Source organism: Herbiconiux daphne, from assembly GCF_024979295.1.
GTDB classification, from domain to species: Bacteria; Actinomycetota; Actinomycetes; order Actinomycetales; family Microbacteriaceae; genus Herbiconiux; species Herbiconiux daphnes.
In genome coordinates this window covers 457918-514285 of sequence record NZ_JANLCJ010000003.1, presented here as the reverse complement: position 1 = coordinate 514285, position 56368 = coordinate 457918, and the positions used below count along the sequence as shown (strand labels likewise).

Below are 56368 nucleotides of genomic sequence, written 5' to 3'. Positions count from 1 at the left end.
GTGAAGCTCTATTCGGCGCGCATGGCGTCGAAGGGCTACGCGTTCGGGCCTGACACGCCCTGGCAGCACGAGCTCGAAGAGGCGTTCCCGTTCCAGGAGACGCCCGACCAGCTCACCGTCATCGACGAGGTGAAGGCCGACATGGAGCGGCCCATCCCGATGGACCGGCTGCTGAGCGGCGACGTGGGCTTCGGCAAGACCGAGATCGCCGTGCGCGCCGCGTTCAAGGCCGTGCAAGACGGCAAGCAGGTCGCGATGCTCGTGCCGACCACGCTGCTCGTGCGGCAGCACATGGAGACCTTCGCCGAGCGCTTCGCCGGGTTCCCCGTGCACCTCAAGGCGCTCAGCCGGTTCCAGAGCGACAAAGAGACGCGCGAGACCATCGCGGGTCTCGCCGACGGCACGGTCGACATCGTCATCGCCACCCATCGCATCCTGAGCGACAACATCGCGTTCAAAGACCTCGGCCTGCTCATCATCGACGAGGAGCAGCGCTTCGGCGTCGAGCACAAAGACCAGCTGAAGAAGCTCAAGACCAACGTCGACATCCTGGCGATGAGCGCCACCCCCATTCCGCGCACGCTCGAGATGGCGGTCACCGGCATCCGCGAGATGTCGACGCTCGCCACGCCGCCCGAAGACCGGCATCCGATTCTCACCTTCGTCGGGCCCTACTCCGACAAGCAGGTCGCGGCCGCCATCCGGCGCGAACTCTTGCGCGAAGGCCAGGTGTTCTTCGTGCACAACCGCGTGTCGTCGATCAACAAGGTCGCGGCGCAGCTCGCCGAGCTCGTGCCCGAGGCGCGCATCGCGGTGGCGCACGGCCAGATGAACGAGCACGTGCTCGAGCAGGTCATCGTCGACTTCTGGGAGCGCAAGTTCGACGTGCTCGTGTCGACCACGATCATCGAGACCGGCATCGACATCGCCAACGCCAACACGCTCATCGTCGACCGCGCCGACAAATACGGCCTCAGCCAGCTGCACCAGTTGCGCGGCCGGGTGGGGCGCGGCCGCGAACGAGCCTACGCCTATCTGCTCTTCGACGAGCACAAGCCGCTCTCCGAGACGGCGAACGACCGCTTGTCGACCCTGGCGGCCAACAACGAGCTGGGGTCGGGCATCCAGGTGGCGCTGAAAGACCTCGAGATCCGCGGCGCCGGCAACCTGCTCGGCGGCGAGCAGGCCGGCCACATCGCCGGAGTCGGCTTCGACCTCTACCTGCGCATGATCGGCGAGGCGGTGTCGACCTTCCGGGGCGACGTCGCCGAGGGCCAGACCGAGTTGAGGCTCGAGCTGCCGGTGGACGCGCACATCCCCGAGGACTACGTCGACAGCGAGCGGCTGCGGCTCGAGGCCTATCAGAAGCTCTCGACCGCCAGTGCGCCCACCGCGTCGGACGACTCGATCGACCGCGTCATCGACGAGCTCACCGATCGCTACGGCGAGCCGCCGGTGCAGGTGGTCAACCTGATCGCCGTGTCGCGACTGCGGCGCAAGGCGCAGAAGGCGAGCCTCAGCGAGGTCGTGACGATGGGGTCGAACCTGCGCATCGCGCCGGCCGTGCTCGCCGACTCCATCCAGGTGCGGTTGCAGCGCATGTACCCCGGGGCGAAGTACTTCACCCAGACCTCCTCGGTGTCGGTGCCCATGCCGGTCGTCGACGGCAAGCCGCTGCCCGACGCCGACCTCGTGGCCTGGGTCGACGGTCTGCTCGACGCCATCTTCGCCCCCGCCAAGACGACCGCGGCTTAGTTAGCCTTGGGGACATGGCCGAGATTCCGGATGCCCCCACCAAACTCGATCAGCTCGTCGAGGTGACCGCGCTCCTGCGGGCACCCGGCGGCTGTCCCTGGGATGCCGAGCAGACCCACGCGTCGCTCGTGCAGTACCTCGTCGAAGAGAGCCACGAACTCATCGAGGCCATCGAGTCGGGGTCGCGCGACGAGATGATCGAAGAGCTCGGCGACGTGCTCTACCAGGTGATCTTCCACGCCGACATCGCTGCGCACACCATTGGGGAGGACTTCGACATCCAGGACGTCGCGGCGCACATGACCGCGAAGATGGTGGGGCGGCATCCGCACGTCTTCGGCGATCTCGACCTCGAGACCGCGGGCGACGTCGAGAACGCCTGGGACTCGTTCAAGGCGGCCGAGAAGCCCTCCCGCACGAGCGTGCTCGACGGCATCCCGCTCGGCATGCCCTCGCTCGCCCTTGCCGACAAGCTGCTCGGCCGGGCGCAGAAGGTGGGCGTGCTCGAGAAAGACGCTCCCGCCGCCATTCCCGTGGCGAACGAGCAGGAGCTCGGCGGGCTGCTGCTCGCCCTCGTCGCCTCGGCGAAGGCGCAGGGCCTCGACGCCGAGCGCGCCCTGCGCAGCACTCTGCGCGACCTGCGCACCGAGATCGTCGCGGCCGAGACCGTTTCTCAGGCCGATTCGCCCTCGGAACCCTGACGCGGCCGCGTTTCGGGAGGAACACGCCGCCTTCGGGTCGCCAGGCGCCTCGCGTCTGCTCACGTCATCCCGAATTCCGGCCGCACGAGCAGCCGGCCGCTTCGCGACGCGAGCGACGCGCAAGGCCCGCCCGGCGCGCTCAGGCGATGCGGCTGCCCTTCGCGAGCCGCCCCGACGGGGTGCGCGTGAGCCGCCACGCCGCGAACAGCGCCGCCGCCGCGAGCACCGCCTGGATGCTGAGCCCGATGAACCAGCTCGGCACGCCCGAGCGCAGCACCTCCTCGGGCGTCGGCTGATCCTGGCCGAAGTACTCGCCCGGCGCCAGGTGGCAGTAGTCGTCGAACCGCTCGGTCTCGGGGGCGACCTGCGCCTGGCGCACCCCGTAGGCGATGTAGCCGAACAGGTCGTTGGGCTGCCCGTCGCGGGTGAAGTCGCCGTAGGAGGCGTCGGCCACCACCACGTAGGGGTTCGCCACCAGCACCCCCCAGTAGAGGTCGAACCTCGGCACCGAGTAGGTGGTGGTGGTCGGGGGAGCGCACTCGGCGATCGTGCCCTCGTCGGTGGTGGTGGAGTAGTCGAAGTCGACGGTGGTCTGCGTCACCTGCACCTGCGTCACCGTGCCGGCGATGGCGAACGCGATCAGCGTTCCGATGCTGAGGGCGGCCACGGTGAGGTAGGTCACCACCACCGAGAACAAGGGCTTGCGGATGACGCCCGACAGGCCGACCCCGAGCGCCGCGAGCACCCCGAGCTCCGCCGCGAGCACCGCGAGCGACGACACCACGGTGGCGGCCGAGACCTCGCCGATGCCCACCGCGATGGCGAGGAACGGCACCGTCACCACCAGCAGCGCGAGCGACGCCACCCAGGCGGCGAGCCACTTGCCGATGACGATCTGGCCCGTGGTGATGGTCGTCACCTGGATGGTCGCGAGCGTGCCGCCCTCGCGCTCGCCGTTGATCGCGTTGCCGCTCAAGGCAGGCGAGATGAGGCTCGCCAGCAGCAGCACGAAGTAGACCACCGACGAGAACAGCCCGCCACCGCTGCCGCCCCAGGTGCCCGTCACCACCCAGACGCCCACGGTCACCACCGCGACCAGCCCGAAGAAGACGCCCAGGATCACGTACCACGCCACCCCGCGCACCCGCTGCTTCAGCTCGAGCGACACGATGAGCCCCACCCCGCGCAGGAACGCGCCGATCGCGGTCATTCCGGGTCTCCCTTCGCGAGGTCGAGCAGGGTGCGTTCGAGCTCGCCCACCGCGGGCGCGAACCACGTCACCCGCAGCCCGGCCGCCACCAACGCGGTGAGCACCGCCGCGGCATCCGCGTCGTCGGCCATCGTGACCGTGATTCCCTGGCTGTCGGTGGCGATGCGCGAGGAGTCGACCCCGATGCGCTCGAGCGCCGGGCCGAGGCCGAACCCGTCGATCGCCTTGATGCGCCACGGTCGTGCCGCGGCGCGGGCCCGGGCCACCGCCTCGGTCGACGCCGTCGTTCCCCGATCGAGATAGACGGCGTCGGTGGCCACCTCGTCGAGCTCGGCCAGCACATGACTCGAGATGAGAACGGTGCGGCCCCGCGCGGCCAGACCGAGCAGCAGTTCGCGCAGCTCCACCCGGGCCACGGGGTCGAGACCGGATGCCGGTTCGTCGAGCAGCAGCACGCTCGGGTCGTTGGCGAGCGCGCGCGCGAGGCTCAGCTTCTGCTTTTGGCCGCGCGACAGCACCCGGGTGGGGCGATCGGCCAGCGCTTCGAGACCGACCGTCTCGATCAGCTCCCCGGCGCGCTGCCGGGCGGCCGCCTTGTCGTGGCCGTACATGCGGTGCGTCGTCTCGAGCGCCGACCGCACCGTGAGGTTCGCCCACGAGCCGAGCGAGTCGGGCATCCAGCCGATGATCGGCCGCACGCGCATCGGCTCGGCGACGGGGTCGACGCCGCCGATCAGGATGCGCCCCGCGTCGGGCCGCAACAGCGTGGCGAGCATCAGCAGCAGGGTGGTCTTGCCCGACCCGTTGGGCCCGATCAGCGCCGTGATCGACCCCGGCCGGGCCTCGAAACTCACCGACCGCACCGCGTGCACGTCTCCGAACGACCGCCGCACGTCATCGGCGACCAGGCCCACCGGCTCGAACTCTGTCACGTGACCCCCCGGGCTCATCGGCGTTCGCCGTCGAGTCTAGAGGGCGTGCGCGCGGTGGCCGCCTGAGCAATCGCGCCGATGCGACTGGGTAATCTTGAGGGCATGGCAGCTCCCGTCTCACCCCCTCGCGGCATGCGCGATTTCCTCCCCGCCGACAAGGCCAAGAGGGAGCGGGCGCTCGGCGTCATCCGCGCCACCTACGCCGCGCACGGGTTCGACGAGATCGAGACGCCCGTGGTCGAAGACTTCGGGCGGTTGCACGCCGGCCTCGGCGGTGACAACGAGAAGCTCGCCTTCAACGTGATGAAGCGGGGCCTGGATGCCGCCGCCCTCGAGCAGGCCGCCGCCGCGGACGACCCCGATCAGCTCGCCGACCTCGGCCTCCGCTTCGATCTCACGGTGCCGCTCGCCCGGTTCTACGCCACCCACCGCGCCGCGCTGCCGCAGGTGTTCCGCGCCGTGCAGATCGCGCCGGTCTGGCGGGCCGAACGACCCCAGAAGGGTCGCTACCGGCAGTTCGTGCAGTGCGACATCGACATCATCGGCGAGGCCGGCATCCTCGCCGAGGTCGAGCTGCTCACCGCCACGCTCGCCACCCTCGACGCCCTCGGGCTCACCGGCTGCAGCATCCGCATCAACGACCGCCGCATCTTGCTCGGCATGCTCGCCGCCTTCGGGTTCGATCCGGCCGAGAACTCCCAGGTGCTGATCACCGTCGACAAGCTCGACAAGGTCGGCACCGCCGGCGTGCTCGACGAGCTGCGCGCGAAGGGCGCCACCGCCGGGGCGGTCGACGCCCTCGAGGCCTACTTCGCCGCGAGCCCGCCCGCCGCGGCGGCCGCTGGCGCGCCAGGCGCCGCGGCCGGCACCGCACCCACCACCGGGTCGCGGTCGCACGACGAGCTCGCGGTCGAGTCGACGCCGCTGACCGTCCGGTCGGTGGCGGCCGCCGTGCCCGACGGCGTGGCTCCGGATGCCGTGGCCGGCCTGGCCGCGATCGGCGCCGCCCTGCGCGACGCCGGCATCGACGGCGACCTCGTGTTCGACCCGTTCCTCGTGCGCGGCATGGGCTACTACACCGGCACCATCTTCGAGATCGAGCACCCGGAGTTCAGCTTCTCGCTCGGCGGCGGGGGCCGCTACGACGGCATGATCGGTCGCTTCCTCGGCGAGGAGGTGCCGGCCTGCGGATTCTCGATCGGCTTCGAGCGCATCATCGACCTCATCGGCGACGCCGGTGAGGCCGACGCCGAGGCGATCGTGCTCGTGCACGACAAGGCGGCGCAGCCCACCCGGCTGCTGACCCTCAAGTCCCAGCTCGTCGCCCGGGGGGCCCGGGTGCGGCTCGAGCGGCGCACCAAGAACCTCGCTCCGATGCTCGATCGGGCGGCGGCATCCGGTTTCACCTCGTTCGCGATCGTGGGCACCGAGACGACGGATGCCTCGGAGCTCGACCTGCGATCGCTGTCGGCGTAGCACGTCACCCCAGGCCGCGACAGATGCATAGCTGAGCTATGTATAATAGTTGTCCGTGAGCAACGAAATAACCACCACCACCACCACCACCACCACCCCCACCTCAGAACTCTCCGAACTCCTCAGCGACCTCGTCTCGGTCACCCACCGACTCACCCGCATCGCCGCCCAGGCGACCGGGGAGTCCACCTCACCCGCCACCTGGCGCACGCTGAGCGTGCTCAGTTCGTTCGGCCCCATGCGGCTCGGCGAACTCGCCAAGCAGAGCCGGGTGAGTCAACCGACCATGACGAAGATCGTCGCGAACCTCAACGAGGTCGAGTGGATCCGCCGCATCGCCGACGTCGACGACGCCCGCGCCTGGCAGATCGCGCTGGCGCCGAAGGGCATCCGCGCGCTCGACGAGTGGCGCAGCCGCCTGGGCGAGGCGCTCGCGCCGATGTTCAGCGACCTCGACCGCGACGAGGTCGACGTGATCAGCCGCGCCATCGACCTGCTGCACGAGTGCACCGATGTGCGGGTGCTCGACGTCGTGAAGGCCGCCTGAGAATGGCAGCGGTGACGACCCAGACCCGACCTCAGAACTCGATCCTGCACCAGCCCAAGGCCGTCTGGGCCGTCGCCTTCGCGTGCGTGATCGCGTTCATGGGAATCGGCCTGGTCGACCCCATCCTGCCGGCCATCGCCGACAGCCTGAACGCCACGCAGACGCAGACCTCTCTGCTCTTCACGAGCTACCTGCTGATCACCGGTTTCGCCATGCTGTTCACCAGCTGGCTCTCCACCCGCATCGGCGCCCGCAAGACCCTGCTGTTCGGCCTGGCGCTGATCGTCGTCTTCGCGCTCGCCGCCGGTCTCTCGCAGAACGTCGAATCCGTCATCGGATTCCGCGCCGGCTGGGGCCTCGGCAACGCCCTGTTCATCTCGACCGCGCTGGCGACCATCGTGGGCGCCGCGAGCGGAGGCGCGAGCTCGGCCATCATCCTCTACGAGGCGGCGCTCGGCCTCGGCATCGCGATCGGCCCGCTGCTCGGCGGCCTGCTCGGCAGCATCAGCTGGCGCGGCCCCTTCTTCGGCACCTCGGTGCTGATGGCCGTCGGGTTCATCGCCATCGCCACACTGATGAAGAAAGACGCCGAGCGCCCCACACCCACGCCGATCTCGGCGCCGTTCAAAGCGCTCACGAAGCCCGCCCTCGCCGTGCTCGCCGTCGCCGCCCTGTTCTACAACATCGGCTTCTTCATCCTGTTGGCCTACACCCCGTTCCCGCTCGGCCTCGACGCCATGGGCCTCGGTCTCACGTTCTTCGGCTGGGGTCTGGCCGTGGCCGTCACCTCGGTGTGGGTGGCCCCATTGCTGACGCGCCGGATGCCGCGAACCCGCGTGCTCTGGGTCGTGCTGCTGCTGCTCGCCGTCGACCTCGTGCTCGCCGGCGTGTTCGTCTCGAACACCGCGGGCCTCATCGCCTGCGTGGTCGCCGGGGGAGCGCTGCTCGGCGTGATGAACACCGTGCTGACCGAATCGGTCATGGCGGCCACCGACCTGCCGCGCCCGGTGGCGTCGTCGGCCTACTCGGCCGTGCGCTTCATCGGCGGCGCCGTGGCCCCGCCCGTGGCCTCCCTCATCGCCGTGGCCTTCACGGCGGCGACGCCGTTCTACGTGGCGGCCGGATCGGTCGTGGTCGCGTCGCTGGTGGTCATCGTCGGCCACCGCGCCATCGCTCACGTCGACCACGAGAGCGAAGACGAGCTCGAAGAGGCCCAGGCGATCACCGCCGGCGAGTGATGCACGCGAAGAAAGTTTGCACTTCCTGCAGTAATTAGTTGATCGACGTCAACGACATTGATATTGTTGACGTCGATCAACTTTTTGACCTCCAGGAGAACCGTGTCGACGAATACGACGGAAGCCACCACCCCGGCCCCCACCAAGACCCGGCGCGACGTGCTCGTGCCCCTCTCGGGTCTGCTGCTCGGCATGTTCGTGGCCCTGCTCGCGAGCACCGTGGTGTCTTGCTCGTTGCCGAAGATCATCGGCGACCTGGGCGGCAACCAGACGGGCTTCACCTGGGTGGTCACGGCGACGCTGCTCGCCACCACCGTGTCGACCCCCATCTGGGGCAAGCTGGCCGACCTCACCAACCGCAAGCTGCTCATCCAGCTGTCGCTCGTCGTCTTCGTGGTCGGCTCCGGTCTCGCCGGGCTCGCCCAGAACACCGAGATGCTCATCTTCTTCCGGGTGCTGCAGGGCCTCGGCGCCGGCGGTCTCACCGCCCTCGTGCAGGTCGTGATGGCCGACATCATCCCGCCTCGCGAGCGCGGCCGCTACATGGGCCTGCTCGGCGCCGTCATGGCCGTGGCCACGGTCGGCGGCCCGTTGCTCGGCGGCGTCATCACCGACTCGGCCGGCTGGCGCTGGAACTTCTACATCGCCGTGCCGTTCGCCGTCATCGCCATCATCCTGCTGCAGCGCACGCTGCACATCCCGACGCACAAGCGCAAGGTGCAGATCGACTACCTCGGCGCCGCGCTCATCGCGGGCGGTGTCTCGCTGCTGCTCATCTGGGTCACCATGGCCGGCAACCAGTTCGACTGGGGCTCGGTTCCCTCCATCCTCATGGTGGTGGGCGCCGTCGTGCTGCTCGGGCTCGCGGTGCTCACCGAGTTCACAGTGAAAGAGCCCATCATCCCGATGACGCTCTTCAAGAACCGCACCTTCTGGCTCGCCGTCATCGCCTCGATCTCGGTCGGCGTGGCCATGTTCGGCACGAGCGTCTTCCTCAGCCAGTACATGCAGCTGGCCCGCGGCAAGACGCCGACCGAGTCGGGGCTGTTCACCATCCCGATGATCGGCGGCGTGCTCGTCTCCTCGATCGTCATCGGCCAGGTGATCAGCCGCACGGGCAAGTGGAAGCGCTACATGGTCACCGGCTCGATCCTGCTCACCATCGGCCTCGGCCTGATGAGCACCATCCGCTACGACACGAGCTTCGCCCTCGTCTTCCTCTACATGTTCGTGATGGGCGCCGGCGTCGGCATGGTGATGCAGAACCTCGTGCTGATCGTGCAGAACGCGGTCGACCCGCGCCAGATCGGCACCGCGAGTGCGTCGGTGGCGTTCTTCCGCAGCCTCGGCGGCACCATCGGCGTGAGCGTGATGGGCGCCATCCTGGGTGGCCGCATCACGACCCTCATCACCGACGGTCTCGTGAAGATGGGCATCGACCCCACCCAGGTGGGCGATCTCGACGGCGGCGGCATCCCCGATCTCAGCACCCTGCCCGATCCCATCCGCATCCTGGTGGAGTCGGCCTACGGCGAGGCCGTCGGCGACGTGTTCCTGCTGGGCGTGCCGCTGGCCGTCATCTCGATCATCGCGATCGCGTTCCTGCCCAACCGCACCCTCGGCACGAAGACCTCGGTCGAGCAGATCGCCGAATCGGAAGCCGGCATCCTTGTGGCGGTGTCGGCCGCCGAGATCGCCGGCGACACGCAGAGCGAGGAAGAGATCGAGGCCGACCACGACCCGGTGCTGAGGGCCGAGCTCGACGAGGCTGCACGAGCGGCGGCGGCCCGCGGGGAGGCGCCGAACCCGCGGTGAGCTCCGAGGCTACCCTGGAGGCTGTGACCCCCGACGACCCCCGCGCCCCGGCACGGGCCGACGCCATCCTCGCGATCGAGGGCGAGATGGCGCGGCTCGTGCGCGCGGTGCGCGCGACCATCCTCGAGAACGCGCTGCGGTTCTCACCCGGAGTCCAGCCCTCGGGTTACTCGGTGCTGCGACACCTGGTGGCGCACCATCCCACGACGCCCGCGGCCATCATCGCGGCGCTGGGCATGGACAAGAGTGCCGTGAGCCGTCAGCTGCGCATCCTGAAAGACCTCGGGTTCGTCACGGGCGTTCCCGATCCCGACGACCGGCGCGCGAGTCTCTACGCCCCCACCCCGCTCGCCCTCGAGCGCATGGAGCGCCTCCGGCTCGAGGTGCAGGCCGACTACGCCGGCGCACTCGACGACTGGCATTCCGACGACGTGGAGCAGTTCGTGCGGCTGCTCGGCGAATTCAACGACAGGATCGAGCGACGATGACGACGCTGAACCCCACACCCGTGCCCGCAGCCGCTGCGCCCTCGCTCCGGGAGCGCAAGAAGGTCGAGACGCGCACCGCCATCCATGAGGCCGCGCTGCGGCTCGTGGCCGAGAACGGGGTCGAGCACGCGTCGGTCGACGCGATCTGTTCCGAGGCCGGGGTGTCGACGCGCACCTTCTTCAACTACTTCCCGTCGAAGGTGTCGGCGGTCGTGGGCCTGCCGTCGTTCGTGATCACGGATGCGCAACGCGACGCCTTCCTCGAGCGCGACGGCGAGAGATGGCTGGTGCGCGACCTCTGCGCCCTCGTCGGCGGCATCATGGACGCCACCTCCCGCGACGGCGTCGACCGCCAGGCGATCCGCGACGTGCTGAGCCGGCGCAAGGAGATCGCGCCCGACATCATCAAGTTCGCCGCAGAGCTCCGTCGCGACATCGTGGCCCTGGCCGAACGGCGCACCACGCCCGATCGCGCGCAGCTCGCGGTCACCCTCGTGATGGCGGCGGTCGACAGCGCGCTGCACCGCCCGCTCGACCCGGCGTTCGACCAGGAGTTCACCGAATGGTTGTTCGAGGCCGTGATGACCATGCAGGCCATCGCGCGCGAATCGTTAGACTAGCCAGCGGCGGGCGCAGGCAAGCGCTCCCACCTTGCCTGTACACAAGAGGAGAAACATCCGTGGCACTCATCGAAGCCGTAGGCGCTCGCGAAATTCTGGATTCGCGCGGAAACCCGACCGTCGAAGTCGAGGTTCTGCTCGAAGACGGCGTCGTGTCACGCGCCGCTGTTCCGTCCGGCGCCTCCACCGGCGCGTTCGAGGCCTACGAGCTGCGCGACGGCGACAAGGGCCGCTACCTGGGCAAGGGCGTCGAGAAGGCGGTCGACGCCGTGATCGACGAGATCGGTCCGGCGCTCGAGGGCTTCGACGCCACCGACCAGCGTCTCGTCGACGCCGCGATGATCGCCCTCGACGGCACCGAGAACAAGAAGCGCCTCGGCGCCAACGCCATCCTCGGCGTCTCGCTCGCCGTGGCCCGTGCGGCGGCCGACTCGGCCGACCTGCCCCTCTTCCGCTACATCGGCGGCCCGAACGCGCACACGCTGCCCGTTCCGCTGATGAACATCGTCAACGGCGGCGCCCACGCCGACACCGGCGTCGACATCCAGGAGTTCATGGCGGTGCCGCTCGGCGCCGAGACCTTCTCGGAGGCCCTGCGTTGGGGCGTCGAGACCTACCACTCGCTGAAGTCGCTGCTGAAGTCGAAGGGCCTGTCCACCGGCCTCGGCGACGAGGGCGGCTTCGCTCCCGAACTGCCGAACAACCGCGAGGCGCTCGACTTCATCCTCGAGGCCATCGCGCAGGCCGGCTTCACCCCGGGCAAGGACATCGCGCTCGCGCTCGACGTGGCGGCATCCGAGTTCTACGACAACGGCGCCTACACCTTCGAGGGCCAGCAGCGCTCGTCGCAGGAGATGTCGGCCTACTTCGCCGACCTTGTGGCGAACTACCCGCTGGTGTCGATCGAAGACCCGCTCAACGAAGACGACTGGGAGGGCTGGGCGCACCTCACCGCCGAGATCGGCTCGAAGGTGCAGCTCGTCGGCGACGACCTGTTCGTCACCAACCCGGCCCGTCTGGCCACGGGCATCGCGCAGCACGCCGGCAACTCGATCCTGGTGAAGGTCAACCAGATCGGCACGCTCACCGAGACGCTCGACGCCGTTTCGCTCGCCCAGCGCTCGGGCTACACCGCCATCCTGTCGCACCGCTCGGGCGAGACCGAAGACACCACCATCGCCGACCTCGCGGTGGCGACGGATGCCGGTCAGATCAAGACCGGTGCGCCTGCCCGCAGCGAGCGTGTGGCTAAGTACAATCAGTTGCTGAGGATCGAAGAAGAGCTCGCCGAGGCGGCGGTCTACGCCGGTCGCGGCGCGTTCCCCCGTTTCTCCTCCTGAGAGGTTTTCCATGCGGCAGCGCACACCGTCATCCCGTCCTTCGCGGGTGCCGGTCGCGCTGCCGCAGGCCCCGGGCGGCGCGGCGGCGCCCGGCAACTGGCTGCGCAGCATCCGGTTCTCGGGGTTCACGGCGCTGATGTTCGTGGTGATCGTGATGTTCGTGGTCATCATCGCCCCGGGCCTTCGCGTCTACATCGAGCAGCGGCAGCAACTCGCCCAGCTGCACGCGGCCGTCGACGCCCGCACCGACGAGAACGAACAGCTCACCGACGAGATCGCGCGCTGGAGCGACCCGGCCTACATCAAGGCCGAGGCGCGCGACCGGCTCTACTACGTGATGCCCGGTGAGACCAGCTTCCTCGTCATCGACGACGTGCCCGTCGCGGAGTCGGACACCGGCACGGGCCTCAGCGACAGCATCAGCACGACGAACGTCGACTGGCTCTCGTCGCTGTTCGCCTCGGGCATGACCGCGGGGCTCTCGACCCAGACCCCCGAAGAACTGCAGACGAACGGAGTGGTGCCATGAGCCGGCCGCCGTTCGAGCCCGCGAGCGAGCGCGACCTCGCCGTCGCCTCGGCCCAGCTCGGCCGCCCGGTGCGCAACGTGCTCGGCATCGCCGCGCGGTGCGTCTGCGGCAACCCGACCGTGGTGGCGACCGCGCCACGGCTGGCCGACGGCACACCGTTCCCGACGCTCTACTATCTGAGCCATCCGGCGGCCACCGCCGCGATGAGCGACCTCGAGGCCGAGCACGTCATGGTCGAGCTGCAAGACTCGCTGGCCGACGACGAGCTCGCCGCGGCCTACGCCGGCGCGCACGCCGCCTACCTCGACGACCGCGCGCAGTTCGGCGACGTCGCCGAGATCGCCGGCATCTCGGCCGGGGGCATGCCCACGCGGGTCAAGTGCCTGCACGCGCTCGCCGCCCACGCGCTCGCGGCCGGGCCCGGTGTCAACCCGATCGGCGACCTCGCGCTCGCCCGCGGCGACTGGTCGCCGCTCGTCTGCGAGTGCGTCGACTACCAGATCGACGTCTGATGCGTGCCCGCCGGCTGGCCCTGCTGTTCGGCGCGGTCGTGGTGGTCTGCGGGGTCTCTGCCGCTCCGCTCGGCGGTGTCGGTGCAGCACGGGCGGACTCGATCCGCGACATGGAGTACTGGCTCGGTGACTACGGGTTCTCGTCCGCCTGGGGCACCACGAAGGGCGCGGGGGCGACGGTCGCGGTGATCGACACCGGCATCGACGGCAGTGTCGCCGAACTGCAGGGCGCAGTCGTCGACGGAACGGATGTCTCGGGCATCGGCTCGGCCGACGGCCAGACCCCGGTCGGCGAGAGTTCCGACCACGGCACCATGGTGGCCTCGCTCATCGCCGGTCGCGGCACGGGTGGGGGCAACGGAGTCATCGGGGTCGCCCCGGAGGCCTCGCTGCTGTCGATCTCGGTGGCGCTCGGCACCGGGTCGGTCGGTTCCGACGAGCAGATCGCCCACGCCGTGCGCTGGGCCGTCGACCACGGCGCCGACGTGATCAACATGTCGCTCACCCGCAACAGCCTCGACTGGCCGCAGAGCTGGGACGACGCGTTCTCCTACGCCTTCGACCACGACGTCGTGGTGGTCGCGGCCGCCGGCAACCGGGGGAGTGGCACGACCGAGGTCGGCGCCCCCGCCACCATCCCGGGCGTCGTGGCCGTCGCCGGTGTCGACCGGGCGGGCGAAGCGAGCTTCGACGCCTCGTCGCAGGGCATCACCATCGCGGTCGCGGCGCCGAGCGAGCAGCTCGTCGGCGTGGTTCCGGGCGGCGGCTACGTGCTGTGGGACGGCACGAGCGGCGCCGCGCCCCTGGTCTCGGGCCTCGCGGCGCTGGTGACGTCGGCCTACCCCGATCTCGACGCCGCGAACGTGATCAACCGAATCATCGCCACCGCCGTGCCGAAGGGCGACCCCGTTCCGGGCCCGATCTACGGCTACGGACTCATCGACGCGGATCAAGCGGTGACGGCCGAGGTCGCCCCCGTGACCGCCAACCCGATCGGCGACCTGGCGGCCTGGATCGCGACCTATCGGCCGGCTTCCGGGGGAGGCTCGCTCGACTCGCTCGTCATCCCTCCACCCGAGGCCACCGAGCCCCCGGCCGCGGCCCCCGCGGGCAGGGGTGATCGGCCCGAGGTGTATAATTTGATGCATTGGGCGGTGCCGCTGGGGCTCCTGCTCGGGTTCCTCATCCTGATGGCGACGTTGGCCCTCGGGGCGGTCTCGCATTTCAGAGGGCTGCTTCACAAGTAGTAGATTGTTCGTGCCCCACTACTTAGGAGATCGTTTCACTGTGCCCAAGATCCTCATCGTCGGCGGCGGCTACGCCGGGTTCTATACCGCGTGGAAGCTGGAGAAGTGGCTGAGGTCGGGAGAGGCCGAGGTCACGGTCGTCGACCCGCTTCCCTACATGACCTACCAGCCCTTTCTGCCTGAGGTCGCCGCGGGCTCGATCGAGCCACGTCATGCGGTCGTCGGCATCCGTCGCCACCTGAAGAAGACGCGGGTCATCGGGGCAAAGGTCACCAAGATCGACCATGAGGCCAAGATCGCCACGATCACGCCGCCCGTCGGCGAGCCGTGGGAAGAGGGCTACGACATCGTCGTGGTGACCGCCGGTGCCGTGTCGCGCACGTTCCCCATCCCGGGCGTGGCCGACGAGGCGATCGGTCTCAAGACGATCGAAGAGGCGACCGCCATCCGCGACCGCATCCTCACCAACTTCGACAAGGCCGCCGTGCTTCCTCCCGGCCCCGAGCGCGACCGTCTGCTGACCGTCGTCGTGGTCGGCGGCGGGTTCGCGGGCATCGAGGTGTTCGCCGAGCTGCGGTCGTTCGTGAGCGCACTGGTCGAGACCTACCCCGAGATCGGTTTCGAAGACACGCACTTCCACCTGATCGAGGCGATGGGGCGCATCATGCCCGAGGTGAGCCTCAAGACCAGCCTCTGGGTCATCAAGAACCTGGCCGAGCGCGGCGCCGAGATCCACCTCGACACCCAGCTCAAGTCGGCCGTCGGCGGCGTCATCGAACTGTCGACCGGTGAGACCTTCGAGAGCGACACCATCATCTGGACGGCGGGCGTCATGGCCACGCCCGACATCAAGCACTACAACCTGCCGATCGAGGAGCGCGGTCGTCTGCGCGTGCGCGCCGACCTGCGGGTCGAGGGTGACGACGGCATCGTCGAGGGCGCCTGGGGTGCCGGCGACGTGGCGGCCGTGCCCGACCTGACCGGTGGCGGCGTGGGCGGCTACTGCGTGCCCAACGCCCAGCACGCCGTGCGCCAGGGCAAGCTCATGGCGAAGAACATCGTCGCCGAGCTGCGTGGCGAGGGCGTCAAGGACTACTTCCACAAGAACATGGGCGCCGTGGCCGGTCTCGGCATCGGCGTCGGCGTGTTCCAGAGCGGCAAGCTCGCCATCAAGGGCCTGCCGGCCTGGTTCGCGCACCGCGGCTACCACGGTCTGGCCATGCCATCGTGGGAGCGCAAGATCCGCGTGATCGTCGGCTGGGTCAACAACTTCTTCCTCGGCCGCGACAACGTCTCGCTCGAGGCCCGGGTGCACCCGCGAGCCGCTTTCGTGGAGTTCGCCGCCCGTCCGCGCCCCGCGGTTCCGGCCGCCGAGCCCGCCGCTGCGGCGGCTCCCGCTCAGCCCGAGAACCCGCAGCTGCCCGGCTCGCACTCCTCGGAGCCCGCCGCCACCGCCGAGGTCAATGGCGTCGCCGCCACCGACTCGTCGCCCGACGCGCCCAAGAAGACCACCAAGCCGCGCGTCAAAGCCGCGACCAAGGCTGCCGCACCCGCCGGCGAGTAACCCGCCGGTCTCGCGACCTCATTCCGCACGACTCGCGCCGCGCATCCGTCCCCGCCCAGGGCTCCGGATGCGCGGCGCCGTCGTCTGCCCAGCCCGCCCGGGTACGATGAGGTCGCTTGCCCCCATAGCCCAATCGGCAGAGGCAGACGACTTAAAATCGTCACAGTGAGGGTTCGAGTCCCTCTGGGGGTACCGCTCCCTAGCCCTGAGCTTCCTCTTGTTTGAGAGGAAGTACGGGGGTTTTGTTCATCTCCAGGACCGGTCGTGGACCCGGATGGGACACAACCGAACTCGTACGGGCGTGATCGAGGGCCTCCGCGACGGCGTCGAGGTCGTCGTCGAAGAGGTCGGCGTAGGTGTCCAAGGTCATCGCTGCGGACGCGTGGCCGAGCATGCGTTGCACTGCTTTCAGGTTCGCGACGGCGGAGACGGCGGGCCCGTGTAGGCCAGGAACCGAACGAGAGTGCCTTGCGTCTTTGTGGAGCTTGCGAGCAGCTCGACTTGCTCGTGGGTGAAGTACTAGTGGTGTCGTTTCGTCTTGCGGGGGAGGGTGACGCCTCGGGCGGGATTCTGGGCAATGCGGCGATCCATCACGGCGACGTCGAGGATGCCGTAATCGCTGCAGCTCGTGGCGGTCGGTGAGCGACCGTGCGGCGCCGCCGACCTGGCCGACGTAGCTTCGGTTGCACGCGAACGCTGCGTCTTCGAGGGACCGGAAGTAGCCGTCGCCGATAAGGCGCCGGGTCTCGACGTCGATGCGCACCACCTGGTACCGCCACACGTTCGAGCCGCCGAGGGTGACCTGCAGGTAACGGACCTCGGCGAAGTCCTCGTCCGTGCCCGGGCGCGGGAGCGCCACACGACGGGCTTGAGGTTCTGCTCGGGGTGCCACTTAATCACGGGTGCTCCTCTCACTGGGGAGCGCGCCGGCCCGCGCAGCATGATGATCGTAGACAAGGCCGCCGACGACACGCCAACGCGCCGCACGCGGCCGCCAGTAGCATCACCACATGAGCGCTACCCATAGAGAGATGCACGACCCCCTCGGTTCGGAGTACGAGACGCTCACGTACTCCGACAAACGATCCTGGCCGCCCGGCGGCAAGATGCCCTATCGAGTTACCGTGCGTGGAGAAGGTGTCCCCTCATACGAGTACATGCTGTCGATGCCGGCCACTGAGGACCCGAGCATCAACGCGTCCAACGCTATTGTCGTCAGGCTTGGCGGGCCGTCTCAAGCGGATCGCGACCGACAAGCCCAGATCTACGCTGCGGTAGGTCGGGCCACCGTCGCATCTGGTCACATTGAGGCAGCGATGAAGCGCCTCGTCATCGTGCTGCGCCGAATGAAGAACAGCTTCGCGTTGGTCGACAAGACATGGACATGGTTGGAGGACACTTTGTCGAAGGAGGCCGATCGTGCCCTGCCTAACGATGACCATGCCTGGCTCAGGAAACCGCTCCGGATTGAACTCGACTTGGCGCAAAAGCACGGACTGAAAGTGCTTCGTGACCACATTGTGCACGGCTCGATCTGGGATTACGACATGCCTGCGGTACTCATCTCGAGATTCGATCGCAAGGCTGACGGCGTGACAATGCAGTGGAGGATGGAGGAACTCGAGGAGGCCGCCGTGAGGCTGTACATATACGGCCTCAGACTCGATGGCCTGCTGCATGAAATCTGGGCCGAAGCGATGCTCGACACGCACGACGAAAGCCTTGCCGGCAAGATTGAGCAGCACGGGTACATCCGCACGCCTGACGTCGACCCGAGCGTTCAGATTATCGAGCTTGATGCAAACGGCAGCGGCCAGGTCGAGATCGATGACATCGACATGGCCGACGTCTTCGCGCGCGCTCGTGGACACAAATCGGACACAATTACAGCCGCCGGTGGTGAACCGGGAGTGTCCGAGTGATCCGAAAAGGTCCGGACTCCCGGGGCTGTTGAACGCCGCAGCGCCAGAGCAGCCAAGGGCTTATCTTTCGAGTCCCTCTAGGGGCGCCTCGTCCATCGCCCTTGCGCGAGACGCCGCCGCGCTGGTCGGTCCTCTATGCGCTGGTGGTCACGGGGTCGCGGCCGGCTTCGCCGGATCGACCGGGTCTGCAGGGTTTGCGGGGTCGGCCGGGTCTGCAGGCTTGGGTCCCGGCGCCTGCCCACCGCCGTCCGCGGCCGGTGGGGTGACGGCCGCTTCGACCGTCCACGGGAATCCGACCGTGAGGCTCTGGTCGGGCAACTTGTCGGAAGCCACCGAGATCGTGACTGCCTTGTTCTCGGCTTTCGCCGGTGTTCCGGAGATCGTTCCGGTCGCGACGTCCACCGCCAGGCCGTCGGGAAGCGATCCTGAATAGGTCAGGGTGCCGGGGCCCGACGCGTCGAGCTTCAGCTCAGTGATCTTAGTTCCCACGGTCGATTTCTGGTTCCCTGGGTTCGTCAAGGCCAGTTCGGTGGCGTCGCCGTCTTTCGGGTCGTCAGCGCCCAGCTCGGCTGCGGACTTGACGATCGACGCCAGGGTATCGGTGACGCGACGCGACGCTCGCCCATGTGCGGTGGCGAGGATCGCGAAGCCGGCGGTCGCATTGCGGGTGGCGAGCCGCATGTCGCTCAGGTGCGCATCCCAGTCGCCGGCCTGGAGGAAGAATCCGGCGACGATCAGATCGGACCATCGCCGGAAGACGACATCTCGTTCGATGGTCTGCAGTGGATTGATGAATCCGGCCAAGAGCAGGACAGCCAGCGCGAAGACGCACGCGATGAGGTTCGGCACCGTGGTCTGCTGGCGGAGCACCACGATCAGCGCGATGGCTCCGGTCAGCAGGATGGCCAGCAACGAGAAGCCTGCCGTCACCCAGAATCTTTTGCGTCCGGTGAGCCCGTCTTCTTTGCCGAGGTTCTCGACGATCTTCAGCGCGGACTTGTTGAACGCGATGATGGCGTCGGCTCTGGCCGCTGCCACCTCTTGTTTCTTCGCGTCCGTCAGGCCATCCGTTGGAACGTACCGCTCTGTACCCATGGCTGAGGTTAGATCGCGGCGCCCACCCGTCGATAGCCCCTCAACGGGGGCGCGTCAGCGCATGCTGGGCGCTAGCGGCTACTCGTCGTCGGCGCCGCCGCCCGACGCGGTGTCTTCGCCGTCTTGCGCGTCGCTGCCGTCTGAGGAAGAGCCGTCGGGCAGGTCTTCTGCATCGGGGCGTGCGTCGTCGTTACGGGACTTGTCGTCGATGTCGCTCATGCTCTCGACCCTAGGCGCATTCTGTGGCGTCGCAAGGGCATCCTGCCCGAAAAGCGCGCGACGGGGTCATGATGGGAGCAGTGACGAGAGCGACACCGATGACGACGAAGCCCTCGACGACCCGCACGAAGGACGATGATGTCTGAGCCCGAGCACCACCTGACGACCGTGGCCGTGGTCGACGCCGACAGGGCGGCCCTGGCCGAGAAGGTCGCGGCGTTGCGCGCGCTCGACGGTGTCGAGGTGCGCATCGCCGCCGGCTCACTGGGCGAACTCCTGACCGACCCCGCCTTTCCGCCCGACGTGGCCATCATCGAGCAGCGCGAGGGCGAGCGCGTCACCATCAACTACAAGATCAGGGTGTGCCGCCTGGCCAACGCCCGCGTGATCGTGGTCGCCGACAAGGCGGCCGAGCGCAGTGGCGAGCTGGCTCCGGATGTCGCGTCGCTGATGACTCCGGTGAGAACCTTCGAGAAGGCGCTCCGGCTGCTCGCCGCACCCCGCTGACCCGGGGCTCTAGACTCGAACGGGCGGCGACGACGGTCGCCGGCAACGGAGAAAGAGGCAGCATGACCATTCCGATCCGCTTCGGCTACAAGGCCTCCGCCGAGCAGTTCGGCCCCTCGGAGCTGCTCGAGTACGGCGTGCTCGCCGAGCGCGCGGGGTTCGACTCCGTCTTCGTCTCCGACCACTTCCAGCCCTGGAACCACGAGGGCGGCCACGCCCCGGCCGCTATGCCGTGGCTCGGCGCACTGGGCGCGAGCACCGAGCGCATCATCATGGGCACCTCGGTGCTCACCCCCTCGTTCCGCTACCACCCCGCCGTGGTCGCCCAGGCGTTCGGCACGCTCGGGTCGCTGTTCCCGGGCCGCGTCATCCTCGGCGTCGGCAGCGGGGAGGCGCTCAACGAGGTGGCCCTCGGGCTGCCCTGGCCCGACATGAAAGAGCGTTTCGCGCGGCTCAAAGAGGCCATCACCATCATCGAGACCCTCTGGAGCGACGACCGGGTCACCTACGACGGCCAGTTCTTCCGCACAGAGAACGCCACCATCTACGACCGACCCGAGACCCCCGTGCCGATCTACATCGGCGCCGCGGGGCCGGCGGCCACCCGCCTGGCCGGACGCCTCGCATCCGGGTTCATCACCACGTCGGGCAAGGCCCGCGAGCTCTACACAGACGTGCTGCTGCCGGCCCTCGCCGAAGGCATCGAGAGGGGTGGGCGCACCGCCGACGACGTCGACACCCTGATGGAGATGAAGGTGTCGTTCGACCACGACCGCGAACGCGCCCTGCAGGACACCCGCTACTGGGCGCCCCTCGCGCTCACGCCCGAAGAGAAGATGGGCGTCGAAGACCCGATCGAGATGCAGCGGCTCGCCGACGAGCTGCCGATCGAGCGGGCCGCGTCACGCTGGATCGTGTCGACCGACCCCGACGAGCACGTCGCGCGCATCAACGAGTACATCGATCTCGGCTTCCGGCACCTGGTGTTCCACGGTCCCGGCGCCGATCAGCGGCGCTTCATCGAGCTCTACGGCGCCGAGATCCTGCCGCGCCTGCGGCAACAGCACGGCTGACGCGACGGCTCAGCCGGCCGACCGCAGTTCGGCGAACCAGCGGCGGCTGGCCTCGAGCGACGTCCAGAGACGGTCGGCCCGCACGTTGCCGTAGCGGCCCCCCTCGAAGACCAGACGTTCGCGCACCCACCCGATGGGCTCGTTGCGGGAGTCGTTCTCGTCGATCACGAGCCAGTAGTCGGCTTCGATGCGTTCATAGCGGATGGCGGTGGTGTCGATCATGAATGTGGCTTCCCCCGGGCTGGTCATTGACCGGGTCTTCGGTGAACGGGTGCTGTCACCTTCCAGTGTGCGCCTTCGGGCCCTGGCCGTATGTCCCCATTCCGGGGGGGGCTACTGGATCTTGGAGTGCTCGCCGAGGCGGTGCCAAGTGCGGTTGTGGTAGACGAGCGGCTCGGCCTCGGCGGCATCCGCTGACGGATCACCCGCGGGGGGAGCCTTGGTCTCGAGCGCCTGCACGGCGACCACCGTGGAGCCGCCGGCCTCCATCTTGTTGACCACGCGCCCCCGGATCCAGGCGTGCGCGGCGGGGAAGTAGGGCTCGCCCGTAGGCAGGCGCCCCCAGATCGACGTGTCGGCGAACCGGTCGATGCCGCTCGTCGCGCCGAGCTTGGCGATGTCGAGCTGACCCGCGCCGAGCAGGTGCACCACGACGGTGTCGGCCTTGCGAATGGTGGGGGTGCTCGACGAGAGCTCGCTGATCGAGAACACGAGCAGCGGCGGCTCGACGCTCACCGAGAACACCGAGGTCGCGGTGAGGGCCACCGGGCCGTCGCCGGCGTCGGCCGTGATGACGGCCACACCGGCGGGGTGGTTGCGGAAGGCGGCCTTGAACTCGTCGGGGCTCACCTGTTCAGAGCTCGGGTGCGGCACCAGGTTGCTCTCGTGGTGCGCGTGCTCCCGGTTGAGGTCGTCGCCGTGGGGCGAAGTCTGCGCGTTGGTCACTCTTCGATCCTAAGTCGCCTCGCCGGGCCTCGGCGCGGGGCGCGTAACACGGCGCAAAGGGCGGCGCCGTTCATCGCTCGCGTTCTCATCGTTCGCCTCTCATCGCTCGCCCCGCATCGCTACGAGTCGTCGGCGACGAACCGCGTCCACGCCCACGCCGACACACAGACGGCGGCGAACGCCAACCCCGCGATGAGCACCGCGATCGGCACGCCGCTTCCGGATGCCGCCACCAGCGCCGGCACGAACAGCATCGCCAGTGCCGAGAACGATGCCACCGTCAGCAGAGCCCAGGTCGCGGGTGACCAGTCGAGGATGCGCCGCCCGCTCGTGCGACCGAGCGGCACCAGCAGCAACGACGAGGCCCCGAACGACGCGAGCACGATCACGTGCAGGAACTCGGCGAGGCCCGAGGTCCAGGCATCCGGCGAGCCCGCCTGCGCGCCGACGGCGCCCGACACGAGCCACGCGACCGCCCCCAGCACCAGCAGGCACAGCACCTGCACGGTGGCGAGTCGGCCGCGGTCGATGCGCGACGCGGCCTCGGCGGCGACGAGCCCGGTGACGAGGCCGAACACCAGGGCGGGCTCGAGGTCGGCCAGGCGCGACACGAGCGCGAGAGCGGCCGACACCAGCAGCAACGCCGGCCGCAACCGCGGGCTGCTGACCACGCCGAACGCCGCTCGGCCCAGAGCTCGCGGGGCGAGGGTGGCCACGGCATTCACCACGGCGAGGCCCGCGGCCGCGGCCACGAAGAGCCGCAGGTAGGCGGGCTGGCTCTCGACCGGTGCGGAGAGCGTCACGATCGCCGCCGCGGCGAGCAGCGCGGCCGCCGTGGTGACGAGCGGACTGAACCGGATGGCGGGCGCCCGCTCGAACTCCACCCGGCCGCGGTTGCGGCCGAGCAGCCCGGCGAGCATCGGGCGTGGTGCGGTCGACGTGTCGCCGTCGCGCGCGGCGACGGTCTCGATCGTGCCGGCGAGCAGCCGGGCGGGCAGGGCGATGAGGGCGAGGGCCAGTGCGCCGAGGGCGAGCGCGATCCACCAGACGGCGACGCTGCCGGCGCCGACGGCGGGTTGCAGCGCCGAGGTGAACCGGGTGGCGTCGGCCCAGGTGCCCGACGGGGAGACGGGCTCGCCGGGTGGCACGACGCCGTCCTGCCCGGGTGCCGTCGGGTCGGCCGGCGCTCCGCCGCCCGGGGCGGAGTCTGAGGGGGCCGAGCCGCCCGCTCCGCCCCCGGGTTCAGTGGCCGACGACGACGGCGACCCCGGGGGAGCGGCGGTGGCCGACCCGGGCGACGACGGTGGGGTCGCGCTGCCCGTCGGCGACCCGGGGGTGGCGGTGGCGGCATCCTGGAACGTCAGCACCAGCGGCCCGGTCTGCACGCTGACGTTGCCGGCCGGGTCTTGCTGCAGCACCGCCACGTTGTAGCTGCCCGCCGGCACCGCGATGGCGGTGCACGACCAGGTCGACCCGCTGACGAGCACCTGGCAGAGCGAGTAAGCACCGGCGAACACCGACACGGTGGCGCCGTTCTCGCCCGTGCCGCGGAACACCGAGCCCCCCGCCGGCACGGCCGCTCCCGATTGCGGCGACACCAGCACGGGCGCCGAGGGAACGGTGACGTCGACCTGAATGGCCAGCGGAGCGCTCGCGGGCGACGAGCCGCCGCCCGACCACGAGGTCGTCTGCGTCGCGGTCACCACGTAGTCGCCGTCGGTGATGCCTCCGGCCAGCGCGCACGACCACGCGCCCGACGCGTCGGCGGTGGCCGAGCAGGCGAAACCGGATGTCGCGGCCGTGACGCTGCCGCCGGGGAACGCCCTGCCCTGCACGACGGCGTTGGTCAGCGTGCCCCGGGGCCCTCCGGTCACGGTCGGAGCGTTCAGCACCCGCACCGTGACCGACGTCTCGAGGGTGCCGCCCGCCACGATCTCGACCGCGCGGAGCGACGTCGACGCCGAGGTCGGCAGGCTCGGCGCCTCGCACGACCAGGCGCCACCGGCATCCGGGGTCACCACGCAGAGCGGCTCGCTCGATCCCGCTGCGAGGATCTGCAGCGACGAGCCCGGGGTTCCGGTTCCCGTGACGGTGAGCGGCGACGACACCAGCTCGCCGTCGCCGGGGCTCTGGATGACGGGTCGGCTCGGCGTGGGCGGCGGCGTGGTCGACTCCGGAGGGGAGGTCGGCGGTGGGGCGGGCTCGGAGGGGGCCGGGTCGGAGGGCGCTGGGTCTGAGGGCGCCGGGTCGGACGGCGCAGGATCGGAGGGCGCAGGTGCCGGGGGAGCGGGCGCGAGGTCGGCGGTTGCGGCGTCGGTCGATGCCGTGCCGGTCGGCGCCGCGCCGGTGGGTTCGGGGGCGGGCGATGCGGATGCCGCCGCCGCTCCGGCGCCGAGGCTCAGGCTCGCGGCCACCAGCAGACCGCCGGCGAGCACCGCGAACAGCCCGGCGACGGGCCCCCGCGGACGGTGCCGGAATCGGCTGTGGACGCCGTCGCGAGGTCGCGACGCCGTTCGTTCCCACCCGTTGTTTGAAGCCGACACCTTCCTCCATTTGAACGGACGACCCGGTGAACTTCGAGTTCCATCGCCGGGTTTGGATGAAATTCGGAGCCAACCGTGTACAGATCGCCGGCGGTGCGGCATACTGACGCAACTGGGTCGATTGACCCAGTCAGTTGTCCCAGTCGATGACCCGGTCCAGACGCGAGGCGGGAGGTGACCGTGCCCCACATGCCCGTCGCCGAGCGGCGCAGCAGGCTGCTCACCGCCGCGTTCGACGTGATCGCGCGCACCGGCGTCAGCGGCGCCACCACCCGTGCCATCGTCGACGAGGCCGGCATGAAGCTCGCGAGCTTCCACTACGCCTTCGAGTCGCGCGAAGACCTGCTGGCCGAACTCGTCGACGTGGTGGTCGGCGGCCAGGAGGTCGTGCTCGAGCTGCCGAGCGACCCCACGGCCGACCTCGAGACCCTGCTCGCCCGCGGGCTCGTCAGCTACTTCGACCAGGTGCGCGCCGACCCGTTGCGCGAACGGGCGATGTTCGAACTCACCCAGTACGCGATGCGCACCCCGGGCATGGCGGGCTTCGCCGAACGGCAATACGCCCGCTACCGCGAACTGGCTGCCGCGTCGCTGCGCGAAGCCGCGGAGCGCACCGGATGCGACTGGCGCGATCCGGTCGACGAGCTCGCCGCCGACCTGGTGGCCCTCACCGACGGCATCACGCTCGCCTGGCTGGCCGACCGCGACGACCGGCGGGCGCTCGCCACCATCGCCTTCGCCGCCCGCGCGCTCGCCGCAGAGGCCGACCGGGGCGGCGCCGTCTCGCCCGTCCAGCCCTCCACCTCCGCCGACATCCACCCCACCCCCGCCGAGCACCACCGAGCACCATCGAGAGAGGCTGCGCGATGACCGCTGAACGAGAAGACACCGCCCCGAGCGCCCCCGGCGCCCTGGCCGAGCCCGTGCGCCGGGTCGGCGGCGTGTGGATCGGGCTGTTCGCCGCAGCGTGGCTCGGCATCTGGATGGCCCAGCTCACGCCCGTGCAGCTGCTGCTGCCGCTGCAGGTCGAGCAGCAGCTCGGCGCGGCGAGCTGGACCGACAACGTCGTCGCCTTCGGCGTCATCTCGGCCATCGCCGGCGTGTTCGCGCTGATCGCCTTTCCCGTCACCGGAGCGCTCTCCGACCGCACCACCTCGCGATTCGGCCGCCGCCGCCCCTGGATCGCGGCCGGCGCGCTGCTCTTCGCCGTCTCGCTGTTCGCCCTCGGCTTCCAGTCGCAGCTCGTCGGCATCGGGGTGTGGTGGTCGCTCGCCATCATCGGCTTCTGCGTGCTCTCGGCGGCGCTCACCGCCGCCATCTCCGATCAGGTTCCGGTGGGCCAGCGCGGTCTCGTCTCGAGCTTCATCTCGGCGCCGCAGGCGATGGGGCTCATCCTCGGCGTGCTGCTCGCCACCACCCTGTTCACCGGTCAGCTGCTCGGCTACACCGCGATGGCCGTGCTGCTCGTCGTGCTCGTCGCACCGTTCTGCATCTGGATGCCGGATGCGCGCCTGCGCCGGGAGCAGCGGCCGCCGTTCACGATGCGCGCCCTCATCGAGGGCATGTGGGTGAGCCCCACGCAGCATCCGGATTTCGGCTGGACCCTGCTCAGCCGCATCCTCGTCAACATCGGCAACGCCCTCGGCACGACCCTGCTGCTCTATTTCTTGATGTTCGGGCTCGACGACGCCAACGCCGAAGACGACCTGCTCGTGTTGATCGTGATCTACACCGTCTTCGTGGTGGTCGCGTCGATCGTAGCGGGCGCCCTCTCCGACCGCCTCGGCCGGCGCCGCGTGTTCGTGCTCGTCTCGTCGGTGCTGCAGGCGCTCGCCGCGCTGCTGCTCGCCTTCGTGCCCGATCTCACCGTCACCATGGTGGCCGCGGCGCTGCTCGGCCTCGGCTACGGATGCTTCCTCTCGGTCGATCAGGCGCTCGCCACCCAGGTGCTGCCCGATCCGGCATCCCGTGGCAAAGATCTCGGCATCATGAACATCGCCACCGCGGTGCCGCAGGCCATGGCGCCGCTGCTCGGGGCGGCGATCGTCGCGTGGCTCGGCGGATTCCCGGGGCTCTTCCTGCTCTCGGCCCTGTTCGGATTCGCGGGGGCGTTCGCCGTCTCGCGAGTGAGGAGCGTTCGATGACCACGGCCCTCGATCTCACGGTCACGCCGGCCGCACCGCGGGTGTGGCGCGACGAGCAGCGCTACTGGCGCGGGCTCACCGCGGCCACCGCCGATCGCGAACCGCCGGTCGCGGTGATCGGGCTCGAAGCGCTGATCCACAACGCGCGGTCGATGCTCGAGCGCGCGAACGGCGTGCCGATCCGGGTGGCCAGCAAGTCGATCCGGGTGCGTGCGGTTCAGGATGCCGTGCTGGCGCTCCCGGGCTACGCCGGCGTGCTCGCCTACACGCTGCCCGAGGCGCTCTGGCTCGCCGAGACCGTCGACGACGTCGTGGTCGGCTACCCGACCGCCGATCGCGACGCGATCCGCCGCCTCGCCGCCGACGAGAACCTCGCCGCGCGGGTGACGCTGATGGTCGACTCCATCGAGCACCTCGACCTGATCGACTCGGTCGTGGCGCCGGGCGGCCGTCTGCCGCTCCGGGTCGCGATCGAACTCGACGCGTCGTTCCAGGCGCCGGGGCTCGGCCGGCTGGGCGTCTGGCGGTCTCCGATCGTCACGGTCGACGACGCCACCGCCCTCGCCCGCGAGATCGTGAGCCGGCCGGGCTTCGCCCTCGTGGGCATGATGGCCTACGAGTCGCAGATCGCGGGCGTCGGCAACCGGCCGAAGGGCAACCCGGTCATGGGCCGCGTGATCGACTGGATGCAGACCCGCTCGGCCGCGGAGCTCGCCGACCGTCGCGGCGCGGTGGTGGCCGCCGTGCGCGGCATCGCCGAGCTCGAGTTCGTGAACGGCGGCGGCACCGGATCGCTCGAGTCGACGAGCGCCGACCCCTCGGTGACCGAGGTGGCGGCCGGCAGCGGGCTGTTCGGCGGGCACCTGTTCGACACCTACTCGCGCTTCACGCCCGCCCCCGCGGCCGCGTTCGCGCTGCCCGTGGTGCGCAAACCCCGGCCCGACATGGCGACGCTGCTCGGCGGCGGTTGGATCGCCTCGGGCCCTCCGGCGGCCGACCGTCTGCCCGAGGTGGTGTGGCCGCGAGCGACCCGCATGCAGGCCCGCGAGATGGCGGGCGAGGTGCAGACGCCGCTCTCGGGCCGGGGCGCCGCGGCGCTCGCCGTGGGCGACCGGGTATGGCTGCGGCACACGAAGTCGGGCGAGCTCTCCGAGCACGTCAACGAGTTCTGCGTGGTCTCGGGCGAGCAGGTCGTCGACGTGGTGCCGACCTACCGCGGCGAGGGAAAGGCGTTCCTGTGACGGCATTGAACGGGGTGTGGCGCAACTGGGCCCGCACCGAGTCGGTGAAGCCCGTGCGCATCGAACGGCCGGCGAGCATCGCGGCCGTGCAGCGTGCCGTGCGCGGGGCGGCGCGCACCCGGCTGCGCGTGAAGGCGGTCGGCGCCGGCCACAGCTTCACCGGCATCGCCGTGGCCACCGGCGTGATGCTCGACCTCGACGACCTCAGTGGCATCGTGTCGGTCGACCGCGACCGGGGCCGCGTCACCTTGCTCGGCGGCACCCGGCTGTTCGACCTGCCCCGGCTGCTCAGGCCCTACGAGCTCGCGCTCACCAACATGGGCGACATCGACCGCCAGTCGATCAGCGGCGCCATCTCGACCGGCACCCACGGCACCGGAGCCCAGTTCGGCGGCATCTCGACCCAGGTCGTGGGGCTCACGCTCGTCACCGCCGACGGCGAGCTGCTCACGATCGACCAGACGCAGAACAGCGAGCTGCTGCCCGCCGCGGCCCTTGGTCTCGGCGCCCTCGGCATCATCGTCGAGGTGACCCTGCAGTGCGTTCCCGCGTTCGTGCTGCAGGCCGTCGAGCGGCCGCTCCCGCTCGACGAGGTGCTGGCCGCACTCGACGCCCACGTCACCGGCGCCGATCACTTCGAGTTCTACTGGTTCCCGGGCACGAGAACCGCCGCCACCAAGACCAACCGGCGTGCCGCGGCATCCGTCGCCACCCGCCCGCTCGGCGCCCGGCGCGCATTCATCGACGACACCCTGATGGCGAACGGGGTCTACCGGGTCACCTGCGCCGCGGGTGCCGTCGTGCCCGCCATCGTGCCGCGCGTGAACGCGCTCGCCGAGCGGCTGTGGTCGAATCGTGAGTTCTCGGATGCCTCGCACAAGGTGTTCGCCACGCGCCGCACGGTGCGGTTCCGCGAGATGGAATACGCGGTGCCCGCGGCATCCGTGCCCCTCGTGCTCGGCGAGATCGACGAGCTGATCCGCTCGCGGGGGTGGCGCATCTCGTTCCCGATCGAGGTGCGGTTCGCGCAGGCCGACGACCTGTGGCTGTCGACGGCGTCGGGGCGGCCGACGGGTTACATCGCGGTGCACCGCTACTTCCGCGAGAATCATTCGGAGTACTTCGAAGCAGTCGAGGAGATCATGAACGCCCATCACGGCCGGCCGCACTGGGGCAAGCTGCACACGCAGCACGCCGCCTCGCTCGCGGCGCTCTACCCGCGGCACGGCGACTTCGTGGCCCTGCGTGACCGGCTCGATCCCGACCGCATGTTCTCGAACGCCTACCTCGACCGCGTGCTGGGGGCTTGAGCGTGGCCGGGATGTCTCCCGACGAGCGCCGCGAGTTCGCCCGCGACCTCGGCTCGCGCCTACCCGCCGGGTTCACCCTCGGTGTGGCCACGAGCGCGTTCCAGATCGAGGGCGCCACCCACGAGGGCGGCCGCGGCGAGTCGGTCTGGGACGCCTTCACCTCGCAGCCCGGCCGCGTCGTCGACGGCTCGACCGCCGATCGCGCGGCCGACCACTACCACCGTGTGCCCGAAGACGTCGAGCTGATGCACGACCTCGGCATCGACTCCTACCGCTTCTCGTTCGCCTGGCCGCGGCTGCAGCCGGAGGGCAAGGGGTCGCTCAAACAAGCGGGGGTCGACTTCTACGAGCGGCTGCTCGACCGGCTGGATGCCGCGGGCGTGGCGTCGATGGCTACGCTCTTCCACTGGGACACACCCAACGAGCTGCGCGGCGGCTGGTTCAACCGCGACACAGCGCAGCGCTTCGGTGACTTCGCTCTGCAGATGGGGGAGCGCTTCGGCGACCGGGTGGGCTCGTGGGTGACCGTCAACGAGCCGGCCACCGTCACACTCGAGGGCTACGCGCTGGGGGTGCACGCTCCGGGCGCTTCCCGCCTGTTCAACGCGCTGCCCGCGGCGCACCATCAGCTGCTCGGGCACGGGCTCGCCGTGCAGGCGTTGCGTGCCGCCGACGTGACCGGGCCGATCGGCATCGTGAACGTGCATTCGCCCGTGGTGCCGGCATCCGGGTCGGAGGCCGACGCGGCGTTCGCTTCGCTGTTCGACGTGCTGCACAACCGCATCTTCGCCGACCCGGTGCTGCTCGGGCGGTATCCGGTTGCGCCGGAGGGGTTCGAGCCGTTGTTCTCGGCGCTCGCCGACGTCGACCCGGCCGATCTGCTCGTGATCTCCGAGAAGCTCGACTTCTACGGTCTCAACTACTACGCGCCATCGAAGATCGCCGCGGGGTCGGGCGCGCCCGCGACGCCCGACGGCGCGTCGGCCGCCATGGCCTCGCTGCCCTTCCACCTCGAGGCATGGCCCGAGTTCCCCGTCACCGGGTTCGGCTGGCCGATCGCCCCCGAATTCCTCGGCACCGCGCTCGACGACCTGGCGACGCGCTACGGCGACGTGCTGCCGCCCGTCGTCATCACCGAGAACGGCGCGAGCTTCGCCGACGCCGTCACCCTCGATCCCGACGACGGCACGCCCCGGGTGCACGACGGCGCGCGCATCGACTACCTGGCGGCGCATCTCGACGCGGCGGTGCGGGCCGTGAGTGGTGGGGGCGCGGCATCCGTCATCGACCTGCGCGGCTACTACGTGTGGTCGCTGCTCGACAACTTCGAGTGGGCCGCGGGCTACACGCAGCGGTTCGGGCTCGTGCACGTCGACTTCGACGACTTCACCCGCACGCCCAAGGATTCGTACCACTGGCTGCGACGTGTCGCGGAGTCGCGGTGAATGCTGTGAGGACGCCTCAATCCCGCTGAGCACGGGCTCCCCGATCGTTATAGTTGTGCCATGGAATGGCTGATCCCGGTAATCATCGTCGTCGTGATCGTTGCGATCATCGGCATCTACCTCTGGGCGACCTACAACTCGCTGGTCACGCTGAACGTGCGTGTCGACGAGGCCTGGAGCGACATCACCGTTCAGCTCAAGCGCCGAGCCGATCTGCTGCCCAACCTCATCGAGAGTGTGAAGGGCTACGCGGCGCATGAGAAGGCCGTGTTCGAGAACGTCACGAAGGCTCGCGCAGAGACGCTGTCGGCGCAGGGCCCCGCCGAGGCATCCGTGGCCGAGAACCACATGCAGCAGGCGCTGAAGAGCATCTTCGCGGTGGCCGAGGCCTATCCGCAGTTGCAGGCCAGCCAGAACTTCCTGCAGCTGCAGGCCGAGATCGTCGACACCGAAGACAAGGTGCAGGCCTCGCGGCGGTTCTACAACGGCGGCGTTCGCGAGCTGAACACCAAGATCAAGGTCTTTCCGAACACCCTCTTCGCCCGCCGGCTCGGCTTCACCGAGCGCGAGTTCTTCGAGGTGTCGGATGTCGCGGCGATCGCCGAGCCGCCGCGCGTGCAGTTCTAGCCCAGCGGGTTCATGTATTCCGCGATAGCGAAGAATAAGCGCAACACCGTCGTCATCATCGTGCTGTTCCTGCTGATCATCGGCGGGCTCGGCTGGCTGGCCAGCTACATCTACGGCAACCTCTCGATCGTCATCATCACGGTGGTCGTGTCGCTCGGCTACGCCCTCATCCAGTACTTCGCGGCCTCGGGGCAGGCGCTCGCGATGAGCGGCGCTCGCGAGATCCAGAAGCGCGACAACCCGCGGCTGTGGCGCGTGGTCGAGAACCTCTCGATCACCACGGGCACGCCGATGCCGAAGGTCTACATCATCAACGACCCGGCGCCGAACGCGTTCGCCACGGGCCGCGACCCGCAGCACGCCATCGTGGCAGCCACCACGGGGCTGCTCGACATCATGGACGACGCCGAGCTCGAGGGCGTCATGGCGCACGAGATCGGCCACGTGCGCAACTACGACATCCGGGTGTCGATGATCGTGTTCGGCCTGGTCGTGGCGGTGGGTTTCATCGCCGACATGTTCTTGCGCATGGCGTTCTTCGGCCGCAACAACAACAACGGCAACCCGATCGTGATGGTGTTCGGGCTGGTCGCCATCCTCATCGCGCCGCTCGTCGCGACCGTCGTGCAGCTCGCGGTCTCGCGCCAGCGCGAGTACCTCGCCGACGCCACCGGCGCGCTCACCACGAGGCACCCCGATGCGCTGGCCTCGGCGCTCGAGAAGCTCGCCGCCTACGGCCGGCCGCTCCAGCGCCAGTCGTCGTCGATGTCGCACATGTGGATCGCCGACCCCAACAAGCCCGGCATCATCGACAAGCTGTTCTCGACCCACCCGCCCATCCCCGACCGTGTGGCCCGGCTGCACGACATGGGCGGCGCCTTCTAGCCCTCCGCCTCGGCCCCACCATCCCGTGGACCCGTTGCGCGCGCTGCCGTGCCCCACCATCTCCGCCGAGAAGTCACTTCTCGGTGCAAAAGCCCCCGCCGGGCACCGAAAAGTGACTTCTCGGCGGTGGTGTGGTGGCGCGGCGGAGGTGGGTTGGCGCGCGCTAGCCGCGGGCGAGCTCGGCGCGCAGCGGGGTGGCGAGGGTGCCGCGGTCGGCGACGAGGATGTCGCCCGGCAGGCCCTGCCAGGCGGCGGCGTCGCGCACGAGCTGGGCGATGCGCGGGATGTCGTCGGCGACGAGGCCCGGTTCGGCCCACGCGGCCTGCACCCGCAGCACCCCGGACTGGCGGTCGCTCTTGAGGTCGAGCCGGGCCGGGATGCGGTCGTCGATGAGCACGGGGAGCACGTAGTAGCCGTAGACCCGCTTCGGCTGCGGCGTGTAGATCTCGATGCGGTAGTGAAAGTCGAACAGCCGCAGCGCCCGGGCCCGCTCCCACACCACCGGGTCGAACGGCGACAGGAGCGCCGCCGCCTCGAGCCGCCGCGGCAGCCGGGCGTCGCGGTGCAGCCAGGCGTTCTTCTTCCAGCCCGGCACGGTCACCGGCACGAGCTCGCCGGTGTCGACCAGGTTCTCGATGGCGGGCAGGGCGTCGACGTTCTTGAGGCGGAAGTAGTCGGCGAGGTCGCTCAGCGTGCCGACGCCGAGCGCGCGGGCCGAGATCGACATGAGCTGCATCATCGCGTCGCCCCGCGCCACCTCGGCGTCGAGCACCGACGCCGGCAGCACCTGCTCGGGCAGTGCGTAGGCGCGCTCGAAGCGCATGCGCCCCGCCGACACCACGTCTCCCTGCCGGAACAGCGTCTCGAGCCCGCGCTTCACGTCGGACCAGCCCCACCACGGCCCCTGCCGCCGGTTCGACTCGTGCTCGATGTCGCTCGCCCGCAACGGGCCCTTCTCGGCCAGCTCGGCGAGCAGCCAGGCCAGGGTCTCGGGGTTCGACGCCCCCCACGAATCGGGGTGGCTCGCGTAGTAGTCGCGATAGTCGCCCTTGCGCCAGTTCATCAGCGGCAGTGTCTCGACCGGGATGAAGGATGCCTCGTGCGCCCAGTATTCGGTGACGTTCTTGCCGTAGGTGAGCCGGTCGAGCAGGGCCTTGTCGTAGCCGCCGAGCCGGGCGAACACCGGCTGGTAGTGGCTGCGCTCGTAGACGTTCACCGAATCGATCTGCAGCAGCCCCAGTCGCTTCAGCAGCAGCGTGAACTGGCGGGTTCCCGGCTCCGCGGCCGCGCGGGCGGAGGGTCGCTGCCCGAAGCCCTGGGCCGCCAGGGCGACGCGCCGCGCCAGCGCGGGTGAAATCGTCTCGACCATCGGTAACGACCCTATCGAGCGGTGCCGACAACGGGGGCGACCGACGCGTTCGGCGGCGTCATCCGTCGTTCATCCGCGGTTCACAGCGCCGACCCTGACCCGCCGTCTGACGAACCTACTCTGCTGAGGTCAGCCTTCCCGGCGGAGAACAGCCCGTGACACAGCGCGGGCGGCCCGAGGCTCACACACTGGAGGACCCATCTTGTTCACGAAGCGCATCGCGACCGCCGGCATCGCCGTCGCCGCTGCCCTCGCCCTCGGCCTCACCGGCTGCTCGAGCGACGCCTCGGCGTCGGGCGGCACCGACAGCGGGGCCGACGCGGCCACCGCCACCAACCTCGACGCGTTCGGCGGCCTGTCGGGCCTCGAAGACGCGGCGAAGGCCGAAGGGGCGCTCAACGTCATCGCCCTGCCGCGCGACTGGGCCAACTACGGCGCCGTCCTCGACGCCTTCGCCGAGAAGTACCCCGAGATCACCATCAACGAGGCCACCCCCGACGCCTCGAGCGCCGAGGAGATCCAGGCCGCTCAGAACCTCGAGGCGCAGGACACCGCTCCCGACGTGTTCGACGTCGGCGCCGCGGTCGCGCTCGCCAACACCGACCAGTTCGCGCCCTACCAGGTGGCGACGTGGGACGACATCCCGGATGCGCTCAAAGAGCAGTCCGGCCTCTGGGTCGGCGACTACGGCGGCTACATGGCCATCGGCTACGACCCCGACGCGGTTCCCGAGCCCACGAGCCTCGACGACCTGCTCGGCGCCGACTTCAAAGGCAAGGTCGCCATCAACGGCGACCCGACGCAGGCCGGAGCGGCCTTCGCCGCGGTCGGCATGGCTGCGGTGCAGAACGGCGGATCGGTCGACGACTTCCAGCCCGGCATCGACTTCTTCTCCGAGCTCAACAAGGCCGGCAACTTCGTGAAGATCGACCCGACCCCCGCCACCATCGCGTCGGGCGAGACCCCCGTCGTCTTCGACTGGGACTACCTCAACGTCGGCTACGGCAAAGACCTCGAGGGCCAGCGCAACTGGGAGGTCACCATCCTTCCCGGTGACGGCTACGCCGGCTACTACAACCAGGCCATCAACGTGAGCGCGCCGCACCCCGCGGCCGCCCGCCTGTGGCAGGAGTTCCTCTACAGCGACGACGCCCAGAACCTCTGGCTCGCCGGCGGCGCCCGCCCGGTGCGCGCCGACGCGATGGCCGCGGCCGGCACGATCGACGACGAGCTGTTCTCGGCCCTCCCGGCCGTCGACGGCGACACCGTCGTTCCCGACGCCGACCAGGCCGAAGCCGCCTCCGCGCTGCTCGGCATCAACTGGGCCGCAGCGGTTCAGTAACCACCCTCCATGACGACCGATGACTGACACGATCACCTCCCCGGTCGCTCCAGTGGCGCCCCGGGGGAGAGACGACCTCCCCCGGGGCGCCGCCACGCAACGTCTGAGAACCCTCGCGAGCGGCAGCGTGCTCGGCCTCGTGCCGTTCACCGCCTACATCGTGCTCTTCCTCGGCCTGCCGACCGTCATCGCCCTGGTGACGGGCTTCTTCGACGGCGACGGGGCGTTCACGCTCTCGTACCTCGCCGCCCTCGGCAACCCGGTCGTTCTCACCACGTTCGGCAACTCGCTCTGGCTCTCGGCCCTCACCGCGGTGATCGGAGCCCTCGTCGGAGCGGTGTTCTGCTACGCCCTGATCGGCGCGAAGCCCACCGGTGCGCTGCGGTCGGTGGTGGATGCCGCGAGCGGTGTGCTGGCCCAGTTCGGCGGTGTCATGCTCGCGTTCGCGTTCGTCGCGACCATCGGCATCCAGGGCATGATCACCGTGTTCCTCAAGAACACCTTCGGCATCGACATCTTCGCCGACGGCGTCTGGCTCTACGACACCCCGGGGCTCATCCTGCCCTACATCTACTTTCAGGTGCCGCTCATGATCATCACGTTCTCGCCCGCGCTCGAGAGCCTGAAACCGCAGTGGGCCGAGGCGACCGCGATGCTCGGCGGCGGCACCCTCAGCTATTGGCGGCACGTCGGCGTGCCCGTGCTGCTGCCGTCGTTCTTCGGCTGCCTGCTGCTGCTGTTCGCCAACGCGTTCTCGTCGTTCGCCACCGCGGCCGCGCTCACCAGCCAGGGTTCGCAGATCGTGCCGCTGCAGATTCGCGGCGCCCTCACGAGCGAGACCGTGCTCGGCCAGCAGAACCTCGCCGGCTCGCTCGCCCTCGGCATGATCGTGGTGATGATCGTCGTGATGTCGCTCTACTCGCTCCTGATGCGCCGCGCGGCGAGGTGGCAGCGATGACCCGCACCGAGACCGCCCGCACCGACACCGCCGGCACGCACACCGCCCGCACCGACACCGCCCGCCCCACCCGACCCATCGACGACGTGCACCCCGGCCCCAGCCGCCGCACCCGCTGGATCATCGTCGGCATCCTGGGCCTGCTGTTCCTCGTGCCGATCGCCGCGATGGTCGAGTTCACCCTGCGCAAGGGCCTCGGCGGCGGCTACGACGTCAGCCGCTGGATCGCAGTCTTCACCGGCGGCCTGAGCGCGGCCGAGAACAAGCCGATCTTCACCGGCCTCGGCAACTCGCTGCTGCTCGCGGTCGTCACGGTCGTGGTGATGCTCGTGCTGCTCGTTCCCACCATGGTGCTCGTGCGCATCCGGTTCCCGCAGCTGCAGCGGGTGCTCGAGTTCGTCTGCCTGCTGCCGATCACGATCCCCGCGATCGTGCTGGTCGTGGGCCTCGCCCCCGTCTACTCGGTGGTCGCCCGCATGTTCGGCAGCGGCGTGTGGACGCTCGCGTTCGCCTACGGGGTGATCGTGCTGCCGTATGCCTACCGGTCGATCCAGACCAACCTGGTCGCCGTCGACGTGGTCACCCTGAGCGAGGCGGCGCGCTCGCTCGGCGCCGGCTGGCTCACCATCCTGTTCCGGGTGGTGGTGCCCAACATCCGTCGCGGGCTGCTCGCCGCCTCGTTCATCTCGGTCGCCGTGGTGCTCGGCGAATACACCATCGCGGCGCTGCTCAACCGGGTGAACCTGCAGACCGCACTCGTGGTCGTGAGCAAGGCCGACCCGTTCATCGCCATCATCTTCGCCCTGCTCGCGCTCGTCTTCGCCTTCGTGCTGCTCATCGCCATCGGGCGCATCGGCGGGGCACCCCGCACCTCGAAACCGTCACGGAAGAAGGCCACCGCATGACCCTCTCGATCACGCGCGACCCAGAAGCGCCCGCCGAGGCGCGGCAGCCGGGCTCCCGCGTCGAACTGCGCTCCATCGTCAAGGAGTTCGCCGGCGGCATCCGGGGTCTCGACGGCATCGACCTCGTGATCGAGCCGGGGGAGTTCGTGGCCCTGCTCGGCCCGAGCGGATGCGGCAAGACCACCGCCCTGCGAGTGCTCGCCGGACTCGAAGGCGCCACGAGCGGCACCGTGCTCATCGACGACAAAGACGTCTCGGGCCTGCCCGCACGGCGCCGCGACATCGGCATGGTCTTTCAGTCGTACTCGCTCTTTCCGCACATGACCGTGCTCGCCAACGTCGAATTCGGGCTCCGGATGCGCAAGGTCGCGGGCGACGAGCGCCGGCTGCGTGCGGGTGACGCCCTCGAGATGGTGGGCCTCGGCGGGTTCGGCGGGCGCTACGCCCACGAGCTCTCCGGCGGGCAGCAGCAGCGGGTGGCCCTCGCCCGCGCGCTCGTCACCGAGCCGCGCGTGCTCTTGCTCGACGAACCGCTCTCGGCGCTCGACGCCCGGGTGCGGGTGCAGCTGCGCGACGAGATCCGGCGCATCCAGCAGGACTTCGGCATCACCACGCTCTTCGTCACCCACGACCAGGAGGAGGCCCTCGCGGTCGCCGACCGGGTGGCCGTGATGCGCGCCGGCAACATCGAGCAGATCGGGTCGCCCGAAGAGCTCTACTCGCGGGCGAAGACGCCGTTCGTGGCCGAGTTCGTGGGCCTCAGCAACCGGCTGCGCGCGGTGGCGAGCTCGGGTTCCGCCGAGCTCTGCGGCGTGCGGCTGCCGCTCATCGACCCCGCCACGCCCGACGGCGACGTCATCGTGTTCGTGCGGCCCGAAGATATCCGCTTCGCCGCCCAGGGGGTGCCGGTCGAGGTCGTCTCCACGAGCTTTCTGGGCTCCTACCGCCGCACCGCCGTGGCACTCGACGACGGCACCGTCATCTCGGTGCAGCACCCGGCCGGCTTCGTGCCGACGCCCGACGAGCGGCTGCACATCGAGTTCGATCCGGCTCCGGTGACGGCGAAGGGCTGGGAGTCTTAGGCACATGCGGGCGGGCGCATACAAGCGCTCCTAGACTTGGCTCATGTCAGACTCGGAGCCGACGCCCAGGCGCGGATTGAAGCGCCGCAAGACCGTGCTGGCTCCCGACGACCTGCGCGGGCGGGGTTCCGGCCGGTCGGCCGACGAGTCGGTCGCCGCCGGCATGCGCGTCGCGGCGGCCTGGTCGTGGCGCCTTCTGGTGGTGCTCGGCGTGCTGGGCGTACTGGTATTCCTCATCATCCAGCTGCGGCTGTTGATCATCCCGATCCTGCTGGCCGTGGTGCTCTCGGCGCTGCTGGTGCCGTTCAAGAACTTCCTGGTGCGCCACCGCTGGCCGAAGTGGGCGGCCATCGCCACGGCCGAGCTCGGCACCATCGTGGTGGTCGCCGGCCTCATCTTCCTCGTCGTGACGCAGGTCACGTCGGGCTTCGACGACCTGCGGCAGCAGACGATGACGTCGTACAGCGACCTCAAGACCTTCCTCGCCGACTCGCCGCTGCAGGTGTCGGAGACCGACTTCAACAACTACGTCTCCGACATCTGGACGGCCGTGCAGCAAGACAGCGCGGCGCTCATCTCCGGCGCCGCCGCGGTGGGCTCGAGCGTGGGGCACGTGCTCACCGGCGTGCTGCTCACCCTGTTCACCACGCTCTTCATCCTCATCGACGGGGCCCGCATCTGGGCCTGGCTCGTGCGGCTCTTCCCCCGCCGGGCGCGGGCGGCCACGGATGGCGCGGGCAAGACCGGCTGGGCCACCCTCCAGTCGTTCGTGAAGGTGCAGATCCTCGTCGCGTCGATCGACGCGATCGGCATCGGCGTCGGCGCGGCCATCCTGCAGGTGCCGCTCGCCATCCCCATCGCGGTGCTGGTGTTCCTGGGCTCGTTCATCCCGATCATCGGCGCCGTGGTCACGGGCGCGGTGGCCGTGTTCATCGCGCTCGTCTACAACGGCCCCGTCATCGCCCTCATCATGCTCGGCATCGTGCTGCTCGTGCAGCAGATCGAAGGCCACATCCTGCAGCCGCTGGTGATGGGAACGGCCGTGAAGGTGCATCCGCTGGCCGTCGTGCTGGCCGTGGCCGGCGGATCGATGGTGGCCGGCATCGCCGGGGCGTTCTTCGCCGTTCCCGTCGTCGCCACCCTGAACGTCATGGTCAACTACATCGCCGGGGGCACCTGGCGCTCTACCCGTGAGGAACCTCGTCTTGAAGTCTGAGTCCGACACCACGTTCGCCGGCCCCCTGCTGGCCGACATCGAGAGCGCGCGCGTGCGCGTCGCGACCGTCGCGCAAGTGACGCCGATGCAGACCTCGCGCTACCTCACCGAGCTGCTCGGCTCGGAGGTCTACCTCAAGTGCGAGAACCTGCAGCGCACCGGCTCCTACAAGATCCGCGGCGCCTACAACCGCATCTCGAGCCTCAGCGACGCCGAGAAGGCGGCCGGTGTCGTGGCGGCCTCGGCCGGCAACCACGCCCAGGGAGTCGCCTTCGCGGCGCGCGAGCTGGGCATCAAGGCCACCATCTTCATGCCCATCGGCGTGCCTCTGCCGAAGCTGCAGGCCACCCGCAGCTATGGCGCCGACGTCATCCTGCGCGGCCACTCGGTCGAGGAGGCCCTGCGCGCCGCCGCCGAGTTCGCCCACGCCACGGGGGCCACGGTCATCCCGCCGTTCGACCACATCGACGTCGTGATGGGGCAGGGCACCCTCGGTCTCGAGCTGCTCGATCAGGTTCCGGATGCCGACACCATCGTCATCCCCATCGGTGGCGGCGGTCTCATCTCGGGTGTCGCCAGCGCGGTCAAGCAACGGGCCGCGCTCGAGGGCCGCTCGGTGCGCATCATCGGAGTGCAGGCCGCCAACGCCGCCGCCTACCCGCCCTCGCTCGCCGCGGGGGAGCCGGTCGAGATCACGACGACGCCCACGATCGCCGACGGCATCCACGTGTCCAAGCCCGGCATCCTGAACTTCGAGATCATCAGTCAGCTCGTCGACGAGGTGGTCACGGTCTCCGAGGCCGACACCGCCCGCGCGCTGCTGGTGCTGCTCGAGCGCGCCAAGCAGGTCGTCGAGCCGGCCGGAGCCGTGGGGGTCGCCGCCATCCTCGCCGGTCTGGTGCGCGGCACCGGCAAGACGGTCGTGGTGCTGTCGGGCGGCAACATCGATCCGCTGCTCATGCAGCGCGTGATCAGTCACGGGCTCGCGGCATCCGATCGCTACCTCAAGCTGCGCATCATGCTGCCCGACCGCCCGGGGCAGCTCGCTCGCACCGCCGAGCTGGTCGCCGAGGCGAACGCCAACGTGGTCGAGGTGCAGCACACCCGGCACGGCAAGGGCTTGCAGATCAGCCAGGTCGAGCTCGAGCTGCACATCGAGACGCGCGGGCCCGACCACCGCGACCTCGTGATCGCGAAGCTGCGCGACGCGGGCTTCGAGCTGCGCGTCGAGCAGTAGCCGCGCCCTCCCGCGCCCCAGCCCCCCTGCGCGAGTGGTCACTTTCGGCGCCAAAACGCCGGTTTTGCCGCCAAAAGTGACCACTCGCGGTTGGGTAATGGCGTGGGGAGGGTGGCGCGGGGTGGGCGAGTGCTGGTCGGGCGGGGCCGGTAGGGTCAGCCGGCGAAGGTCTCGACGCCGGTGACCTCGACCGTGATGTCGCGGCCGTTGGGCGCGGTGTAGGTGGTCTTCTCGCCCACCTTGAGGCCGAGGATGGCGGTGCCGAGCGGGCTCTGCTCGCTGTAGACGTCGAGGTCGGCGTTGCCCGCGATCTCGCGGCTGCCGAGCAGGAAGCGCTCCTCGCCGCCCGCCACGAGGGCGGTCACGACGACTCCGGGCTCCACGACGCCGTGGCTCTCGGGGGTGGCGCCGACCTGGGCGGTGCGCAGCAGCTGCGTGAGTTGACGGATGCGTGCCTCGATCTTGCCCTGCTCGTCTTTCGCGGCGTGGTAGCCGCCGTTCTCTTTGAGGTCGCCCTCTTCGCGCGCCATCTCGATGCGCTTCGCGATCTCGATGCGGGCCGGGCCGCTGAGCTCCTCGAGCTCGTTGGTCAGCCGGTCGTAGGCTTCCTGGGTGAGCCAGGTGACGTGAGTGTCTTCTGCCATCGGAAATCTCCCTCGAGCGCGGATACGCCCGAGCCGACACGGCCCGGACGATCAAGAAAGACTATGTGAGCCAGCAGTTGTAAATCAAACCCGTCGAGGCCCGCTCGCTGGTGCGCACGACCTCCCGGAACGACCTCGTCGCCTGGTCTGACGCGGGCAGGTCGATGATCTTCCAGCCGACGATGGCGAAGGTGTCGTTGAGGGCCTGCAGCGAGCAGCTCGCGGTGTCGCCGCGGGGGATGGTGACGTCGAACTCCACCTCGACGCTGCGGGCGTCGATGACGGTGTGGGCCGTGTCCTGCTTGCCGATGGTGGCCGACGTGCCGTCGAGGCCGGCCCAGACCACCCACACGATCACCACCACGGCCACGGCCGCTTCCGTGACCCAGGCGATCAGCCGGCTGCGCAACCGGCGGGCCGGGGTGCGGCCGTAGCGGCGCTGCAGCTCGTCGGTGCTCACGAGGTTTTCTCCCGGGGTAAAGCAATTAGTCTTGAGGTGGCCGTTACCAGGCTAATTGCTATTCGCGAGGAGTTGAGACCGCTGACACTGCGACTCATGGCCGTGCACGCTCACCCCGACGACGAGTCGAGCAAGGGCGCGGCGACCTACGCCTATTATCTCGACCGCGGGGTCGACGTCATGGTGGTCAGCTGCACCGGCGGCGAACGCGGTTCGGTGCTCAACGAGGGCCTCGAGCCGCGCATCTGGGCCGAGCGCGACATGGCGGGGCTGCGGCGCGTCGAGATGACCGCGGCGCAGGCGGCCGTCGGCTTCGAGCACCGGTGGCTCGGCTACGTCGACTCCGGCTACCAGGAGCCGGGCTCGGTCGACCCGCTGCCCGTCAACTCGTTCGGCACGATCCCGGTCGCCACGGCGGCGGCTCCGCTGGTGAAGCTCATCCGCGAATACCGGCCGCACGTGCTCATCACCTATGACGAGAACGGGGGCTACCCGCACGCCGACCACATCCGCTGCCACGAGATCTCGGCGCTCGCCTACCAGGCCGCGGCCGACGCCGCCGCCTATCCGGATGCCGGGCCGGCGTGGTCGATCTCCAAGCTCTACTACGACCGCATCATGAACCCCGAGCGGTTCGAGGCGGTCTACGAGTTGCTCTCGGTGGAGCAGCCCGACCATCCCTTCCTCAAAGACCTCACCGAGATGCGCGAGCGCATGAAGGAGCGGCCCTCCTACGAGACCGTGCGCATCCCGGCCGGGCCGTTCTTCGACGTGCGCGACACCGCGCTGCGGGCGCATGCCAGCCAGGTGGCGCCGGATCATCCGTTCTTCTTCTGGCCCAACGACCTGCAGCTGCGCGCGTGGCCCTATGAAGACTTCCAGCTCGTCGACTCGCGGGTGCCGGCCGCCACCACACCCGAGACCGACCTCTTCGACGGCGTCGAGGACTCGGAATGACCGGCGGTGTGGTCATGTTCGCCATCGCCGGTGCGGTCTCCGCGGCATCCCTCGCCGCCGACGAGGTGACGCCCGACCCCGACACCGTCACCCCGGGAGTCGTGGGGTTCATCGTCACGTTCCTGATCGCGGTGGTCACGGTGCTGCTCGTCATCGACATGGTGCGGCGGGTGCGGCGCGTGAACTATCGGGCGCAGGTGCAGCAGGAGCTGGCGGCCGAGGTCGCGGCGCGAGATGACGCGGGGCCGGATGCCGCGGCTCCCGGTGCGGGCGACTCGCGTGCCGCGGGTGACTCGCGTGCGGGCGGCGAGGGCGGCCCGGCCGGTTCGGGTCGCGCCCCGAAGTAGGGCCTCCGGGCACCCGCCCCACAGACCACAATGGGGGCATGGGAACAACTGACAGCGCCGCCGGTCGATCGCCCGAAGGCGGCCGGCCGCGAACGGGCCGCCGCACCCGCCTGATCGTGGGGATCGTGGTCGCCGTCGCGATCGTCGCGGTCGGTGCCACTGTGGCCGGGCTGGTTCTCACGGGCGGGTCGCCGTCTGCCAGTGCCCCGGCGACGACATCCGCCGCTCCGACGCCCACCCCGACGCCGACAGCCACGGCCACTCCCACGCCGACCCCGACGGCGGCACCGGTCGTCGCGCCCGTGCGCGTGCCGCTCACCTGCCCCGCGGTGCTGTCGTCGGTGACCGCCCAGCAACTGGTCGGTGCGCCGGTGGTGGGGTCGGGGTCGCCCCGGGCGTCGAATCCGCTGGCCTACTCCGACCTCAGAACCGGTTCGCTCACCTGCACCTGGGTCGTCGCGAGCGCCACGACCCCGGCTGGTGGCATCGCGCCCCGGGCGTTCGCCATCATCGTGCCCGACGTCACCGACGAAGACTACTTCGACGTCGCCGGGGGAGTCGACTTCGGAGCGTCACCGCCCATCCCGGGCTTCGGCGACGACTCGCGCGAGCTCTGCCAGACCGGCACGGAGGTGCCTGTCTGCGCCCTCATCGACCACGTCGCCAACTACGGGGTGCAGGTGGGCGTGGTGCCGGCATCGCAGACCATCTCCGACGAGACGGTGTCGGCCACGCGGGCGCTCTTCGGCGCGGTGGCCGATGCGGTCGTCGCGGCCGGGCCGCCGGGGCCGCTGTGGCAGCCCCAGGGCGCGAATCTCGTCGGCGCATCCGGATGCGACGGCTTGCTCACGACCGACCAGCTCGTGGCGATCACGGGCGACCCGGCGATGCGCGTGTTCCGGGAGTACGAGGGCGAGTTCCGCATCGCGACGTTCCGCAGCAACCGCCAGGTCGGCGGCTACGGCTGCGGCTGGTCAGGCGGCGGTGCGAGCATCACGGCGATGGTGCTGCCGGGCGGGGCCGGCTACATCTCCGACTCGGTGGCGGGCGGCGGGTCGCAGTGGCTGCGGACGAGCGGCTACCCGGGCACGGCCTACGTGTCGGATTCCGGTGACCACGTGGCGGTGCTGGTCGACAACGCCTGGTTCGACGTCAAGGTGCCGGTCGAGCTGGCCGCCCTGCTGCCGCAGCTGGCGGCGCAGCTGGTCGCGAACGTGCAGGCGGCCGGGTGAGAGCGCGCCGGGCGGGGTGCGCGGCCGGCTCGGTGCGCGTCCGGCTCGGATGCCCGGCCGGCTCGGTCAGCCGTTGAACGGCGGGTCGATCGCGAGCAGCAGGATCGCGGTCCAGTGGCAGAGGAACGCCACCACGGTGAGCGTGTGGAAGATCTCGTGGAACCCGAACCGGCCGGGGAACGGGTTCGGCCGCTTGAAGCCGTAGGCGAGCGCGCCGAGCGTGTAGGCGAGGCCACCGACGATGACGAGGATCAAAGACGCCGGGTTGGCCGCGAAGATGTCGACGAGATACATCACGGCCGCCCAGCCGAGCGCCAGGTAGAGCACGACGTAGAGCCACCGCGGGGCGCCGATCCAGAACACCCGGAAGCCGATGCCGAGCAGCGCGCCGGCCCAGACCAGGCTGAGCAACAGCACGCCCTTCTCGGGCGGGAGGGCGAGCACCGCGATCGGCGTGTAGGTGCCGGCGATCAGCAGGAAGATGTTGGCGTGGTCGATGCGCTTCAGCAGCAGCTTCGTCTCCGGCTTCCAGTTGAAGCGGTGATAGAGCGCCGAGTTGCCGAAGAGCAGCATCGAGGTGAGCATGAACACCGCGCTCGCCCACTTCGCCGGCGCGCCCTGCGCGAGGCTGATGAGCACGATTCCCATCGCGATGGTGAACGGGAACGTGCCGGCGTGGATCCAGCCGCGCCAGGTGGGTTTCAGCTCGGCCGGCGGGTGATCGAGCTCGTCCTCCAACAGCGGGATGTTCGGCAGTTCGGGCTCGGGCATGTGCTCAGACTACGCGTATGGCATCCGCCGCCCGCTGTGAGCGAGTAGCGTATCGGTGTGCCGAATCGCCAGCAGAAGGTCGGGAAAGGCCTGCTCTACCGTCTCTACCAGCGGCGTATCCGCAAGCACCTCGACGGTTCGGTGCTGCCGAAGCACGTGGCCATGATCCTCGACGGCAACCGGCGCTGGGCCCGGCAGCGGTCGCTCGGCACGGCGGCGCACGGGCACCGGGCCGGGGCCGCGAAGATCCGGGAGTTCCTGGTGTGGTGCGACGACCTCGGCATCGAGGTGGTGACCCTCTACCTGCTGTCGACCGACAACCTGAAGAACCGGTCGGGCGAAGAGCTCACCGAGCTGATCGAGATCATCGCCGACCTCGCCGACGACATCTCGCGGTTCCGCGACTGGCGGGTGAAGCACGTGGGAACGGATGCCGGCCTGCCCGAGCCGCTCATCGCGGCGCTCGACGGCGCCGAAGCCCGCACCGCCGACCACAAGGGGCTGCACGTCAACCTCGCCATCGGCTACGGCGGCCGCTCCGAGATCGAAGACGCCGTGCGCAGCATCATCCAGAAGCACAAGGCGCTCGGCCACGGGCTCGACGAGCTCGAGGCGGCCATCGACCAGGACATCATCGCCGAGCACCTCTACACGGGCGGCCAGCCCGACCCCGACCTGGTCATCCGCACCTCAGGCGAGCAGCGCCTCTCCGACTTCATGCTCTGGCAGAGCGCGCACAGCGAGTTCTACTTCATGGAGGCGCTGGGGCCGGATGTGCGCGAGGTCGACTTCCTGCGCGCGCTGCGCGACTACTCGCGGCGCCAGCGGCGGTTCGGCAGCTGAGCCGCTGCCGGAATTACACGCGTGTAACACAGAGTTAATCTGATCCGTCGCGTGTCGTAACCCACGCATCCGCCAACAGACGTAGGTTCGGTCTCATCAGGCATGGCGCCTGATCGAGACGGCCACATAAGTACGTTTCGACACTCTGACTGTGGCCTGATCGCCTACTGACCGAGCGCCGCGCGCTCGGGGTTGGAGTGGATGTGGCCGAGCCCATGACTCAGAAGCCCAGCGGGACGAACACCGGAAAGGATGCACGAAGCACCACCCAGACTGCTGACTCGACATCGACGACCGAGGTGACCTACGTGTTGGACACCTCGGTTCTTCTGTCTGATCCGAAGGCCATCTTCCGGTTCGCCGAGCACGCCGTCGTTCTGCCGGTGATCGTCATCACCGAACTCGAGTCCAAACGCAACGACCCCGAGATCGGCTACTTCGCCCGCCAGGCGCTGCGCAACCTCGACGAGCTGCGCATCCAGCACGAACGGCTCGATTTTCCGATCGCCGTCGGCACCGAGGGCGGTTCGCTGCGCGTCGAGCTCAACCACTCCAACACCTCGGTGCTGCCGTCGGGGCTCCAACTCGGCGACAACGACACCCGCATCCTCGCCGTGGCCCAGAACCTCGCCAACGACGGGCTCGCCGTCACCGTGGTGTCGAAAGATCTGCCGTTGCGCGTGAAGGCCGCGTCGATCGGCCTCGCGGCCGAGGAATACCGGGCCGAGCTCGCCGTCGACTCCGGCTGGACCGGTCTCGACGACATCACGCTGGGGTCGACCGAGATGTCGAAGCTCTACGACGACGAGCGGCTCAGCACGCCGCTCGTGCGCGACATGCCGATCAACACCGGCCTCGTCATCCACTCCGATCGCGGCTCGGCCCTCGGCCGGGTCACCGGGCGCGACGCGTTCCAGCTCGTGCGTGGCGACCGCGACGTGTTCGGTCTGCACGGCCGCTCGGCGGAGCAGCGCATCGCGATCGACATGCTGCTCGACCCCGAGGTCGGAATCGTGTCGCTGGGGGGTCGAGCCGGTACGGGGAAGTCCGCTCTGGCCCTGTGCGCCGGTCTCGAAGCAGTGCTCGAGAAGCAGCAGCACAAGAAGATCATGGTGTTCCGGCCGCTGTACGCGGTGGGCGGGCAGGAGCTCGGCTTCCTGCCGGGTGACGCCGCGGAGAAGATGAACCCGTGGGCACAGGCCGTGTTCGACACGCTCGGCTCGCTGGTATCGCAGAACGTGCTCGACGAGGTGATCGATCGCGGCATCCTCGAGGTGCTGCCGTTGACGCACATCCGGGGTCGTTCGCTGCACGACGCCTTCGTGATCGTCGACGAGGCGCAGTCGCTCGAGCGCAACGTGCTGCTCACCGTGCTCTCGCGCATCGGCCAGAACTCGCGGGTGGTGCTGACCCACGACGTGGCGCAGCGCGACAACCTGCGGGTGGGCAGGCACGACGGCGTCGCGTCGGTGATCGAGACGCTGAAGGGGCACTCGCTCTTCGGGCACATCACGTTGACGCGCTCGGAGCGCTCGGCGATCGCCGCCCTCGTCACCGAGATGCTCGAGTCGAACGAGCTCGCGTAGGGGGTGGGTGGGGGTGCGTGCACCCCCACCCATCACTCGACCCCGCGCGTCCCGTGCCCTCCCGCGCCCCACTCCACCTCCGCGCCCCACTCCACCCCCGCGAGAAGTCACTTTTCGGCCCAAAAAGGCACCTCTTCGGCCCAGAAATGACTTCTCGAGCGGGTCAGTAGGCGTAGAGCAGGTTGACGACGAGCCCGTACAGGACCGCGCCGAACACCCCCACGAGGCCGGCCGCGCCGAGGGCGATGCCGGCGGCAGCCAGCGTCTTCGATGCGCCCCGCCGGCTGAGCGCGATGAGGCCGAGAACGAGCGCGGCCGCGGCGACGAGACCGCTGAGCACTCCGTTCACCGCGCCGGCGGCGCCGATCGCCTGAGTCTCGCCGCTACCGATCAGGGCCGCCTGAATCAGCAAGAACAGAAGGCCGAGCACCGGTCCGATCGCCCCGACGATGAGCGATGCCAGCCCGAGCGTGTTGCGCGTGGGCCGCGGGATGAGCGGCGGGGGAGCGGTTGCGGTCCCGGGTGCATACCCGGGATTCGGTCCAGAACCGGGGTTCGGCCCGTAACCGGGATGTGGCACCTGGCCGCCCGTTGCCGGGTAGGTGGGAGTGGTCGGTCCATAGCCCGGATGCCGCGGTGCCGTCTGATCGGCAGGTCGCGGTGCGGCTCCCGGGGGTTGCTCTGCGGGTGTCTGCGTCACGGATGATCCCTTCGGTTCGGTGTCGTGCAGCGGCACATGCTCCTGCCTACCGTGCCCGGCGCGTCCGCACCACTCCCCGTCGGTGAACGCGGTTCGACGCCACTACTCCACAATCGCCCCGTCACAGCGATTCATGCACCAGTTCCGTCCGCCCGCAGTCTTGGCGCCTCGACCTCTCTAGCGTCGAACCATGTTCTCGTCGACGATCCCGTGGACGGCCGTGCCCCTGGCCTACCTCGCCGCGATCACCGTGCCCCTGGCGGTGACGGATGCCCGCACGCTCCGCCTCCCCAACGCGCTCGTGGTGCCGGGGCTGGTGCTGCTCGCCTGGTCGCTCATCGGTCTCACCGCCGAGCACCTCGCTCGCGGCATCGTCGCCCCGCCCTCGAAGGCCGCTTCGGCATTCGGCCGCGCCGCGACCTCGGCGCTGGCAGCGGCGGCGTTCGGCTCTGCCGACGCGCGTTCGGCGCTCGACGCCGGAGCGGCACCCGCCAGTGCCGGCCTGGGTCCAACGCTCGAGGCCGGCGTGATCGTCATCGCTCTCGCCATGGCCGGTGCCGCCGGAGCGATCGGCATGGGCGACGTGAAACTCGCCACCTTGCTCGTCGGACTGGCGGCGGCATCCGACCCCCGCCTCCTGCCCCAGGTGGCGCTGGCGACGGGCGTCCTCACCGCCGCACAGACCGCGGCGGCAATCATCTGCTGGTCACGCGCCCCGAGCGCGCGAGTGCTCGGCCACCGCCTGCCCCTCGGCCCCGCCCTCCTAGGCGGCTTCTGGTCGGCAATGGCATCCACCCTCCTACCCCACGCCTGACGCAGGCAGTCCGCGGATGGCGGCGGGCGCGGGTTCGGGAGGCCATGCCGCCCGCATGCCCAGTTCGGAAGGCCTCATCGGCCTCCCGAGGGGCTATCGGCCTCCCGAGGGATGGTGGGGTGGTGTGTTGTCCGCGGAGGGCCGGCGGTCGCACTCGGGTTCGGGAGGCGCGGGTTCGGGAGGCCGTGCCGCCTGCATGCCCAGATTGGGAGGCCGCGCCGGCCTCCCAAGGGGCTATCGGCCTCCCGAGGGGTGGCGGTGGTGGTGTCTGGCCCGCGGATGGCGGGTGGGCGTGGGTTCGGGAGGCCGTGCCGCCCGAATACCCAGATTGGGAGGCCGAATCGGCCTCCCAAGGAACTGTTTGGCTTCCCGAGGGGTGGCGGTGGTGGGGTGTGGTCCGCGGATGGCAGGCGGGTCGGCGCGCGTTCGGGAGGCCGTGCCGCCTGCACGCCCAGATCGGGAGGCCGAACTGGCCTCCTGAGGGAGGACTGGCCTCCCGAGGGCGGCGGGCTGCCGCGTGGCCGCGGCGCCCGCCAGACCCGCGGCCGCGGGCGGCCCGCGGGCTACTTCGCCCGGGGCGGACGGGTCATCGAGAGCACGTCGAGGGCCGCGTCGAGTTGCTCGAGGGTGACCTCGCCGCGGTCGACGAAGCCGAGGTCGATGACGGCCTCGCGCACGGTGACACCCTTGGCGACGGAGTGCTTGGCGATCTTCGCCGCCGCCTCGTAGCCGATGATGCGGTTGAGCGGGGTGACGATCGACGGCGACGACTCGGCCAGGGCGCGAGCGCGGTCGAGGTTGGCCTCGAGGCCGTCGACGGTCTTGTCGGCCAGCAGCACAGCCGAGTTCGACAGCAGGCGGATCGACTCGAGCAGCGCGGTGCCCATCACGGGGATGGCGACGTTCAGCTCGAAGGCTCCGGAGGCGCCCGACCACGCGATCGAGGCGTCGTTGCCGATCACCCGCGAGCAGACCATGAGCACCGCCTCGGGGATGACCGGGTTGACCTTGCCGGGCATGATCGACGATCCAGGCTGCAGGTCGGGGATGTGCAGTTCGCCGATGCCCGTGTTCGGGCCCGAACCCATCCAGCGCAGGTCGTTGCAGATCTTGGTGAGCGACACGGCCAGCACGCGGAGGGCTCCGGATGCCTCGACCAGCGAATCGCGGGCGCCCTGCGCCTCGAAGTGGTCGCGGGCCTCGGTGATCGGCAGGCCGGTCTCGTCGGCGAGCAGCTGGATGACCAGCTGCGGGAACCCGGCAGGGGTGTTGATGCCGGTGCCGACGGCGGTGCCGCCGAGCGGAACCTCGGCGACGCGCGGCAGGGCCGACTGGATGCGCTCGATGCCGAGACGCACCTGCATCGCGTAGCCGCCGAACTCCTGCCCGAGGGTGACGGGCGTGGCATCCATCAGGTGGGTGCGGCCCGACTTCACCGCGTTGGCCCAGAGCGACGCCTTGGCCTCGAGGGCCTCGGCGAGGTGCTCGAGCGACGGGATCAGGTCGTGGATGAGCGCACTCGTCACGGCCACGTGCACCGAGGTCGGGAAGACGTCGTTCGACGACTGCGACGCGTTGACGTGGTCGTTGGGGTGCACCTTGGAGCCGAGCGACTCGGTCGCGAGCGAGGAGAGCACCTCGTTCATGTTCATGTTCGACGAGGTGCCGCTGCCGGTCTGGTAGACGTCGATCGGGAAGTCGGTGGCGAACTCGCCCGCGATCACGCGATCGGCCGCCGCGGCGATGGCGTCGGCGATGCCGGCATCCAGCACGCCGAGCTGCGCGTTCGCGAGGGCCGCGGCCTTCTTGATGCGCGCCAGTGCGGCGATCTGTGCGGGCTCGAGCACATCGCCCGACACGGGGAAGTTCTCGACCGCGCGCTGGGTCTGAGCGCCGTAGAGCGCCGACGCGGGCACCTTGACCTCGCCCATCGTGTCGTGCTCGATGCGGTATTCGATCTCGGGGGCGTTCTCCACCACTTCGTGGTCGTCCTTTCGTTCTGCCGACGGCGCAGTGGCAGCGGCGATTCTCATGGTTGTGTTCGGTGAGTCAGTTCAGTGAGTCGGTTCGGTGAGCCAGTCCGGTGAGCTGGTTTGGTGAGTCAGATCTCGCCGATGGCGATGTCGGCGACGGCCCTGCCTTCGGCGAGCCGGTAGTTCGCTCCGACAACAGCCAATCTACCCTCCGCGACGGCGGCGGTGATGATCTCCGACGACTCGAGCAGCTGCCCGACGGTGTCGCGCAGGTGGGCGCGGCCGACGGCACCGGCATCCGGTGCCGAGAGCAGCGAACCGTCGTCGGCGCGCTCGGCCGCCACCTCGGCGATGGCCGGAACGATGCGCTGCACCAGGGTGCGGATGTGACCGGGCAGAGGCGCGGCATCCGGCAGCTGCGAATCGATCGCGGCCCGCACGGCCCCGCACTCGTCGTGGCCGAGCACCACGATCAGGGCGACGCCCAGCACCTCGACGGCGTATTCGAGGCTGCCGATGACGGAGTCGGAGATGACCTGACCGGCGTTCCGCACCACGAAGAGGTCGCCGAGGCCGAGGTCGAAGATGATCTCGGCGGCCAGCCGCGAGTCGCTGCAGCCGAACAGGGCGGCCCGCGGCGTCTGCAGGTGCGCGAGCTCGGCCCGGGTCTCGACGTCTTGCCGGGGGTGCTTGGGTGTGCCGGCGATGAATCGCTCGTTACCGCGCAGCATCGTGGCCCACACCCGCGCCGGCGTCGTCGGCTCGCCGGCCGCGCCCGCCTCGTCGATCACCTGATCGCTCATCACTCTCCTCCGCTGTCGCCGGTCGCCGGGATGTCGCCCTGCGCGAGCACGTTCTGGCTCAGCGACGCGGCGACGGCCTCGATCTCGCCGGCCTCTGCGGTGCCGAACACGATGTAGGTCGACCGCCCCGCCTCGGTCGTGAGCGCGTATTCCACGTTGCCCACGTCGTCGTTGCCCGAGGCGCCGGAACGGTTGTCATAGATGGTCCAGCGCACACCGTCGATGTCGGTGGCGCCCGACGGGATGCCCTCGGCCACCTGCTGCGACACCCAGCTGGGGTTCGCGTCGAGTGCCTGCGTCACACCGACGTACTCCTTCTCGGGCGAGATCAGCCCGATGTACCACGACGTCACGTCGTCGGTGGTGGCCGTTCGCAGCTCGGCGGCGTTCGACGACCAGCCTTCGGGCAGGTCGGGAACCGCCAGTGGCACGGGCATCGACGACTGGGCGCTCGCGGCGACCTGGCGGTAGTCGACATCCTGCAGCATCGACGAGTCGTTGCGCGGCACGATGAAGATGATCGCCGCCACCAGGGCGACACACACGAGCAGCGCGTAGAGCAGGTTGCGCAGGGTCTTTCGGTCGCGGTAGAGGCGGGACTGCTCCGCCTTGCGGGCAGCCGTCTCTTCGGGGGTCTCGGGGCGGCCGAGCTCGGCGACGACCCGCGGTTCAGCGCTCTTGGCCATGGCCCGCGTTCACTCGCTCACCGATTTGCGCGCGGCATCGAGGCGCTCCTTGGCGCCGAGCAGCCACTCCTCGCAGCGCGAGGCGAGGGCCTCGCCGCGCTCCCACAGCGACAGCGACTGCTCGAGCGTGGCCGAGCCCTGCTCGAGCTCGCCGACGACCCGGATGAGTTCGTCGCGAGCCTCTTCGTAGCTGAGTGCCTGAACGTCGGAAGGGGGCGAGGATGCCATGTCTCGATCCTACCGATCTTCGCTGTGCGGGCCGTTCGAGACGGCGTCGAGAGCGCCGTCGGCCACGGTGACCACGACGGCCGTGCCGCGTGGGGCATCCGCGGCGCTGCGCACGATGTGACCCGACCCGGCCTGCTGCACGATCGAGTACCCGCGGTCGAGGGTGCGCTGCGGTGAGAGTGCGCGCAGGTGCCCGGCGAGTTCGCGCACCGTGTTGCCCTCGCGCTCGATCACACGCGAGACCAGTTCTTCGCCGCGGGCGACGAACCGGGTGAGGTCTTCGGAGCGGGAGTCGATGATCCAGCCCGGGGCGGCGAGCGCGGGCCGGCTGCGGATCTGCTCGATGCGATCGACCTCCAGCGACACCTTCGACGACACGCGGCTCCGGATGCGCGTGCGCGCCTGGTCGACCCGGTTCAGTTCTTCGGTGACGTCGGGCACCACGCGCTTCGCGGCATCCGTCGGCGTCGACGCTCGCAGATCGGCCACGGAGTCGAGCAGCGGACGGTCGGCCTCGTGACCGATGGCGCTCACGATGGGAGTGGTGGCGGCCGCCGCCGCCCGCACGACCGCTTCGTCGCTGAAGCCGAGCAGGTTCTGGAAGTCGCCGCCGCCGCGCGCGACGATGATGACGTCGATGCCGGGGTCGGCGTCGAGCAGCTCGATGGCGGCGACCACCTCGCGCGCGGTGCGCTCACCCTGCACCGTGGCGTGCACGACCCGGAACCGCACCGACGGCCAGCGCAACTGCGCGTTGCGCAGCACGTCTTTCTCGGCGTCGCTGTCTTTGCCCGTCACGAGGCCGACTCCGCCGGGCAGGAACGGCAGCGGCTTCTTGCGCGACTCGTCGAAGAGGCCCTCCGCCGCCAGCTGCGCGCGCAGCCGCTCGAGGCGCTCGAGCAGGTCGCCGAGCCCGACGTGCCGCATCTCGAACACCTGCATGGTGAGCGAGCCGCCGCGCACCCAGTAGTTGGGCTTGATGAGCGCGATCACGCGATCGCCCTGCTTCAGGTCGGCCGGGATGCGCGCCTTGACCGACGACCAGATGGTGAAGCTGATCGTGGCGTCGTCGTCGAGGTCTTTCAGCTTGCCGTAGACGTTGCCGCCCGACACGCCCCACTGCGTGATCTCGCCCTCGACCCACGCCGTGCCGAGGCGCTCGATGTAGCCGCGGATCTTCTGGGCCAGCTCGCCGACCGGCCACGGATTGTCGGCGGTGGGCGGCCCGGACACGGGCGCGGGAGCTTCGGTCATGGGGGTGTTTCTCCGTAAGGCTTTGCACAGTTCGATCGACGTAGACTCAAGGGGTGAGCAATGCGACCATCAGCCTGCCGATGCCGAGGATTCCCGGCACACGGAACAGGCTAAAGGATAACCCGGTGACCGGTCACAAGCGTGTACTGCTCGCTGCCCCACGGGGCTACTGTGCAGGAGTGGATCGCGCCGTCGTCGCGGTGGAGAAGGCGCTGGAGCACTACGGTGCGCCCGTCTACGTGCGCAAGCAGATCGTGCACAACGTGCACGTCGTCACCACGCTCGAGAAGCGCGGGGCCATCTTCGTCGACGAGATCGACGAGGTTCCCGAGGGCTCGCACCTGGTGTTCTCGGCGCACGGCGTCTCGCCGGCCGTCGTGCAGGGCGCGGCCGACCGCGGCCTTCTCGCCATCGACGCCACCTGCCCGCTCGTCACGAAGGTGCACCGCGAGGCCGTGCGCTTCGCCCGCGACGACTTCGAGATCCTGCTCATCGGCCACGAGGGCCACGAAGAGGTCGAGGGCACGGCCGGGGAGGCGCCCGAGCACATCACGCTCGTCGGCAGCCCCGAGGCCGTCGCCGACATCGAGGTGAAAGACCCCGACAAGGTCGTCTGGCTCTCGCAGACCACGCTCTCGGTCGACGAGACGATGGAGACGGTGCGCCGCCTGCGCGAGAAGTTCCCGAACCTGCAAGACCCGCCCTCCGACGACATCTGCTACGCCACCCAGAACCGCCAGGTCGCCATCAAGAAGGTGGCCCAGAACGCCGACCTCGTGATCGTGGTCGGCTCGGCGAACTCCTCGAACTCGGTGCGACTCGTCGAGGTCGCCCTCGAATACGGCGCCAAGGCCGCCTACCGGGTCGACTACGCCCACGAGGTGAAGCAGGAGTGGCTCGACGGTGTCGAGACGGTCGGCGTGACCTCCGGGGCATCCGTTCCCGAGGTGCTCGTGCAGGAGCTGCTCGACGACCTCGCCGGTGCCGGCTACGGCGACATCGAGACCGTGCAGACCGCCGAAGAAGACCTCGTGTTCTCGCTGCCGAAAGAGCTGCGCCGCGACACCTCGGGCAAGAAAGACGCCCGGGCGCTCGGCGGACGCCACAGCGCCTGAGCGCACGTTGCGCCTGCCGGCTCAGGGCGCCGGCACTCGATCGGCTCAGGGCTCAGGGCTCAGGCGCCGTGCCGACTCAGGGTGCCGGCGTCGCGTCGAACATCGCGTTGACGACCGCCCCGTCGGCGAAGAACGCCAAAATCAGCACGAAGAACAGCAGCATGAAGCTGAGCACCGCGATCGCGAGCGGAATGAAGAACGCCAGCCGCCGCAAGCGGATCGCCCGCACCGACAACCACACCGCGGCGCCGTAGAGCAGCACCAGGCCGACCGATCCGATGGAGCCGAGCACCCCGGCGGCGGCCGTGGCCGTGTAGGCGACGTCGACGCCCTGCATGTCGAGCACCTGCTGGATGATCGTCGACAGGCTGAGCAGCCCCGACACCGAGTTGGCGGTGGCGATGAAGCCGATCACGAGCAGGATGACGGTCGCCACGAGATCGCCGACGTTCACGGGCTTCGGGCTGCCGTCGGGCAGGGTGGCGGGCGTCGGGCCCGGCTTCGGTGTCAGAGCTCCGGATGCCGGCTGCCGCGTGGGCGCCGGCCGCCCGACGGGTCGCGGCGCCTGCCCGGGCGCGGAGGCCTCGCCGAACCGGCCCGACGGGCCGGCGTGCGGCGAGGCTCCGGGCGCCTGACCCCCGTCGGTGGCGTCGGCGTCATCCGTCGGGGGTTTCGGCGGCTGCCACACCCACCCTTCGGGGGCCAGCTCGCCGTACTTGGGCTTCGGTCGCTCGTCGCTCATCTGGTCACTGGCCGGTGTGGCCGGCCGAGCCGAGCTGCTGCGTGGCCTCGACCACGCGCTTGGCCATGGCGGTCTCGGCGATCTTGCCCCAGGCGCGCGGGTCGTAGATCTTCTTGTTGCCGACCTCGCCGTCGACCTTCAGCACACCGTCGTAGTTGGTGAACATGGTGCCGGCGATCGAGCGGGTGAAGGCGTACTGGGTGTCGGTGTCGATGTTCATCTTGATGACGCCGTTGGCGACCGCTTCGGCGATCTCGGCGTCGGTCGAGCCCGACCCGCCGTGGAAGACGAGGTCGAGAGGCTTCGGGCCGGTGCCGAACTTGGCCTCGAGACCGTCTTGGATCTGCTTCAGCAGCTCGGGCTTCAGCTTTACGTTTCCGGGCTTGTAGACGCCGTGCACGTTGCCGAAGGTGAGCGCGGCCATGTAGCGGCCGTTCTCGCCCAGGCCGAGTGCCTCGACGGTCTGGATGGCGTCATCCAGCGTCGTGTAGAGGTGCTCGTTGATGTCGTGGCTGACGCCGTCTTCTTCGCCGCCGACGACGCCGATCTCGACCTCGAGGATGGCGTTGATGGCCTTGGTGCGCTTCAGCATGTCTTCGGCGATGCGCAGGTTGTCGCCGAGCGGGATGGCCGAGCCGTCCCACATGTGCGACTGGAAGATGGGGTTGCGGCCGGCCTTGACCTCTTCTGCGGAGGCGGCGATGAGCGGCAGCACGAAGTCGGCCAGAGCCGGCTCGGGGCAGTGGTCGGTGTGCAGAGCGACCGTGATCGGGTAGCTCTTCGCCACCTCGTGGGCGAACGCGGCGAACGCGAGGGCGCCGGTGGCGCGCGCCTTGACGGTCTGGCCGGCGAAGTAGTCGGCGCCGCCGGTGGTGACCTGGATGATGCCGTCGGAGCCCGCCTCGGTCAGTCCCTGCAGAACGGCGTTGAGCGTCTGCGACGAGGAGACGTTCACAGCGGGGTAGGCGAATCCGCCGGCCTTCGCCTTGTCGAGCATCTCTGCATACTGGTCGGGGGTTGCAATGGGCATGTCATCTCCTTTGGTGGGCGCGAGCTGGCCGCGCCGGCCTGTGCCGTGTCACCTGCGAGTCTAGCCAGCCCGCACCCGCACCGGCGGGGATCGGCGGGTCGGCGGCGGCATGCGCCCGATAGGCTGGAAACCGCCACGGACGGC

55 protein-coding genes, 1 tRNA gene and 1 pseudogene (1 of these 57 cut by a window edge) are annotated in these 56368 nt (G+C 69.8%); 37 read left to right on the top strand and 20 right to left on the bottom strand.

Annotation, left to right across the window (positions count from 1 at the left end):
• Positions 1–1755: the final stretch of a transcription-repair coupling factor gene (mfd, locus tag N1032_RS11130; protein WP_259539127.1), read on the top strand. The gene continues 1875 nt to the left of window position 1, outside the view; only the last 1755 of its 3630 coding nucleotides appear in the window; its start codon lies beyond the left edge, outside the window; its stop codon occupies positions 1753–1755.
• A gap of 14 nt (positions 1756–1769) precedes the next feature.
• The gene (locus N1032_RS11125) at positions 1770–2456 is read left to right on the top strand and encodes a MazG family protein (RefSeq protein WP_259539126.1); all 687 of its coding nucleotides are present in this window, start codon (positions 1770–1772) and stop codon (positions 2454–2456) included.
• A gap of 139 nt (positions 2457–2595) precedes the next feature.
• Here N1032_RS11125 and N1032_RS11120 read toward each other — a convergent pair whose 3' ends face one another.
• Together N1032_RS11120 and N1032_RS11115 are read right to left on the bottom strand one after the other, a co-directional pair.
• The gene (locus N1032_RS11120) at positions 2596–3666 is read right to left on the bottom strand and encodes an ABC transporter permease (RefSeq protein WP_259539125.1); all 1071 of its coding nucleotides are present in this window, start codon (positions 3664–3666) and stop codon (positions 2596–2598) included.
• Positions 3663–4598, bottom strand: a complete 936-nt coding sequence (locus N1032_RS11115) for an ABC transporter ATP-binding protein (protein ID WP_259539124.1) — start codon at positions 4596–4598, stop codon at positions 3663–3665. The genes N1032_RS11120 and N1032_RS11115 overlap by 4 nt, the downstream gene beginning before the upstream one ends.
• A 102-nt stretch (positions 4599–4700) precedes the next feature.
• On the opposite strand from N1032_RS11115, the gene hisS reads away from it, so the two are divergent.
• From hisS to N1032_RS11055, 12 genes are all read left to right on the top strand, one after another.
• Positions 4701–6074: a histidine--tRNA ligase gene (hisS, locus tag N1032_RS11110; protein ID WP_259539123.1), complete on the top strand. Its 1374-nt coding sequence runs from the start codon at positions 4701–4703 to the stop codon at positions 6072–6074.
• A 55-nt stretch (positions 6075–6129) separates the two neighbouring features.
• Positions 6130–6621 carry a MarR family winged helix-turn-helix transcriptional regulator gene (locus tag N1032_RS11105; RefSeq protein ID WP_259539122.1) on the top strand — a complete coding sequence of 164 codons (492 nt, stop codon included), beginning with the start codon at positions 6130–6132 and terminating at the stop codon, positions 6619–6621.
• 2 nt (positions 6622–6623) lie between these two features.
• Positions 6624–7859: an MFS transporter gene (locus N1032_RS11100; protein ID WP_407933027.1), complete on the top strand. Its 1236-nt coding sequence runs from the start codon at positions 6624–6626 to the stop codon at positions 7857–7859.
• A gap of 102 nt (positions 7860–7961) precedes the next feature.
• Positions 7962–9674 carry an MDR family MFS transporter gene (locus N1032_RS11095; RefSeq protein ID WP_259539120.1) on the top strand — a complete coding sequence of 571 codons (1713 nt, stop codon included), beginning with the start codon at positions 7962–7964 and terminating at the stop codon, positions 9672–9674.
• 23 nt (positions 9675–9697) lie between these two features.
• Positions 9698–10162 (top strand): MarR family winged helix-turn-helix transcriptional regulator, encoded by a 465-nt coding sequence (locus N1032_RS11090; protein WP_259539119.1) that lies wholly within the window; start codon positions 9698–9700, stop codon positions 10160–10162.
• Complete coding sequence (locus N1032_RS11085; RefSeq protein WP_259539118.1) at positions 10159–10782, top strand: TetR/AcrR family transcriptional regulator; 624 nt, start codon at positions 10159–10161, stop codon at positions 10780–10782. Before N1032_RS11090 ends, N1032_RS11085 begins: the two co-directional genes overlap by 4 nt.
• A 59-nt stretch (positions 10783–10841) precedes the next feature.
• Positions 10842–12122, top strand: a complete 1281-nt coding sequence (gene eno / locus N1032_RS11080; RefSeq protein WP_259539117.1) for a phosphopyruvate hydratase — start codon at positions 10842–10844, stop codon at positions 12120–12122.
• Between the two features lie 10 nt (positions 12123–12132).
• A complete protein-coding gene (locus N1032_RS11075) occupies positions 12133–12651 on the top strand; it encodes an FtsB family cell division protein (RefSeq protein ID WP_259539116.1) in 519 nt (172 codons plus the stop codon).
• Positions 12648–13163: a DUF501 domain-containing protein gene (locus N1032_RS11070; RefSeq protein ID WP_259539115.1), complete on the top strand. Its 516-nt coding sequence runs from the start codon at positions 12648–12650 to the stop codon at positions 13161–13163. The genes N1032_RS11075 and N1032_RS11070 overlap by 4 nt, the downstream gene beginning before the upstream one ends.
• Positions 13163–14410, top strand: a complete 1248-nt coding sequence (locus tag N1032_RS11065) for a S8 family peptidase (protein WP_259539114.1) — start codon at positions 13163–13165, stop codon at positions 14408–14410. Before N1032_RS11070 ends, N1032_RS11065 begins: the two co-directional genes overlap by 1 nt.
• 40 nt (positions 14411–14450) lie before the next feature.
• On the top strand, positions 14451–15974 hold the full coding sequence (locus tag N1032_RS11060; protein ID WP_259539113.1) for an NAD(P)/FAD-dependent oxidoreductase: 1524 nt from the start codon (positions 14451–14453) through the stop codon (positions 15972–15974).
• A gap of 118 nt (positions 15975–16092) precedes the next feature.
• A tRNA-Leu gene (locus N1032_RS11055) sits at positions 16093–16166 on the top strand.
• A gap of 7 nt (positions 16167–16173) precedes the next feature.
• Here the strand turns inward: N1032_RS11055 and N1032_RS28605 are convergent.
• Positions 16174–16407: pseudogene (locus N1032_RS28605) on the bottom strand (hypothetical protein); the annotation flags it as partial.
• Positions 16408–16984: 577 nt separating this feature from the next.
• Here N1032_RS28605 and N1032_RS11045 point away from each other — a divergent pair.
• On the top strand, positions 16985–17896 hold the full coding sequence (locus N1032_RS11045) for a hypothetical protein (protein ID WP_259539111.1): 912 nt from the start codon (positions 16985–16987) through the stop codon (positions 17894–17896).
• 147 nt (positions 17897–18043) lie between these two features.
• On the opposite strand, the gene N1032_RS11040 is transcribed toward N1032_RS11045, so the two are convergent.
• Positions 18044–18934: an Ig domain-containing protein gene (locus N1032_RS11040; RefSeq protein ID WP_259539110.1), complete on the bottom strand. Its 891-nt coding sequence runs from the start codon at positions 18932–18934 to the stop codon at positions 18044–18046.
• 135 nt (positions 18935–19069) lie between these two features.
• Positions 19070–19210, bottom strand: a complete 141-nt coding sequence (locus tag N1032_RS11035) for a hypothetical protein (protein WP_259539109.1) — start codon at positions 19208–19210, stop codon at positions 19070–19072.
• Positions 19211–19345: 135 nt separating this feature from the next.
• On the opposite strand from N1032_RS11035, the gene N1032_RS11030 reads away from it, so the two are divergent.
• Both N1032_RS11030 and fgd read left to right on the top strand, forming a co-directional pair.
• Positions 19346–19717 carry a hypothetical protein gene (locus tag N1032_RS11030; protein ID WP_259539107.1) on the top strand — a complete coding sequence of 124 codons (372 nt, stop codon included), beginning with the start codon at positions 19346–19348 and terminating at the stop codon, positions 19715–19717.
• Between the two features lie 62 nt (positions 19718–19779).
• Positions 19780–20790 carry a glucose-6-phosphate dehydrogenase (coenzyme-F420) gene (gene fgd, locus N1032_RS11025; RefSeq protein ID WP_259539106.1) on the top strand — a complete coding sequence of 337 codons (1011 nt, stop codon included), beginning with the start codon at positions 19780–19782 and terminating at the stop codon, positions 20788–20790.
• 9 nt (positions 20791–20799) lie between these two features.
• On the opposite strand, the gene N1032_RS11020 is transcribed toward fgd, so the two are convergent.
• The 3 genes from N1032_RS11020 to N1032_RS11010 all read right to left on the bottom strand — a co-directional run bounded on the left by N1032_RS11020 (position 20800) and on the right by N1032_RS11010 (position 24278).
• Entirely contained in the window at positions 20800–21012 is a 213-nt protein-coding gene (locus N1032_RS11020; protein ID WP_259539105.1) for a hypothetical protein, read from the bottom strand.
• A 111-nt stretch (positions 21013–21123) separates the two neighbouring features.
• Positions 21124–21666: a flavin reductase family protein gene (locus N1032_RS11015; RefSeq protein WP_407933033.1), complete on the bottom strand. Its 543-nt coding sequence runs from the start codon at positions 21664–21666 to the stop codon at positions 21124–21126.
• A gap of 188 nt (positions 21667–21854) precedes the next feature.
• Positions 21855–24278, bottom strand: coding sequence for a hypothetical protein (locus N1032_RS11010; protein ID WP_259539104.1), 2424 nt, complete (start codon positions 24276–24278; stop codon positions 21855–21857).
• Between the two features lie 174 nt (positions 24279–24452).
• On the opposite strand from N1032_RS11010, the gene N1032_RS11005 reads away from it, so the two are divergent.
• From N1032_RS11005 to N1032_RS10975, 7 genes are read left to right on the top strand one after another with little or no spacing between them, the layout of a single operon-like run.
• On the top strand, positions 24453–25148 hold the full coding sequence (locus N1032_RS11005) for a TetR/AcrR family transcriptional regulator (RefSeq protein ID WP_259539103.1): 696 nt from the start codon (positions 24453–24455) through the stop codon (positions 25146–25148).
• Positions 25145–26422 carry an MFS transporter gene (locus N1032_RS11000; RefSeq protein ID WP_259539102.1) on the top strand — a complete coding sequence of 426 codons (1278 nt, stop codon included), beginning with the start codon at positions 25145–25147 and terminating at the stop codon, positions 26420–26422. The genes N1032_RS11005 and N1032_RS11000 overlap by 4 nt, the downstream gene beginning before the upstream one ends.
• Positions 26419–27663, top strand: coding sequence for an alanine racemase (locus N1032_RS10995; protein ID WP_259539101.1), 1245 nt, complete (start codon positions 26419–26421; stop codon positions 27661–27663). Before N1032_RS11000 ends, N1032_RS10995 begins: the two co-directional genes overlap by 4 nt.
• Positions 27660–28973 (top strand): D-arabinono-1,4-lactone oxidase, encoded by a 1314-nt coding sequence (locus tag N1032_RS10990; RefSeq protein WP_259539100.1) that lies wholly within the window; start codon positions 27660–27662, stop codon positions 28971–28973. The genes N1032_RS10995 and N1032_RS10990 overlap by 4 nt, the downstream gene beginning before the upstream one ends.
• Positions 28974–28984: 11 nt before the next feature.
• Positions 28985–30418: a GH1 family beta-glucosidase gene (locus tag N1032_RS10985; RefSeq protein WP_259539099.1), complete on the top strand. Its 1434-nt coding sequence runs from the start codon at positions 28985–28987 to the stop codon at positions 30416–30418.
• Positions 30419–30478: 60 nt separating this feature from the next.
• Entirely contained in the window at positions 30479–31045 is a 567-nt protein-coding gene (locus N1032_RS10980; protein ID WP_259539098.1) for a LemA family protein, read from the top strand.
• A 12-nt stretch (positions 31046–31057) separates the two neighbouring features.
• A complete protein-coding gene (locus N1032_RS10975; protein ID WP_259539097.1) occupies positions 31058–31930 on the top strand; it encodes a M48 family metalloprotease in 873 nt (290 codons plus the stop codon).
• Between the two features lie 163 nt (positions 31931–32093).
• Here the strand turns inward: N1032_RS10975 and N1032_RS10970 are convergent, their stop codons facing one another.
• Entirely contained in the window at positions 32094–33299 is a 1206-nt protein-coding gene (locus N1032_RS10970; protein ID WP_259539096.1) for a winged helix-turn-helix domain-containing protein, read from the bottom strand.
• A gap of 202 nt (positions 33300–33501) precedes the next feature.
• On the opposite strand from N1032_RS10970, the gene N1032_RS10965 reads away from it, so the two are divergent.
• From N1032_RS10965 to ilvA, 6 genes are read left to right on the top strand one after another with little or no spacing between them, the layout of a single operon-like run.
• Positions 33502–34641 (top strand): ABC transporter substrate-binding protein, encoded by a 1140-nt coding sequence (locus tag N1032_RS10965; protein WP_259539095.1) that lies wholly within the window; start codon positions 33502–33504, stop codon positions 34639–34641.
• Between the two features lie 19 nt (positions 34642–34660).
• Entirely contained in the window at positions 34661–35599 is a 939-nt protein-coding gene (locus N1032_RS10960; RefSeq protein ID WP_259539094.1) for an ABC transporter permease, read from the top strand.
• A complete protein-coding gene (locus N1032_RS10955) occupies positions 35596–36504 on the top strand; it encodes an ABC transporter permease (RefSeq protein ID WP_259539093.1) in 909 nt (302 codons plus the stop codon). Before N1032_RS10960 ends, N1032_RS10955 begins: the two co-directional genes overlap by 4 nt.
• Complete coding sequence (locus tag N1032_RS10950; protein ID WP_259539092.1) at positions 36501–37586, top strand: ABC transporter ATP-binding protein; 1086 nt, start codon at positions 36501–36503, stop codon at positions 37584–37586. Before N1032_RS10955 ends, N1032_RS10950 begins: the two co-directional genes overlap by 4 nt.
• A 43-nt stretch (positions 37587–37629) precedes the next feature.
• Positions 37630–38802: an AI-2E family transporter gene (locus N1032_RS10945; protein WP_259539091.1), complete on the top strand. Its 1173-nt coding sequence runs from the start codon at positions 37630–37632 to the stop codon at positions 38800–38802.
• Positions 38792–40039 carry a threonine ammonia-lyase gene (gene ilvA, locus N1032_RS10940; protein ID WP_259539090.1) on the top strand — a complete coding sequence of 416 codons (1248 nt, stop codon included), beginning with the start codon at positions 38792–38794 and terminating at the stop codon, positions 40037–40039. The genes N1032_RS10945 and ilvA overlap by 11 nt, the downstream gene beginning before the upstream one ends.
• 155 nt (positions 40040–40194) lie before the next feature.
• On the opposite strand, the gene greA is transcribed toward ilvA, so the two are convergent.
• Complete coding sequence (gene greA / locus N1032_RS10935; protein ID WP_259539089.1) at positions 40195–40683, bottom strand: transcription elongation factor GreA; 489 nt, start codon at positions 40681–40683, stop codon at positions 40195–40197.
• Positions 40684–40744: 61 nt separating this feature from the next.
• Positions 40745–41143 carry a DUF4307 domain-containing protein gene (locus N1032_RS10930; RefSeq protein ID WP_259539088.1) on the bottom strand — a complete coding sequence of 133 codons (399 nt, stop codon included), beginning with the start codon at positions 41141–41143 and terminating at the stop codon, positions 40745–40747.
• A 96-nt stretch (positions 41144–41239) separates the two neighbouring features.
• Here N1032_RS10930 and mca point away from each other — a divergent pair, with 96 nt between their 5' ends.
• The 3 genes from mca to N1032_RS10915 are packed head-to-tail and all read left to right on the top strand — an operon-like array spanning position 41240 to position 43679.
• Positions 41240–42100, top strand: coding sequence for a mycothiol conjugate amidase Mca (mca, locus tag N1032_RS10925; RefSeq protein ID WP_259539087.1), 861 nt, complete (start codon positions 41240–41242; stop codon positions 42098–42100).
• Positions 42097–42447, top strand: coding sequence for a hypothetical protein (locus N1032_RS10920; RefSeq protein WP_310795940.1), 351 nt, complete (start codon positions 42097–42099; stop codon positions 42445–42447). Before mca ends, N1032_RS10920 begins: the two co-directional genes overlap by 4 nt.
• A 38-nt stretch (positions 42448–42485) precedes the next feature.
• Complete coding sequence (locus N1032_RS10915) at positions 42486–43679, top strand: hypothetical protein (RefSeq protein WP_259539086.1); 1194 nt, start codon at positions 42486–42488, stop codon at positions 43677–43679.
• Positions 43680–43745: 66 nt separating this feature from the next.
• On the opposite strand, the gene trhA is transcribed toward N1032_RS10915, so the two are convergent.
• The gene (gene trhA / locus N1032_RS10910; RefSeq protein ID WP_259539085.1) at positions 43746–44450 is read right to left on the bottom strand and encodes a PAQR family membrane homeostasis protein TrhA; all 705 of its coding nucleotides are present in this window, start codon (positions 44448–44450) and stop codon (positions 43746–43748) included.
• Between the two features lie 57 nt (positions 44451–44507).
• Between trhA and N1032_RS10905 the strand changes: the two genes are divergently transcribed.
• Both N1032_RS10905 and N1032_RS10900 read left to right on the top strand, forming a co-directional pair.
• Positions 44508–45293: an isoprenyl transferase gene (locus N1032_RS10905; RefSeq protein ID WP_259539084.1), complete on the top strand. Its 786-nt coding sequence runs from the start codon at positions 44508–44510 to the stop codon at positions 45291–45293.
• A gap of 215 nt (positions 45294–45508) precedes the next feature.
• Complete coding sequence (locus N1032_RS10900) at positions 45509–46879, top strand: PhoH family protein (protein WP_259539083.1); 1371 nt, start codon at positions 45509–45511, stop codon at positions 46877–46879.
• A gap of 163 nt (positions 46880–47042) precedes the next feature.
• Here the strand turns inward: N1032_RS10900 and N1032_RS10895 are convergent, their stop codons facing one another.
• Positions 47043–47579: a YML083C domain-containing protein gene (locus tag N1032_RS10895; protein ID WP_259539082.1), complete on the bottom strand. Its 537-nt coding sequence runs from the start codon at positions 47577–47579 to the stop codon at positions 47043–47045.
• Between the two features lie 190 nt (positions 47580–47769).
• On the opposite strand from N1032_RS10895, the gene N1032_RS10890 reads away from it, so the two are divergent.
• Entirely contained in the window at positions 47770–48393 is a 624-nt protein-coding gene (locus tag N1032_RS10890; RefSeq protein WP_259539081.1) for a hypothetical protein, read from the top strand.
• A 563-nt stretch (positions 48394–48956) separates the two neighbouring features.
• On the opposite strand, the gene N1032_RS10885 is transcribed toward N1032_RS10890, so the two are convergent.
• The 5 genes from N1032_RS10885 to xseA all read right to left on the bottom strand — a co-directional run bounded on the left by N1032_RS10885 (position 48957) and on the right by xseA (position 53337).
• Positions 48957–50426: a class II fumarate hydratase gene (locus N1032_RS10885; RefSeq protein ID WP_407933026.1), complete on the bottom strand. Its 1470-nt coding sequence runs from the start codon at positions 50424–50426 to the stop codon at positions 48957–48959.
• A gap of 68 nt (positions 50427–50494) precedes the next feature.
• Entirely contained in the window at positions 50495–51169 is a 675-nt protein-coding gene (locus N1032_RS10880) for a carbonic anhydrase (protein ID WP_310795939.1), read from the bottom strand.
• Positions 51169–51855, bottom strand: a complete 687-nt coding sequence (locus N1032_RS10875; RefSeq protein WP_259539080.1) for a DUF4245 domain-containing protein — start codon at positions 51853–51855, stop codon at positions 51169–51171. Before N1032_RS10875 ends, N1032_RS10880 begins: the two co-directional genes overlap by 1 nt.
• Before the next feature lie 9 nt (positions 51856–51864).
• Positions 51865–52083, bottom strand: coding sequence for an exodeoxyribonuclease VII small subunit (locus N1032_RS10870; protein WP_259539079.1), 219 nt, complete (start codon positions 52081–52083; stop codon positions 51865–51867).
• Positions 52084–52092: 9 nt separating this feature from the next.
• Positions 52093–53337, bottom strand: a complete 1245-nt coding sequence (gene xseA, locus N1032_RS10865; RefSeq protein ID WP_259539078.1) for an exodeoxyribonuclease VII large subunit — start codon at positions 53335–53337, stop codon at positions 52093–52095.
• 80 nt (positions 53338–53417) lie between these two features.
• Between xseA and N1032_RS10860 the strand changes: the two genes are divergently transcribed.
• A complete protein-coding gene (locus N1032_RS10860; protein WP_259539189.1) occupies positions 53418–54452 on the top strand; it encodes a 4-hydroxy-3-methylbut-2-enyl diphosphate reductase in 1035 nt (344 codons plus the stop codon).
• A 76-nt stretch (positions 54453–54528) separates the two neighbouring features.
• On the opposite strand, the gene N1032_RS10855 is transcribed toward N1032_RS10860, so the two are convergent.
• Positions 54529–55194, bottom strand: a complete 666-nt coding sequence (locus N1032_RS10855; RefSeq protein WP_259539077.1) for a DUF6264 family protein — start codon at positions 55192–55194, stop codon at positions 54529–54531.
• Positions 55195–55198: 4 nt separating this feature from the next.
• Positions 55199–56224: a class II fructose-bisphosphate aldolase gene (fbaA, locus tag N1032_RS10850; RefSeq protein ID WP_259539076.1), complete on the bottom strand. Its 1026-nt coding sequence runs from the start codon at positions 56222–56224 to the stop codon at positions 55199–55201.
• Positions 56225–56368: the final 144 nt, after the last annotated feature.

Coding starts and splice junctions, on each gene's coding strand:
- N1032_RS11125 (WP_259539126.1), top strand. CDS start 1,770: ATGGCCGAGATTCCGGATGCCCCCACCAAACTCGATCAGCTCGTCGAG.
- N1032_RS11120 (WP_259539125.1), bottom strand. CDS start 3,666: ATGACCGCGATCGGCGCGTTCCTGCGCGGGGTGGGGCTCATCGTGTCG.
- hisS (WP_259539123.1), top strand. CDS start 4,701: ATGGCAGCTCCCGTCTCACCCCCTCGCGGCATGCGCGATTTCCTCCCC.
- N1032_RS11100 (WP_407933027.1), top strand. CDS start 6,624: ATGGCAGCGGTGACGACCCAGACCCGACCTCAGAACTCGATCCTGCAC.
- N1032_RS11085 (WP_259539118.1), top strand. CDS start 10,159: ATGACGACGCTGAACCCCACACCCGTGCCCGCAGCCGCTGCGCCCTCG.
- N1032_RS11075 (WP_259539116.1), top strand. CDS start 12,133: ATGCGGCAGCGCACACCGTCATCCCGTCCTTCGCGGGTGCCGGTCGCG.
- N1032_RS11070 (WP_259539115.1), top strand. CDS start 12,648: ATGAGCCGGCCGCCGTTCGAGCCCGCGAGCGAGCGCGACCTCGCCGTC.
- N1032_RS11065 (WP_259539114.1), top strand. CDS start 13,163: ATGCGTGCCCGCCGGCTGGCCCTGCTGTTCGGCGCGGTCGTGGTGGTC.
- N1032_RS11045 (WP_259539111.1), top strand. CDS start 16,985: ATGAGCGCTACCCATAGAGAGATGCACGACCCCCTCGGTTCGGAGTAC.
- N1032_RS11035 (WP_259539109.1), bottom strand. CDS start 19,210: ATGAGCGACATCGACGACAAGTCCCGTAACGACGACGCACGCCCCGAT.
- N1032_RS11030 (WP_259539107.1), top strand. CDS start 19,346: ATGATGTCTGAGCCCGAGCACCACCTGACGACCGTGGCCGTGGTCGAC.
- fgd (WP_259539106.1), top strand. CDS start 19,780: ATGACCATTCCGATCCGCTTCGGCTACAAGGCCTCCGCCGAGCAGTTC.
- N1032_RS11020 (WP_259539105.1), bottom strand. CDS start 21,012: ATGATCGACACCACCGCCATCCGCTATGAACGCATCGAAGCCGACTAC.
- N1032_RS11000 (WP_259539102.1), top strand. CDS start 25,145: ATGACCGCTGAACGAGAAGACACCGCCCCGAGCGCCCCCGGCGCCCTG.
- N1032_RS10995 (WP_259539101.1), top strand. CDS start 26,419: ATGACCACGGCCCTCGATCTCACGGTCACGCCGGCCGCACCGCGGGTG.
- N1032_RS10985 (WP_259539099.1), top strand. CDS start 28,985: ATGTCTCCCGACGAGCGCCGCGAGTTCGCCCGCGACCTCGGCTCGCGC.
- N1032_RS10980 (WP_259539098.1), top strand. CDS start 30,479: ATGGAATGGCTGATCCCGGTAATCATCGTCGTCGTGATCGTTGCGATC.
- N1032_RS10975 (WP_259539097.1), top strand. CDS start 31,058: ATGTATTCCGCGATAGCGAAGAATAAGCGCAACACCGTCGTCATCATC.
- N1032_RS10970 (WP_259539096.1), bottom strand. CDS start 33,299: ATGGTCGAGACGATTTCACCCGCGCTGGCGCGGCGCGTCGCCCTGGCG.
- N1032_RS10960 (WP_259539094.1), top strand. CDS start 34,661: ATGACTGACACGATCACCTCCCCGGTCGCTCCAGTGGCGCCCCGGGGG.
- N1032_RS10955 (WP_259539093.1), top strand. CDS start 35,596: ATGACCCGCACCGAGACCGCCCGCACCGACACCGCCGGCACGCACACC.
- N1032_RS10950 (WP_259539092.1), top strand. CDS start 36,501: ATGACCCTCTCGATCACGCGCGACCCAGAAGCGCCCGCCGAGGCGCGG.
- N1032_RS10945 (WP_259539091.1), top strand. CDS start 37,630: ATGTCAGACTCGGAGCCGACGCCCAGGCGCGGATTGAAGCGCCGCAAG.
- greA (WP_259539089.1), bottom strand. CDS start 40,683: ATGGCAGAAGACACTCACGTCACCTGGCTCACCCAGGAAGCCTACGAC.
- mca (WP_259539087.1), top strand. CDS start 41,240: ATGGCCGTGCACGCTCACCCCGACGACGAGTCGAGCAAGGGCGCGGCG.
- N1032_RS10920 (WP_310795940.1), top strand. CDS start 42,097: ATGACCGGCGGTGTGGTCATGTTCGCCATCGCCGGTGCGGTCTCCGCG.
- N1032_RS10915 (WP_259539086.1), top strand. CDS start 42,486: ATGGGAACAACTGACAGCGCCGCCGGTCGATCGCCCGAAGGCGGCCGG.
- trhA (WP_259539085.1), bottom strand. CDS start 44,450: ATGCCCGAGCCCGAACTGCCGAACATCCCGCTGTTGGAGGACGAGCTC.
- N1032_RS10900 (WP_259539083.1), top strand. CDS start 45,509: ATGACTCAGAAGCCCAGCGGGACGAACACCGGAAAGGATGCACGAAGC.
- N1032_RS10890 (WP_259539081.1), top strand. CDS start 47,770: ATGTTCTCGTCGACGATCCCGTGGACGGCCGTGCCCCTGGCCTACCTC.
- N1032_RS10885 (WP_407933026.1), bottom strand. CDS start 50,426: ATGAGAATCGCCGCTGCCACTGCGCCGTCGGCAGAACGAAAGGACGAC.
- N1032_RS10880 (WP_310795939.1), bottom strand. CDS start 51,169: ATGAGCGATCAGGTGATCGACGAGGCGGGCGCGGCCGGCGAGCCGACG.
- N1032_RS10875 (WP_259539080.1), bottom strand. CDS start 51,855: ATGGCCAAGAGCGCTGAACCGCGGGTCGTCGCCGAGCTCGGCCGCCCC.
- N1032_RS10870 (WP_259539079.1), bottom strand. CDS start 52,083: ATGGCATCCTCGCCCCCTTCCGACGTTCAGGCACTCAGCTACGAAGAG.
- xseA (WP_259539078.1), bottom strand. CDS start 53,337: ATGACCGAAGCTCCCGCGCCCGTGTCCGGGCCGCCCACCGCCGACAAT.
- N1032_RS10860 (WP_259539189.1), top strand. CDS start 53,418: ATGCCGAGGATTCCCGGCACACGGAACAGGCTAAAGGATAACCCGGTG.
- N1032_RS10855 (WP_259539077.1), bottom strand. CDS start 55,194: ATGAGCGACGAGCGACCGAAGCCCAAGTACGGCGAGCTGGCCCCCGAA.
- fbaA (WP_259539076.1), bottom strand. CDS start 56,224: ATGCCCATTGCAACCCCCGACCAGTATGCAGAGATGCTCGACAAGGCG.